Here is a 53,668-nt window from a genome sequence, read left to right on the forward strand (position 1 = left end):
GAGGCCGAAAGCGTGTCATCTGACTGAATTCACTCATTTTGTTGGGGGTTGTGTCACCAAATTTACTCGTTTTCAAAACCCCTACAAGATTAGCCCTGAAGGGGGTCGGGGGGTAAACAGGCTAGAACTTAACAGCCCTGCCCTAAAGGACGGTCGGCCGCTGCCGGACTTTATTCACACGTAGACAAAGTCCTCTTTAGGTGATTTAGGGGTTATCAATCATACGTTATGCGATTCAGGACCAACAGAAAACGGGTAACCAAACTACCTATAGAAGCCGTATACTACCGCAATTTACTAGTCAATCGGTCAATTAAGTTGATTATTTTCGGTATGTACCTGGCTGATCAAAAATGACGTACAAAGGCCTTCACGTCAGTTGATTTCATCACGGCTGGTTTTCCTGTTCACGCCCGCCTTCGAAGTTGGATGGTGGTTCCGGGCCGAGTGTGTCACTCAGAATCAGACCAATAACGCCGGCTGCCAGCAGGCCCAGCAGCATCAGCGGACCGAGACTGCTGATAAAGCCGAGTCCGGTAAACGCGATGCCCAGCCCAAACCGGACAACAACACCGCGCCTGAAACTGGGGTGCGATGATCCGGCAATCCATGTCGTCAGGCTGATGCTGGCCTGTATCAGGAAGTAAGCGCCCAGTGCGCCGGCCATAAACCACTGCGCCGACTGGGACAGGTCTAAAGTCTCGACGTTTTTAACGGCCATCTGCATGCCAACGCCGACCATCGTCAGGGCCATCGTTAGCGGCAGGTGCAGGTACAGCCAGAAGCGATACGGTACACTCGAACCGCCTTTCTCCACTTGTCGCACAGCCTCGTCGTCGACCCGGTCGAAGTAAGCCCACCAGATACCGATGATGATAATGGCGCACAGGACGGTGGCGCTCACGGCTTTTACCGTAAGGCCGTGGTCGATCATGGCGTTGACGATGCTGGTAACCGATTGACCCAGCACAAGCAGCGTGAACAGGCCATACCGTTCGGGTAAGTGGCGGACGTCGGGCGGGAATTTGTTATGCTCGTCCTTATTTGTGATGACGAGGGGCGTTGTCAGCTCGATCAGTAAACCGACCGCCCACAGCCAGTATCGATACGGTACCGGCGCGAATACCGATGCGACCCACAGGATGATCGACGCACCGAAACCCAGCGCGATTCGCTGAATGAAAGGTCGGGTGTCGGGCAGGTAGTACCAGACCCGGCTGTATTCGATGAGCAATGTAAAGCGAGTGACGGAATACGTGATCGCGAACACCTTCGAGAGTACGGCCGACTCTACCGAACGGGGAATGGTCGTGGCCAGAATAATCAGGGCAATCAGTTGAACACTGGCCAGCGCCCGGTGAACAACGTCCTGTTCGTTGTCGAACCGGGTCGAATAATTGGTTTCGCCGTTCCAGAGCCACCAGACCGGGACATAGATCAGCACAAACTCCAGAAAAGACATATCGCTGTCATCGGCCAGTAACCGTCCGGCCAGTTGGGCGATGATCGCGGTAAAAACCAGATCGTTCAATAACTCGGGCCAGGTAGTCTGACGATGGCCCTGCTCGCGGCTACTCCGGAGGGTAGGGGTGCCGAAGCTGTTGTTGGATGGCATAGGCAGGGCTCATTACAGCGTCTGTCACACGATGAATCGTGTCGATAAAACTCTTCGGTACCCTATATCAACCAGTTCCACCAGGGATGGTTGCCGTAGTCTGTTGCGCTGGTTGTATTTTAGGGCCGAATTATCTGTTCCAAAAACCGAATGAAACACCTTTTTTGTACTGCCTTCTTCATCAGCTTATGGAGTCCGTTGGTGCAGGCACAATCCGCCCCGACACCACCGGGCTATCAGGACCACGCGCAACTGTCGGCCCGTTTAAAGACATTGGCCAGCCGTTCGGGTAATGCCGCCACCGTCGAGTCGATCGGCAAATCGCTCAGTGGGAAGGATATCTGGCTGCTCACGCTTGGTCGTGGTAAGGCAACCGCCAAGCCAGCCTTGTTACTCGTCGCCGGAATCGACGGTAGTCATCTCGCCGGTACGGAGATGGCTGTCGAACTGGCGGAAAAATTGCTGAGCAGTACCAGCGACAGTATTCGCCGGGTACTCGACACGAAAACCATTTACGTGCTTCCCCTCGTCAGTCCCGACGCCCAGGCCCAGGCATTCGCCAAACTTCGCTTCGAGCGCACCGGCAACGCCCGCGACACCGACGATGACCGCGACGGACGCCTGAATGAAGACCCGTTCGACGATCTGAACCGCGACGGACAAATCACGCAGGTACGTATCGAAGACCCAACCGGTCAGTACGTGCCGAGCAAAGACGACGCGCGTGTACTGGTCAAAGCCGATCCGGCGAAGGGCGAAACCGGGCGCTATCTTGTTTTGTCGGAAGGCGTGGACGCCGATAAAGACGGGCAGTTTAACGAAGATGGTGAGGGTGGCGTTGCCCCCGACAAAAACTTCACGTTCGACTACCCGTTCTTTACCCCCGGCTCGGGCGAAATGCCGGTCTCGGAACCGGAAAACCGGGCGCTGCTCGATTTCCTGGCGAAGTCGCCGAACGTATACGCCGTCCTGACGTTCGGACCGTACAACAACCTGAGTGAAGCGCCGAAGTTCGATCGCTCGAAAACGGCGAAGCGTATCATTACGGGTTTGCTGGAAAAAGATGCTACTGTGGGCGAGCAGGTGTCGAAACTCTACAACGCCCAGACGAGCCTGAAAGATGCCCCCGCTCAGCCCGCGACGAAGGGCAACTTCGCCCAGACGGCCTACTACCACCACGGTCGGTTTAGCTTCTCGACACCCGGCTGGTGGGCACCCAAAGCGGTTTCGGCTCCGCCCGCCCGTCGCGACAGTAGCAACACGTCTACCAAGCCCGGACTGGCTGTGAAAGGTGGCGACGACAACGAAGACGTGCGTTTTCTGAAATGGGCCGACGCCAATGGACTTACCAACGTTTATGTCAACTGGACACCCGTTGACCACCCAGACTTTCCGGGTCGTAAAGCCGAGGTAGGCGGTCTGGTCCCATTCGCCAGACAAAATCCGCCCGTTCGGTTTCTGGCCGACAACGTACAGAAGCACGTACAGTTCATGACGGCACTGGCCGGCCGGATGCCGCAGATCGAGATCGTCAACGTGCGCAGCGAATCACTGGGTAGCAACCTGCATCGGATCACGGCGCAGGTCGTCAACCGGGGGCTGCTGCCAACGGGTAGCGACATGGGTGATCGGGTACGCTGGGTACCGAAAATGAAAGTCGAACTGAAACTGGCGGATAAACAAAGCGTCGTATCGGGTCGGCGGATCATGCTGCGTGGACCGATGGCAGCGGGCGAAACGATGGACGTCACGTTCCTCGTCAGCGGTTCCGGGCGCGTAACGCTCGAAGCCGGCAACGCCATGACCGGTATCAACCAACAGGAAATCAATCTGAAGTAAGGTTTTCGGTTTACAGTATACGGTTTTCAGTTTGTTGTGCAATAGTGCCCGCAAACCGTAGCCCAGACGTCCACGTCTGGTAGCCGCGCCAGCGGCTAAAAAAGCTACCGCTAAAATCAGTTAGCCTTACGGCTACCAGACGTGGACGTCTGGGCTACACACACTATGAAACACATACTCCTCATAACATTCAGTCTATTTGCGCTGACGGCCGTTGCGCAGAAGCAACCCGCCAAAACCGACGATCCCGGTGGTCTGAAAGCCATTGGGTCGCCCGTAAATCCCAAGGTGCCGATGCGCTGGAATCACTATAACGACTACGGCATGATTACCAAATTCTGTCAGGATCTGGCCAAAGCCTATCCGGATCTGGTGAAGCTGGAATCGATGGGAAAGTCGTATCAGGGACGCGACATCTGGGTGCTGACCATTACGGATACGAAAACAGGCAATCCGGCGCGGAAGCCCGGTTTTTACATCGACGGGAACATTCACTCCAACGAAATTCAGGGGTCGGAAGTGGCGATGTACACGGCCTGGTACCTGGCCGAATCGTTTGCCGATGAACCGTACATCCGGGAGCTGCTCAAGGATCGGGTATTCTACATCACCCCGACGATCAACCCCGACGCCCGCGAAGATTTCGTCAAGAATCCGAATAACTCGAATTCGCCCCGCTCCGGGATGATGCCACTGGACGACGACGGCGACGGGCAGGTTGACGAAGACAAATACGACGATCTGGACAAAGACGGTAACATCGTACAAATGCGTCGGAAGAGTCCGCTGGGCCGCTGGAACGTCGACCCCAGCGATCCGACCCGCATGGTGCCCGCTAAACCCGACGAGCCGGGTACGTACGAACTGCTTGGCTACGAGGGCGAAGACAACGACGGCGATGGGCTGGTCAACGAAGACGTAGTGGGGCAGTACGATCCCAACCGCGACTGGGGCTGGGGCTGGCAACCCGATTACATTCAGCGGGGGGCGCTATACTATCCGGGCACACTGCCCGAAACGCAGGCGGTGAAGAAATTTGTCATGAGTCACCCCAACATCGCCGGGGCGCAAAGCTACCACAACTACGGCGGCATGTTCCTGCGGGGGCCGGGTTCGGAAGAAGACGTGCCGTACTACACGCCGGGCGACATCGCGGTGTATGACGTGATCGGGAAAGTCGGCGAGAAGATGATTCCCGGTTATCGGTACCTGACGATCTACAAAGACCTGTACACGGTGTACGGGGGAGAAATCGACTGGTTCTCGCTGGGACGCGGTGTGTTCACGTTCTCGACCGAGTTGATGACGTCGTACAAACTGTTCAACCAGAAGTCCGACGAGAATCGCTTTCAGAACGACGAGTTCAATCAGTTCGACAAGTACCTGCTGCTAAAAGACGCGTATGTGCCCTGGAAAGCCTACAATCACCCGCAGTTCGGTGATATCGAAATCGGTGGGCCGAAGAAAAATTACATCCGAAACCACCCCGGTTTCATGCTGGAAGAAGACGCGCACCGCAACATGGCGTTCACGCTTTTCCACGCCGACAACATGCCGATGCTGGTCGTGCAGAACATCGAAACGAAAGCCCTCGCCAACGGCCTGACCGAAATTACGGCGACGGTGCAAAATCAGCGGGTAATTCCGACGCATTCGAGTCATGACGTGAAATACCGAATCGAGCGGCCCGACCGTATTTCACTCAAAGGCGCAACGGCGCTGGCGGGTATGCTGGTCGACAACGACGATCTGGGCATTACCCGTGAGCAGAAAAACAACCCGTCGACGATCGACGTGCCGAATATTCCGGGGATGGGGTACGTCAAAGTGCGCTGGCTGGTGAAAGGCAAACCCGGCAAAGTGACCGTCGACGTCGACAGCCAGAAGGGGGGCATTGCCTCGAAGACGATGGACTAGTTCGCTCTCTTGTAGCTGGTTCAGCAAGAGCGCCCCGGTATTCCTGCCGGGGCGCTCTTGGTTTGGTTCGTGTATGTGACACCGCATCAGATACCCCGGATAAAGGCTTCCAGAGCGTTGAGGTGCTCGGTAAACGCCTGTCGCCCAGTATCGGTAGCGGAATAGGTAGTATTGGGTTTACGGCCTATGAACTGCTTCTGCACAGACACGAATCCGGCTTCTTCGAGGGCGCGCAGATGCGTGGCCAAGTTGCCATCGGTCAGCCCGAGCAATTCCTTGAACGCGTTGAAGCTCAGCGAATCATTAACCATGAGTACCGACATGATGCTTAACCGCGCTTTACTTTCAAAAGCTTTGTTGAAGTTTGCCAGCAGTTGTTGATTCATGCCGTATTCCGTTCGTATTTAAAGTACATGGCCAGCCCGTAGATGATGTGCAGCAGGCCAAAGCCAGTCGCCCACGCAAGCAGGCTGTAGCTCGGCCAGCACAGGGTGAGCAAGCCCAGCCCGATTTCGCAGTAGCCCAGCGATTCCACGTCGCGCAGCGTATGCTTACTGCCACTGACCAGCGCGAGCCCGTAAAAAATCAGCGTGCTTGGCAACGCCAGCCAGATCAGATTGTAAGACAACAGCGCCAGACAGAAAATTCCCCCCGTCAGTAGCGGGATTGCCATCGACCGTACCAGTTGTCGCGACGAATTATTCCAGACCGACAGCCCCTGCCGGTGCGCTTTCCGGATGGTAAAGTAAACGCCGAACAGCAGCGCCAGTGCCAGTACTGCCACGGCGACGAGGATCAGAAAAGTACGGTCGCTGCCGTGAAGCTGACTGGTAATCCGGTCGCCGTAGGGGGCGGGTAGCAGTGTCTGCCAGCGGAAGCGGGTGTATACGACAAACGCGCCAGCCAGTGCAACAACACCGGCCGAAACGCCCGACAGACCACTGAGCGACAGAAACTTGGACGAACGCTCCATCAGGCTGCGTATCTCGGTCAGCGTCTGAAGATGTTCACGGGACTCGTGCATGAGTTGAATAGGAAAGGTCAGAAAAAACGGTCGATAACGTGGCCACCCAGAATGATGAGCCCCACCGTGGCGGCTGTAATCGCCAGAATGAGTACCGCGCCGGATGCCATGTCCTTGATGGCTTTGATTTGTGGGTGACGGTCGGGCGTAACGTGGTCACAAAGTTTTTCGAGCGCCGTATTTACCGCTTCGGCAGCCCAGACCAGACCAATCTGGGTGATGAGTAAGGCCCATTCTACCCGGCTCAGGCCCAGCCAGCTACCCAGCGCCAGAACAAGTACCGCTGCCAGTCCGTGGACTTTAGCGTTGTTCTCAAACCGGAACAGATCGACAATTCCCTGACCCGCAAAACCGAAACTGCGCACTACTTTGCGTATGTCAATCATAAAAACGATCAGCGAATCAGCACCGGTTCATCCTGTTCATTATGCCACCAAAAAGCGACGTACAGCACGACCAGCACAAAACCGTACGCCAGCGTTAGTTTGATGCTGAGGTGATCGCGGTAGGCATGCACGATCGCCTGCAACAAATCTACGGGTGATGACAATACATTCCAGCTGTTCCACCGGCCGAAGCGGCCCAGATAAATACCGAAGCCCGACAGAAACTGACACGACAGCGTTACGATCCAGGTTTGGGTGGTGCCCAGCAACGGGCGCAGCAGGCGATGCACCAGCAAAACCGAGTACAACCCGCAGAGAAGCCCTGTCATGGCAAACAGAAAAATGGTCATGGTGTCGAACCAGAGCAGCGGCATCGGCACGTGCTGAATATGAAACAGGTCGGTAATGATGTAGGGTGCATTGGGCAGGAAAGCCAGCCAGACCGTCAGCCCGGCCAGCAGTACTTCGGTACTGCCAAATAACGGTCGCTCGGCTGCCGCAGCCCGCAGATCGCGCAACACCAGCACGACACCCAGCGGAAACCAGGCCAGGAAAAGATTCCAGGTAAGCATGATGAAGAACCACCAGTTGTCGGTGATAAGCCCACGGGCGATGGTCAGGCCGATGCCGGCAAGGGTTAAACCGGTAAGGGCGGTCAGGCCACGGTTGGAACGGCGCAGGTAACGTTGCAGCATAGACAGTCGATTTGCTTTCATAAGTTTTAAAAGAACTTTGTTTTGCAAAGTAAAGAAAATTGAGCTGGTATTACCATACGTTGAGTAGGCCATATTTACGCAACGGTCATCGGCGACGACAGTAGCAGACATATGTTTAGATACCCATTAGCACAAAACAGTAGATTTAAGTAGGTCCTGTTTAATGGACTTTTAACCTTTGTGCTGCCATTCACCCTGTGAACGGACTATTCCCTTCCTAAACTGCACGGGCGGACCCGCCAGAAACCAGCACTGGTTTTGTTTATGACAGGTCCGTTATATCATTTCGTTGGTTTTCAGACTATTACTGTGCCGTAACGACTTACCTTAGCTGTACGGTACGGGTGTGGCTAGTGTAACGCCTGGTCTGACAGCGGTAAAAATGGTAAAACATAGCAGCGTATTACTCAACCTGAAACTTGATTTTATGAACGTGAAAACAGTAAGCCGCTTCGGCTGGCTCTCAATAGTGGTTGTCCTGTTTGCGCAGTGTCATCAGGCCGACCCGGAGCCCGCACTGATCTGGAACCGGCAGGATGCGCTGACCGTCGCCGACGTACGCGCGCTGTCCGGACCGAATCTGCCGGGTAGTATTCAACTTACCGATTCGGGTAAAGAGGGCCTGTTCCGGGCCATTCCCGGCGACGAAAGTTCGACCGACAACACCGGAACGGTACTGGTGACGGCCAACGGTATTCGATACAAGCGCGAGTACACGGGAGATGCCAGTGCCGTCTGGTTCGGTATCGTCCCTGGCGTCGACGACATCGGTCCGGCGTTACAGGCGGCTGTCAACGCGGTCGACGTGCTGATCATACCGGACGGGACGTATAAGCAACGGCAATCAGTGCTGCTTCGAAGTGGTATGACGGTGCGGGGTAATCCGGGTAAAGTCGTGATCGAGCTGCCAAATTCATACGCATCGTTTGTTTACCTGACCCGGCCACAGGATAGTCCGCAACCGCTCGAAAACATCCTGATTGACGGCCTGTCGTGGAACGTGACGTCGCAGGAAGACACGCAGGTAGGCACCATCTACATCGACGGGCCAACGGTAAACAACCTGACCATCCAGAACTGTAGCAGCCGCGACGAAGCAGCGAAAGACAGTACTAACTGGCTGACGGTGAAGATTCAGTCGGGAAAATCAGCCAGTAATATTCTGGTGGCCAACAACGACGTGCGCGCGAAGCGGATGGCCTGTGAGATCTTCAACCACGACAACTATGGTGTCTACGCGGGTAAGAATATCACCGTTCAGAACAATTACTTCCACGATTCCTGGTTCGGTATCTCGCTGTCGGGTCCGATGGATGGGCTGACCGTCGATAAAAACCGCATCGTAAACTGTAGTTTCTACGGTATCGAAGTGGCCGGAGCCGCCCGTAACGTGAAAATCACGAACAATACATTCGAAGGAACCTTCAGCCGATTCCTGGCCGGGTCCAACGACGGTTCCGGCGAGGGGCAGGGGGGCGGTGCCGTTCTGACGGGTACCGAAATTACCGGGAACTCGACGGTAGGCCGGGTTACGGGAGGAATACAACTCTTCAACGGTGGCCCCACTAAATTCGCCAACAACAACTTCAACATGACGGGGATGCTGGAACTGGGCCACTCCACGACCGGCGGTACGTTCACCGGTAATGTGATTCAGACGACGTTCGACAGAGCCGTCGTTTGTGACAACGTAGCGAACAACACTTTCGCCAACAATACGCTGTCGAATAAACCATCTGCCGGCAACTACGCGACGTTTATCTCGTATGGCAACCGGGCCGTCAACAATGTTCTGCGAAACAACACGCTGGAAAAAGGCGGGGGTAGTGGAACCTACTACCTATCGCTGAGTGGTGGCAGTACCATTGCGTCAGGAAACATTGACGAGAACGGGAATCCGATTCCGTGAGCTGCATTTTGACGTTTACCAAAAGGGGCCGAAACGCTGTCGTTTCGGCCCCTTTTGGTAATTAGACCAACCAGCCATCTTTCAGCCGGATGACACGAGAGCCGTATTCGGCGTTGACTTCGGAGTGCGTTACCTGCACAATCGTAACCCCGTCGCGCTGATTGAGTTCGCGGAACAGCGCCATGATGTCGTGGGCCTGATCGGAGTGGAGATTGCCGGTTGGTTCGTCGGCGAATATCACGGCGGGATTGTGAGCCAGTGCGCGGGCAATACCTACCAACTGCTGTTGCCCACCCGACAGCTGCGCTGGAAACAAATCTTTCTTGGCAACCATGTTGAACCGGTCGAGCAGTTCGGCCACGCGGCTTTTGCGCTCCGACCCCCCAAGGCCTTTATACAGCAACGGCGTCTCGATGTTCTCGTACACCGTCAGTTCGTCGATCAGGTGATATGCCTGAAATACGAAGCCGATGCGGGTGCGGTGCAGCTCGGTACGTTTCTTTTCCGATAGCTTCTGTACCGGCTGACCGTCGAATTTGTATTCACCTTCCGACGGCTCTTCCAGTAGACCCAGAATGTGGAGCAGCGTCGATTTGCCCGATCCGCTCGGTCCCATAATCGAGACAAACTCGCCCTGCTTGATCGACAGGTCGATTTGTCGCAATACGTATGTCTTCCCGAACCCGGTTGGGTAGTATTTCGAAATCTGGTTGAGTTCAATCATAGTGAGAAAGGTTGTACAAGCAAAGTGCCAGTTATTTAGTATGCTGTCTGCCAGTTTGTTGTGGTGAAAACTGGGTTGGCTGTACGTCCGCTACCGGACAAGTTTCAAAAATAACGGACAGACGTGTAGCCTGGACGTCCACGTCCGGGTGCCCGCCAGGGCAACTGATGCAGGCGGCAGCTTTTCAGGCCGCTGTTGCGTCCACCCGGACGTGGACGTCCAGGCTACACACCACTGTACTATTCGCAATGGTAAAAAAACGATGTAAACGGGTTTTATACCAACACTGCTACGTTTCAACCATTACCAGATGCTAAAATCGTTTTTCCGCGCAGCCGGAATCAGCCTGCTGATCCACGGCGCTGCCGTTGCGCAAACACTACCGCCAACCGTTATCTCCGTCGATCTGAAACAGGACCAGGGTCCGCTGCCGCCAATCTGGGCGTGGTTTGGCTACGACGAGCCAAACTACACGTACATGAAAGACGGCAAAAAACTGCTCACCGAATTGTCGCGGTTAAGTCCGGTGCCGGTCAATGTGCGGGTACACAGTTTGCTCGTTACGGGCGACGGGGAAGCCGCTCTGAAATGGGGATCGACCAACGCGTATACGGAGGATAAAAACGGCAATCCGGTTTACGACTGGACTATTGTCGACCGAATCTTCGACACGTTCATTCAGCGGGGGATGCGGCCCATCGCGCAGATTGGGTTTATGCCGGAAGCCCTGTCGAGTCATCCGCAGCCGTACCGGCACCACTGGAAACCGGGCGATGATTACAACGACATTTATACCGGCTGGGCGTATCCACCGAACGACTACAAGAAGTGGAGCGAACTGGTCTATCAATGGGTGAAGCACTCCGTCAGTCGGTACGGGCAGACCGAAGTGGAGAAGTGGTATTGGGAACTGTGGAATGAGCCCAACATCGGCTATTGGAAAGGCACCACGGAAGAGTACATCAAACTCTACGATTACACCGCCGATGCCGTCAAGCGCGCGCTGCCCACGGCTAAAATCGGCGGGCCCGAAGTGACCGGCCCGAACTGGAATGTATCGGCCAAATTCTTCCGCACCTTTCTCGACCATGTCGTCAGCGGCAAAAACTACGTGACGGGGAAAACGGGGACACCCATCGATTTCATTACGTTCCACGCGAAAGGAAACCCGAAAGTGGTCGACGGGCACGTTCGGATGGACATGGGTGCGCAACTCCGCGACATCGACCGGGGCTTTGCCATCGTAGCCTCGTACCCGACCCTGAAAAAGCTGCCCATCATCATCGGCGAATCGGACCCGGAAGGCTGCGCTGCCTGTTCGGAAGACCTGCATCCGCAGAACGCATACCGGAACGGGACGATGTATTCGAGCTATACAGCCGCGTCGTTTGCCCGGAAATATGATCTGGCCAAGGCACATGGTGTCAACCTGGCGGGGGCCGTAACCTGGGCGTTCGAGTTTGAGGACCAAGCCTGGTTTCGTGGCTTTCGGGATCTCGCAACGAATGGTGTCGACAAGCCCGTGCTGAACGTATTTCGGATGTTTGGCAAGATGGACGGAAACCGGGTGGCCACTACGCGTCCGGCCGGCTACAGTTATAACCGGCTGCGCGACAGCAGTGTCCGGGCCGAACCCGACGTAAACGCGCTGGCGACGCATACGGGCAAATCGGCCTCGGTGCTGATCTGGCATTACCACGACGACAACCTGCCCGGTCCGGCTGCGCCCGTGACGGTACAGGTCAGTGGTGTGCCGGGGAAGCAAGCGCGGCTTACTCATTATCGTGTCGATCAGCAATCGAGCAACGCCTATGAAGCGTGGAAGCGTATGGGATCGCCCAAAGCGCCGACGACCGCTCAGATTGCGGAACTAGAACGGGCCGGACAGCTACAAACCGTTGGCAAACCACAGTTGGTAACGGTGAACAAAGACGGGCGGATCGAACTCCCCTTCACGCTGCCTCGGCAGGGCGTATCGTTGCTGTCGCTTGCGTGGGATTGACGTGCGTCGACCGTTGCTGTAGAACTTCATTTGAATCATGCAACGTTTCGATTGCTTTGCGCATCAATTGAAAAACGAACGACAACCGTATGAAAACGCTACTACTAACAACGCTGTTACTGACCTCTGCCGCCCACTCGGCCACCGACGACTGGAAAAAAGACCGTGCCGTATCGGGATTCACGGGCCTGAGCGTGAGCAGCGGCATCGACGTCTACCTGACGCAGGGAAACAGCGAAAAGCTGACGCTTGAGGTGAAAGGGCTGGATGAAGACGAGGTGCGTTCGGAGATCAGGAACGGGACGCTGAAACTGTACATCGATCGGCCGGGGGGCATGAACTGGATGAAAAATCGTAATAACTCGGTAAAGGCTTACGTCACGTTCCGGCAGTTGACCGCCATTGCCGCATCGGGTGGTGCCGATGTGTACGGCCAGGGTGTTCTGTCGTTCAACGATCTGAAACTAAGCGCATCGGGTGGAGCCGATATGAAACTGTCGCTGAAAGCCGACGATCTGGATATCGATTCGTCGGGCGGGGCCGATGCCATCCTCGACGGAACTGCCCGGCGGGTCAACGTAAATGGTTCGGGTGGTGCTGACGTGGATGCCCGCAAGCTAACTGCCGAAACCTGCAACGCAACCTCGTCGGGCGGCTCGGACGTGTACGTGCGGGCAACGGGCGACATGAGCCTGCGGGCGTCGGGCGGTTCCGATATTTACTACTACGGCTCGGGCCGGGTCGTCTCGAAACAGTCATCAGGCGGCTCGGATATTACCCGGCGGGAGTAAATTTTGGGAAGAAAGAGATAAGATGTAAGAAGAAAGATAGGTAGGGGGGCTTACCCCTGAATTCTCTGAAGGGCAGGGCTATTAAGTTCTAGTTTATCTACCCCCCAGCCCCCTAAAGGGGGAGCATTCCGCCAATGAAGTTCACCCCCTTCAGGGGACGGGGGGTATGGCTAGCCGGAGGAAGTTTGGCTATTATCATCGCCAACTAAAGAACTCAACTGCCCTGCCCTGAACTCCCTTCAGGGGTAAGGGATGCGAATCAGGCATCGCCTGTCTTTCTTCGTCCGTCTTATCTCTTTCTTCTATTGTACCTTTGCGGCAAACAAACCGCATACATTTTTGACACCTACCATTGGTATTCTCGGCGGAGGACAACTGGGGCTAATGCTGCTACAGGCCGCCATCGACTGGAACTTACGCGTTCACGTACTCGATCCCGATGCGGATGCGCCCTGCCGCACACTCTGCACCCAATTCACGACCGGCTCCCTCACCGATTACGATACGGTGTACCAATTTGGGCAATCGGTCGATGTACTGACGATTGAAATTGAACGCGTCAACGTCGACGCGCTGGAAGCACTGGAGCGGGAAGGTAAACGCGTTTATCCGCAGCCATCGGTTATCCGTACCATTCAGGACAAGCGGCTGCAAAAGCAGTTCTACCGCGAACACAACTTACCCACCGCCGACTTTATCCTGACCGACGACCGCGCTGATGCAGCTCGTCACGGCGATTTTCTACCTGCTTTCCATAAACTCGGTCGTGACGGGTACGATGGCCGTGGTGTGCAACGTATCGCGACGACCGCCGATTTCGACAAAGCATTCGACGCGCCCGGTCTGCTCGAAAAAGCCGTCGATTTTGAGAAAGAATTGGCTGTAATCGTCGCTCGTAACGCGCGGGGCGAGGTGCAGACATTCCCGACCGTCGAGATGGTGTTTCATCCCGAACTGAATCTGGTCGAATACCTGTTCGCGCCCGCCGAGATTACGGCTGCCGTCGATCAACAGGCGCAGGCGATTGCCCGGCAAACGGCCGATGCCTTTGGTATCGTGGGAATACTGGCCGTTGAGATGTTTCTCGACAAGCAGGGGCAGGTACTGATTAACGAAGTGGCCCCCCGCCCGCACAATAGTGGTCACCATACGATTCAGGCCAACGTAACGTCGCAGTTCGAACAGCACTGGCGCGCCATCCTGAACTATCCGCTGGGCGATACGACGTTTTATCAACCCGCTGCGATGCTGAACCTGCTGGGCGAAGCGGGGCATACGGGGCCGGCCGAGTACGAAGGATTGGAGAACCTGCTGGCCATGCCGGGTGTTTTCCCGTTCTTCTACGGAAAAGCCATCACCAAGCCGTTTCGCAAGATGGGCCACGTGACGGTCATGGATGCTGATATGAACGCCTTGCGGCAGAAAGTGGATCGCGTCAAAACCGGTATCCGGGTCATTAGCGCGACCGATGAATCGGCTGAAAAATAGTCGGCACAACAGATCATCTGTCAGCCGTGACCAGATCCGACCGTGCCAGTCTGATAGGGCGAAAACATTTCGCGCCCGGAATGATTATTCTGAGCAGGCTATACACATTTAATGTTAGACAACTATGCAATGGTTAGGTGGACGCGAGAGCGATAACGTAGACGACCGCCGGGGGAGTGGCGGTGGTGGCCTGATTGTCGGTGGTGGTATCGGTACGGTAGTGATCGCCGTCATCGTAATGCTGCTCGGTGGTGATCCATCGCAGATCCTGAACCGGAGCGCCCCAACCCAGCAGGAACAAGGCAGCCAGGCCCCGAATGGTCCCCAACCTGACGATGCTGCCGCTTCGTTTACCCGGAAAGTGCTGGCTAGTACGGAGAACGTCTGGGGTAAGATTTTCCAGGAACAGGGCTCGCAGTATCAGGACCCAACGCTGGTCATGTTCCGGGGCGTTACGTCGTCGGGCTGCGGCACCGCACAACAGGCGATGGGGCCGTTCTATTGCCCCCTCGATCAGAAAGTATACATCGACCTGTCGTTTTATGACGAACTGGCGCAGCGGTTTCAGGCACCCGGCGAGTTTGCCATGGCCTACGTCGTCGCCCACGAGATTGGTCACCATGTGCAGAATCAACTGGGCATCATGCGGAAGGTAGAGCAGGCGCGGCAGCAGATGAGCGAACGTGAATACAACAAGGTATCGGTTCGGCTGGAGCTACAGGCTGACTTCTTTGCGGGTGTATGGGCCAACCGGGCGCAGGGAAAAACGATCTCGATCGACGAAAACGATGTCGAGTCAGCGTTGACGGCCGCTAATGCGATTGGTGACGACAAAATTCAGGAGGAAACGCAGGGTCGTGTCGTACCCGACGCCTTTACCCACGGTACGTCTGCGCAGCGCGTGTACTGGTTCAAGAAGGGGCTCAAAACCGGCGACATCCGGCAGGGCGATACATTCAACAGCAACGAAGACGCAAATCTGTAATATAGTTTTCAGTATACGGTTTACAGTTTTCAGTAAGCGCAGAAGCCCCGGATTCACGTCCGGGGCTTCTGCGCTTACTGGCATAGAGTCCTCTTAGAATAGTGATCGTCAAACCGAATGACTAACCTGCGGAACACCGAAAACTGAATATTGTAAACCGAAAACCATTTATCGCTTTGGCCCGATGGAGTCGTAGATGACGACCTTTTCCCAGAGGTGGGCGTAGTTGTTACGGAAGTCGTCGTGAATCGGGTGTTTCTGATAGGCCTCCTCATCGGCGGGGCTATCGAACAGGCAAAGCCACGAGTAGGTATAGTCGCGTTTAATCACCTCGCGATTCGTATTGGCCGGTTCGCCAATGTTGACCATCTTGATTGTCGGACACTTCGCCAGCTTGTTCAGCCCTTCGAGCAGTTTTGCTTTGTCGGTCGCGTTGCCGGCGTTTTTCAGGTAGAACAGCACATGGTGTACGAATACTTCCTTCGGTGCCGTAATCGTCGGCAGGTTTGTCGCCACGACGCCCGAAGCCAGGGCGCTTTTCACAAAACGCCGGCGGGATTGATTGCTCATCAGGTTGCAGAGATTGGTTTAGGAATTGGTTTTACTGCAAAAGTGAATGGTTAGGCGCAGTTACCCAAATCACGTGCTAATCGCCTGACACCGTTAACGGTCAAGCCATGATATGACCTGCTCACTTCCTGGATAGAGATGGGCTACTTTTTTGACAATCCGGTATGAGATGTTTTCGTCAAATAGCAGCTTGAGCGGTGTGGCACTCATACAATCACCCGAATCTTTCGTTCCCGATCAGCTGCGTATAATAAGCAAGCTCGTATCTGTTCTTCGGTAAGTTCTGGAAAGTCATCCATAATGTCAGAGACGCTCATACCAATGCCGAGCCAGCCTAGTACATCATAGACGCTAATGCGTGTTCCTGTAACGCACGGGCGACCGAAACGGATTTCTGGATCAATGGAAATATAGTTTTGGTACGTCATCGGAGAGCAGCCTGAAATAGCAGTCTAAATATAAGAAAAGCCCGGTCACGCTGTAGTAACCGGGCTTTGTTTGTTAGCAAACAGCAGGATGTCGCTTCGGCGATCCTACTGCTTGAGACAAGAGATTGATTACAACTCAATTTCAGCATCGAGGTTGGTGAAGGCAATTTCACCGGCGTCGTTTAGCTCCATGAGTACGACCGAATCCTTACGGACTTCACCTGATAGGATGGCTTTCGATAGTTCGTTGAGTACCCGACGTTGCAGCACGCGTTTCAACGGACGGGCACCAAAGACGGGGTCGAATCCTTCCTTACCGATTTTGTCGAGCGCTTCGTCGGTAGCGTCGAGCTGGATACCACCTTCGGCCAGCCGCTTCTTGATCTCGTTGAACTGAATATCGACAATCTTGCGGATGTTGCCTTGCGTCAGCGGTTCGAACATCACGATTTCGTCGATCCGGTTCAGGAATTCCGGCCGGATGGTTTGCTTCAGCAACTCCATCACCGCCGACTTCGCTTCCTCCAGTACCAGGCTGTGATTCCAGCCTTCGTCTTCGGCAAACTTCTCCTGAATCAGGTGGCTACCGATGTTCGACGTCATGATAATGATCGTGTTCTTGAAGTTCGCCGTACGGCCTTTATTATCCGTCAGACGGCCTTCATCGAGCACTTGCAGCAGGATGTTCCAGACATCAGGGTGAGCTTTTTCGATTTCGTCGAGCAGCACGACCGAATACGGTTTCCGACGTACGGCTTCGGTCAGCTGACCACCTTCGTCATAGCCCACGTAGCCCGGAGGAGCACCAATCAGTCGGCTGACGGCGTGGCGTTCCTGATACTCACTCATATCGATCCGTACCAGCGCGTTTTCGTCGTTGAACAGGTATTCAGCCAGTGTCCGGGCCACCTCGGTTTTACCGACACCGGTTGTGCCGAGGAAGATAAACGAACCGATGGGCCGTTTGGGATCCTGCATACCGGCGCGGCTCCGGCGAACGGCGTCCGACACCACTTCGATCGCTTCGGCCTGACCCGCTACCCGTTTGCCCAGTTCCTTTTCCAGGTTGAGCAGTTTTTCGCGGTCGCTTTGCAGCATCTTCTGCACGGGAATACCCGTCCATTTCGCTACGACTTCGGCGATGTCTTCGGCAGTTACTTCTTCCTGCATCATCCGGTCGCCCGTCGGCTCGTCGTTACCGCCGTTGGTCAGACCAGCCAGCTTGGTTTCGATTTCCGGAATACGGCCGTAGCGGATTTCGGCTACTTTGCCGTAATCACCGGCACGCTCGGCCTGCTCGGCTTCAAACCGCAACTGATCGAGTTGCTCTTTCAGCGTCCGGCCTTCGTTGACCGATGCTTTCTCGGTTTCCCACTTCGCCTGCAAGTCGTTACGCTGCTCGGTCATATCGGCAATCGTACGGTTCAGCGACGTTTCTTTATCGACGTTGTTCTCCCGCCGGATCGCTTCGCGCTCAATTTCGAGCTGCATGATGCGCCGGTTGAGTTCGTCCAGCTCTTCGGGTACCGAGTCCATTTCCAGCCGCAGTTTGGCAGCCGCTTCGTCCATAAGGTCAATGGCTTTGTCGGGCAGGAAACGGTCGGTGATGTAGCGGGTCGAGAGTTCGACGGCGGCAATTACCGCATCGTCTTTGATGCGTACGCCATGGTGCAGCTCGTATTTCTCTTTGATACCCCGCAGGATCGAGATTGCATCGGCCATGTCCGGCTCATCGACCATTACGGCCTGGAACCGGCGTTCGAGCGCCTTGTCTTTCTCGATGTATTTCTGATACTCTTTCAGCGTCGTGGCACCGATGGTATGCAACTCACCGCGCGACAAGGCTGGCTTCAGCAGGTTAGCCGCGTCCATAGCGCCGTCGCCACCACCACCCGCACCGATCAGCGTGTGAATCTCATCGATGAACAGAATGATTTCGCCGTCGGAGTCCGTCACTTCTTTAATGACCGACTTGAGCCGCTCCTCGAACTCGCCTTTGTATTTGGCACCGGCGATAAGCAGACCCATATCGAGCGAAATAATCGTCTTGGTCTTCAGATTTTCGGGAACATCGCCCGACACGATCCGCTGCGCCAGGCCCTCGACGATGGCTGTTTTACCAACGCCCGGTTCACCCAGCAGAATCGGGTTGTTTTTTGTCCGGCGGCTCAGGATCTGAAGTACCCGCCGGATTTCTTCATCGCGACCGATGACCGGGTCGATTTTACCGGTCCGGGCGCGTTCGTTAAGGTTGACACTGTAGCGTTCCAGTGCCTGGTATTTTGCTTCTGCGTTCTGGTCTTTCACTGAACTTCCTTTTCTCAATTCGTTGATCGCCGTCCGCATGTCCTTGTCGCGGAAGCCGGCTTCTTTCAATAACGTTGCAATCTGGTCTCTGCCGGCCAGTAAGCCAAGCAGCATCAGTTCGACACTCACAAAATCGTCGTTAAATTCCTTCGACAGCGTCGTTGCTTTCGCCAGTGCCGTAGCGGTATCGTTGCTCAGGTACACCCCGCCATTACCGCCCGATACCTTCGGATAGTTGTTGACGATGGCCTGCACAATCGGAATCATGCCCTGTCGGGTTGTGCCCGCTTTCTGCGCCAGAAAATCCATGACGTTCTCATCTTCCTGGAGAATCGCCAGCAGCAGGTGGCCCGTTTCGATGGCCTGCTGGCCGTTGCCGAGGGCGATCTCCGACGCCTTCTGCACAACCTCCTGCGCTTTTATCGTGTAATTCTTGAAGTCCATTTTCTGTAGAGGTTAACCGTCTGTTGCGGTAAGGTTTTCGATTCGATACTGTCTTATAAACAAATCACGTACCGCCTAGGTTTTTCGGTCATTTTGTCTGTTTTTAGGCGTCAGATCGCGATTTTAGTGTCAAAGTGTCCTGATTGACTGCTATGCGTACCTGTTTTCTCGTGGCAATACTAGCCGGTTTATTAACCGCTGGCTGCACTGCCCCTACAACCCGAATGGGTCCGTTTATGATGCGGAACTATGTATGGGTTGGCAAGCGGATGGAACGCGTCAAAACACCGTATGTCATAGATGCCCGTCACGGAAGAAAGCACGTACTACTGATCGGCTGCAATCATACCCGCGATACAGCGAGTCCGCAGTTTGTCGTGATTCAGCAGCAGTTTCGCAAACTGCAACCACAGGTGGCGTTCAACGAAGGTGGTCAGCTCGACCCGGCAGAACAGTATGCAACCGTTCAGGAAGGAATCAGCCGAAACGGCGAAACGGGCGTCATGAAGTACTTGTGTGACCGAACCGGCATACAACTGCTGAACGGCGATCTGGCTGAACACGTAGAGTTCCCGCTGATGCTTCATAAGTACGGGAAGGATGATCTCCTGCTGTATTACGTGATGGAACGACTGGTCGTCCCGTACCTGGGTGGTGCTTACGGGAGTCAGTCATTCGAGTCACTGTACGAAAAAGCTATTCCAGACTGGTTTGTCAAAAGCGGTTTGCCCCTGTCCGCAAACGAGCAGACGCTCGGCTATTTCAAAGCGCTGTATCAGACGAAAATAGGTCGTCCATTTACGCTGACACTTAGCGAAGACATTGAAAAGTTTGACTACGTCAACGGTAACGGCTGTTACTACTGCGCCCTTGGCCGGACGTCGAAAATGACCCGCGACAGTGTGTTGCTGGCAAAGATCGATCAGGCGCTTGACAAGCATGATCGCGTGATGGTTACGTTTGGTCATGGCCATGCACTGGCGATCGAACCGGCGCTTCGTCAGGTCGTTCGGCGCAGGCGATAAGCACAAAGCCCCGCTGCATTCACAACGGGGCTTTTCTGTTAGTCAAGGCTCTCGGCTTCGATGGGCGTCATGCGCTCGCGGGCGATGTTGGCCTGATGCGTATCCTCTGTTTCGACGGGTCCGGCCAATAACTCGGCATCGTGAACAACGATTTTTTCGTAGGGTTCAAACTTGCCTTTGGGAAGCCAATACGCCAGCAAACCAGCGTAGGCTGCGGTAAGTCCGGCCGCTGTCCAGCCGATGACGGGGTAGCGGTTCCACTGCCGGGTAGCGATGCCGCCGAAGCCCGCTACGAAGGGTACCATATACCACGGGTCGTTTAGCTTGCGGGCGATAAGGTAGCCTGCTCCGGCAGTTGCACCCAGAATACCAGCGGCTAGCGGCACGTCGCGCTCGTCGTCGCGATCCCACACATCGGCTGTCAGGAGCGTATCCGGCGTTCCGACAACGGTGGCCGCCGTCAACCAGCCCGCATACAGACTAACCGGAATGCGCAGGTACTTCTCGGGAGCCGGTACGTCGGTTTTCCCAATCTCCAGGGCGTGGTGTAAGCCCAGTGCTGCAATCAGATTTGCCTTCGTCGTTGCATCGGAAATAATCACGCTTTCTTCATCATTCTTCGAGAAGAAATGGCCAAAGACAGCGTTCAGCGCCCAGCTTGCCGCCCACCAGGGGAGCGCCTTCCGGTAACGCGGGTTGTATTCCTGCGAGTTGAGTGCCTGATGCACCATCAGCGAACCCAGCCCCGTGTAGATCGTTGACCATACGACGCCGAACGACCAACCCGCCGGAATAATCAGGTTGTTGTCGAATACCTGCTGGTACTGAGCCGGAACGTCGTATTCGGGTTCGCTTTCGGCTTCCTGCATCTGCTGTCCTTTCTGCCGGGCGTTGCGGCTCGACAGCGATGTATATACGATGCTACCAACCGCGACTACGGCTGTAGCGATGCGCCAGAATGAGGTAGTTTTCATACTTGTCAGGGAGTTAGTCGATAACTCGTTACGTACTGATTCAGCTTATGCTATTGCCGCGCAGACAACGCTAGTCCATGACCATCGATCCGACGGACGAGCCATCTACCTCCGCTAACTTGTGCTTGGCCTTGTACTTAAGTTGCTCCGCTTTCGCCTTTGCCTTCAGCATCTGTGCCTTGTGAGCCACTTCGTCTTCCAGGTCACTAACCTGCGCCTGTACTTTCGATTTAGCGTCGTTGGCGCGGCTGATTGCCGACTGGGCGATGTCCTGCACCGTACCCAGGGCGCGCTTCCACTTGTAGCGGTATTTCAGCTTATCTAGGGGACTGGCGTTCCGGTAGATGGCTGCTGCGACAATACCCGTTGCGACAAGTGCTGCCACACCGATACCGATAACCAGCGTAGCCGACGAATCTGACTTTTCACGGGGGGCTTCCATCTGCTTGCGCGACGACTTGGCACTCTGCTGACTGGGTAATACACTCGCCACAGCCGCAGCCAGTTTGGTCGATGCACCTGAGATGACTTTGTCTTTGCCTGCCATCAGTGCGTCATAGCCATCCTTGGCTACTTTGGCTGGATCGGCTTTGTCGCTTTGCGCGACCACGGTGTTTTCAGCGCCTGCCTTATTAAACCAGTCGGTATCGGTGGCGGGTGGGAGCAGGGCCGTTACGGTTACTTTCGTGTCCTTGAGCTCGTTATGCAGGGCTTCCGAGAACGAGTACACGAACGCCTTGGTCGCGCCATAGACGGCAACCAGCGGGCTTGGCATTGTCGACGCAATCGACGCAAGGTTAAGGATTTTGCCTTCGTTACGCGTGACCATATCCCGCACGAAAAGCTTGGTTAGCTGTACCAGCGACGTAACGTTTAGCTGAATGATGTCCAGCTCTTTCTGTAGATCGGTTTCGGTGGCAAAGAAGCCGTGCGCCCCGACACCAGCATTGTTGACGAGCACGTTGACGGTCAGGTTTTGTCGCTTTACTTCGTCGTATACTTCCTGCGCTGAATCAGGTTTCGACAGGTCTTTTTCGATAACGGTGCTGCTCGTGCCGAACTGACGGTCGAAATCAGCGGCAACGTCCTGAAGACGGTCTTCGCTGCGTGAAACCAGAATCAGGTGATAGCCATCTTTGGCAAACAGGGTCGCCAGTTCTTTGCCGATACCGCTCGATGCACCGGTAATCAGTACGCTTTTTCCAACTTCGGTGGTCATATGCATTGGTGATTGGTTGATGCATAATCAACCGATCACAACCGAAGTTGTTTGTTCGCATCTATTTGGCAACAACCTTCACATCGATCTTGCGCAGGGCCGGGCGCGGCCGGGCTGTGCTGTCGGTCGAACGGCGGGGAACCCCTGATCCGCGCCCGATAGCGTCGACACGCAGGTAATTGATTCCCGACGTGACTAACTGCTGCTTGATGAGGTTTACCCGCTTGAACGACAGCGCTCTATTAGTAAAGCCGCCCGCTGCATCGTTGGCAAAACCGATCAGTTGAATTTGCATCCGTGGGTATGTTTTCAGCAGCGTCGCCAGTTCGTTGACCGTGGCCTGCGCACTAGCTGTCAGGGAAAGTGAACCCGGCTCAAAGGTTAGTCCCGGCATTGGAAATACGCGTCCTTTGGGTAAAGCGGCATTGCCTAGGTAAGGCGTCATTTCCTGACTCAGCGCCCCCGTTGCCGCGACTGTCGTTGCTGTTGGAGCACCGGGAATAGCCACGGTGGCGGGTCGCCGATTGGCTGAGTCGATGGGTACATCCAGAGATCGGGCAACGGTATCGCTGGTTTGGGTCGAGTCAGCAGCCAGCCCGGCGCTGTCACCGGAAGCGGCATGGTTCTGCGTGTTCTGATAAACGTAGTAGCCCAGGCCCAACAGAGCAATCAACACCAGCGCGCCGACGCCCCAGCGTCCTAACGAACTCGTGTCGGTATCGCCTGATGGCTCATAACTGATCGGGGGGCGATTGACAACCGCTTGGCCACCTACTTCGGGCTGCTGCCGACGCGCTGGTGCGGCTATGCCCGACACAATCTGCTGCAAACCAAGCTTTTCCACAAGTCGGGGCATGAAGTCTTCCGGCACGGCATTGACAAATGCTTCCCGTTCGGCAAACAGGGCCGAGGCCAGACCATCGGCGTCGAGCTTACGATCTTTGACCATCCGGCCCAGCACATGCAGCGTGATGGTGCTGATGAGACCCAGCAACGAAATAGACGACGAATTACGAATGCCGGCGTAGCCGGAAATCATGCTGCCAATCGAGCTTTTCATGGCGGGCAGCAGATGGCTGATGACGTCGTTTCCCTGCGTAATCAGGGTGTTCGTCTGGTTCGGATCACGCAGAACGGTATTGAGCGAGTCGAGCAGTTGCCCTTCATAGCGCCCCCGTTTTATGTGGTTAAAAAGCTGATTGACACCAATTTCGGTCGTGGTCCGTTTCATCAGGCCACCAACGATTGTATAAACCAGGCCGTCGACGGCCTTACGTGTTTTCTCGGCGGGTTCATCGACATAGTTAGCGATGCGCGACAGAACATCCGAGTTTAGAATATCATTAAACGTGGCAAATAACGTCATAGAGGACTCGCTCAAACAGGCAAGAGATAAAGTAGTCTGCACAGGACAGTAGAAACCGTTTGCAGACAGTGGCCCGGCATAAAAATAAGGAAGGATTCCCAAACGGGCACTCTGCCGGTCGGGATAAAGTGACGGCTACCGTTTTGCCAGGCGTTCGATAATGTCCTGATAATCGGTTTCTACGTCGCGTAACCGGGCCTGACAAAAGGTAATCAGCTCGGTGGCCTGCCTGATTTTTCCGGGCAGTTCGTCGAGGGGTACGGCGTCACTTTCTATATCGTCAATCAGCATCGTCAGCTGATCATAGGCTTCCTGGTAAGTCATTATTTAGCTAAGTCGTCGTTACTGACTAATCACCTGCACACTGCCATCAGCCAGTCGTACCTGTAAAGTGTCGCCGGGCTGTACGTCTGCTGCTTTGGTCAATACCCGTCCGTTGCGCAGCAGCATGGCATAGCCGCGCTTCAATACATTGGCTGGGTCGAGGTGGCGCAGGGTTACCGTTTTTTCGGTCAAATCGGTGTGGCGATCGCGGAAATAATTGTGCATCACAAACCGAAACCGCTCGACCTCGCTGTCGAGTTGCTCACGTGCCTCCAATAGACTGGTTCGGGTGGCGTTGATAAGCCGTTCGCGCAGATACAGGCAGCGTTCTTCGAACTGCCGGTTATGCTCAATCAGAAACGCAGCGGCTTTGGTCGGCGTCTTAACGCTTTGATGACACAATAGGTCGGTGATACTGACATTGCGTTCGTGCCCGATCCCGGCCAGGATCGGAATGGGAAAACCGGCTACGGCCCTGCCCAACTCGTACGTATCGAAGGAGCCAAAATCGAGCTGAGAGCCGCCCCCGCGCACGATCACAACGGCATCATAAGGGATTCGACTATTCTGAATCGCGTCGAGTTGCGCGCAGATGGCCCGCTCAGCACCTTGCCCCTGTACCTGAGAAAGATATTCATCAACGATGAAGGCATAGCCCAGCGGATTCTGCGCCAGCTCATGGCGGAAATCGCGCCAGCCGTCGGAGTTGGGGGCCGTAATCAGCGCGAGCCGCTGAATAACCGTCGGTCGGGGGAGTAGCTGATTGGCCGTAACATACTGGTCGGCTTCGACCCAGATCAGCTCGGGATGTTTGGCGACCAGCTTGTCAAGTACCGCCTGCCGCTCGCGCTCCAGGTTGCCCAGCGTATAGGCCGGGTCGATCTTGACGATTTCCAGACGAAGGCCATAGACGGGGTTGAACCCCACAACCACCTGAATCAGTAACTGAATGTTACGGGCGAAAGCCACGCCCGTTGCCTGCTCGAAGTCGCGGATTGTATGGTAATGGCGACGCCAGATACAGGCTTCCAGTTTGGCCGTCGTTTCCCGGCCTTCCCGCTCGACCAGTGTCAGGAAGCAATAGCCCCGGTCGGGGTAGTTCTTGATGTCGCTGGTCTCGGCAACCACCCACAACGGCCGCCCCCCAAATGCGTCATCGACGACCGCATTCAGCGTAAAAGCCAGATCAGACAGACGAATGGGAGACATGACTTGAGTGATTGAATGATAAAAGGATAGAATGATAGAACAATCGGCTCATTCAATCATTCTGTCATTCTATCACTTAACTATTGTCCCGCGAACTGGCGGAGGAAACGGACATCGTTTTCGGTGTACAGGCGCAGGTCGTTGACCACGTATTTGAGCTGGGTAATCCGCTCGATACCCATGCCGAACGCGAAACCAGTGTATTCCTCCGGATCGATGCCGCAGTTGGCGATTACCTGCGGATCGACCATACCCGAACCGGCAATCTCGACCCAGCCGCTGTGCTTGCAGATGTTACAGCCTTTGCCTCCGCAGATCTGACACGAAATGTCGATCTCGGCGCTGGGTTCAGTGAAGGGAAAATACGAGGGGCGGAACCGAATCTGTGTGCCCGGCTCGAACATCTCCTTAACGAAATGATAGAGTGTGTCTTTCAGGTCTTTAAACCCAACGTTCCGATCGATGTACAGCCCTTCTACCTGGTGGAACATGCAGTGGGCACGGGCCGAAATCGTTTCGTTCCGGTAGACGCGACCCGGCATGATCGACCGGATAGGTGGCTTCGTGTGTTCCATCAGCCGAATTTGTACGTTCGACGTATGGGTGCGCAGCAACATATCGCCCCCCGGCTCGCCCGCCGTTCCTTTGCTGACGAAGAACGTGTCCTGCATATCGCGGGCGGGGTGATTGTCGGGGAAGTTGAGCGCGCCGAAGTTGTACCAGTCCGTTTCGATTTCCGGACCGTCGGCGACGTTAAAGCCAATGCGCTCAAAAATTTGAATGATGCGTTGCCGCACCAGATTCAACGGATGCTGATTACCCGTCAGATTCGGTACAGTCGGCAGGGTCAGATCAAACGGGGGAGCCGTATTGGTTGCCTGTTGCTGATCGAGGGTTTCGCTGAAGGCGTCGAATTTCGCCTGCGCTGCGTTCTTCAGTCCGTTCAGGGCCTGACCCAGTGTCCGGCGTTGCTCGGCAGGTGCTTGTTTCAGGGATTCGAACAGTTCAGTGACCACCCCTTTCCGGCTGATGTAGCGCATCCGAAACTGTTCCAGATCGTCTTTCGTGCGAACCTCGTACTGTTCTATCTCTTGTTGGATGGCGTCAACGTTCTCCAGCATACTCTCCTTTTTAGGTATATCGAACCACAAAGGTACAGAAAAGTAACGGCCCGTTGGCGACCGGTAGCGCATTGGCTATACGGTGTATGAACACTAAAATCAATGAGTATAATATTATGGAGACGGTTCCGGAAAGTCAACCGTTCAGGCGCAATACAGGTTACTACTGATTGTCAATTTTTTACTGAATTGCCGTGTAAAAAGATGAATATACGTCGATACATAGGGATGGGTCTGATTGTTGTACAATTCAAACAGAGCAAGCCACGGTAATACACAATGTATATACGTGTCAGCAGTGCTACGACAGTTGTATACTGTACGCCACAAGCTGTTGATTGTCAATATGTAACCGGGTATAAATTAAGATCTCTAGAAACGCTTATGAAGCCACTCACCAACGACTCCATCTTCGAACCAATGTCTATGCCGTTCCACAAAAGTGTGGAAAAAATTGCCGATTCTGCCACAACGCAGAAGCTGCTGATCCCCTTCTACGATCGGAAACGCTCTGTATCTGCCGACGAAATCGTTCGGCTCGAAGGCAGCGGTAATTACACCAATTTCTTTTTGAAAGACGGCACCAAAATGCTGGTTTCGCGTACGTTGAAGGAGTACGAAACGTTACTGACGGATGAGTCGTTTGTACGGGTCCACAAGTCATGCATCGTCAACCTGAGCTTTGTTCGTAAATTCTTTATCAAGAAAGAAGGCGAACTCGAATTGACCGACGGTCAACAGGTAAAAATTTCCCGTCGCCGTGCGCAGATGTTCATGGATCGCATCCGTAGCTACCAGTCTGTGCTGGTCAACTAGGTCTGGTTACCGCAAACGCGTAGCTGATCTGCGTACTCTGTTGACTGACGGGACCACGTATTTCTACGCAATGTAGTGGGGATATACCCCCGAATATAACCGGTTACATACCTAATAAAGTCCTGACGGCTAGCTAGTTGCGCTTTTTGTGTGCTAGTGGTTGTCAGGACTCTTTTTTTAAGGGGCAGGGGAGGGTGGTAGCTTTGATTCGTCAAAAGCGATCCACAACGCAAACGCGCTTCCCTATGGAAACCAGTACATTCCCCCTGACTACAGCCGTTCCACATTTCCCGGCTACCTATCTGCGTGGTATGCAGCGTATTGCGCTCCCGTACCTGAATCGAACCATTTTTATTTCGGTCGATGATATCACCTTACTGGAGGGTGAAGGTAACTACACCTATCTGTGCACCCGCGACCGTAAACGATACATCGTGTCGAAGACGCTGAAAGAGTTCGAAAAGATGCTGGATAGATCATTATTTCTACGAATTCACAAGTCGCACATGGTTAATCTGGCTTATGTGCAGCAGGGGCCTTCTAACAACGACCGGCAGATTCGGCTAACCGATGGCCGGGAAGTCGCCATCTCGCGTCGGCGCATGAAAGAGATTGCTACGCAGCTGATGCAGTACCGGCAGAAGCTGGCCAACTAGCGCGGACAAACGTGTATACATACACGTGCGCTCAGAATGAACAGCGAGAGCGTATTTATATAAACGAAAAAGCTCCAGTCGCGCGACTGGAGCTTTTTCGTGTCTAGGCAAACGACAGCTACAGCAGTTTGTAAGCCAGAGTGATTTGCCACGATTTAAACCGCTGACCGAACTGAGCGTTAGAGCCATTGGCGTTGATCTGCGCAATGTCTGTCAGGTTTCCTTCATAGCGTACGTCGAGTCCGAGCGGGCCCAGGTCGAGGCCGCCACCGACCTGATAACCATAGTACGCTTTCTTCCAGGCATCGTTGAGCGAGTTATTAGTATACTGTCGCAACGCATCGCCTAATCCCTGATTGTTGTCGATACGGAACGAGGCTACCGGGCCGGCCATGATTCGAATGGGTCCACCTTTGATCCCCAGCAGCACAGGCACGTCGAAACTGGTTGTGCGGATGTTTACCGACTCGGTCGCTCCATTACGGACAACGTCGAGCGAACCTTGCCGGGTCGAGTAAAGCAGTTCGGGCTGGATGAACAGATTTTTACCGATGCGCGTGTAAATACCGAACGAAGTGCCGGTACGCGTACTGTAACTGTCGCTCAGATTGTTCCGAAACGTTTGTCCGTCGACGCTGACGTTGGGTGATCCGTTGGCGTTGGTGCCGACGTTTACAAAGTTGCCAAACGAAAGTTTGGAGAGGTTGACGCCCCCCTTGATACCGACCGAAAACTGAGCGAACGTAAGCGCCGGCAGCAGTGTGAGAGCCGCGAAAAGGATTGTCTTTTTCATACGTTAATGTGTTTGTAGTGATTTGCTTTTACGTAACGAGAAATGAAGCGACAGGGTACGCGAGGCCAACTAATTTCGATGGAACGGCGTTCTGTTTATACCGTTTGGTGCGTCGTAATAAGTGAATTCTCGCGTCTGCCAGCGGTTAGAATATAAAACGTAGGCGGGGTTTAACGTGTTTGTTTTATTACGCGCCGATGTACAGTCAACTTATTGATGGCCAAGCTAAAAACAACCTATTTTTGCCAGAATTGCGGCAATCAGACACCTAAGTGGCTGGGGCGCTGCCCGGCCTGTGGCGAGTGGAATACAATCGTTGAGGAGGTTGTTCAGAAAGATGAGCCGGAAAAGGGTAACTGGCGGAGTCCGTCGAGCGGGCCGGGGAACGTCCGGGTTGCGGCCAAACCCAAACCGTTGCACGCTATCAACTATGAAGAGCAGCCTCGCATCGCCACGACGGATGGTGAACTGAACCGGGTGCTGGGGGGCGGTATCGTTGCTGGTTCGCTGGTGCTGATCGGTGGGGAACCAGGCATTGGTAAATCGACGCTACTGTTGCAGATCGCGCTCAGTCTGGCCGGAATGCGCGTATTGTACGTATCGGGCGAAGAGAGCGAGCAACAGATCAAGATGCGCGCGGAACGACTCGATGCGCCCACCAGCGACTGCCATGTAATGAGTGAAACGTCGACGCAGAATATTTTTCGCGTCGTCGAGCATTTTGAACCCGAAGTGCTGATTATCGACTCGATTCAGACCATGCAATCGTCGTTGGTGGAGTCGGGGGCGGGGAGCGTATCGCAGGTGCGTGAATGCACGGCGGAGCTTATGAAATACGCCAAGGAAAGTGGTGTTCCGGTGTTTATGATTGGGCACATCACGAAAGAAGGGTCGCTGGCCGGGCCAAAAGTGCTGGAACACATGGTCGATACGGTGCTGACGTTTGAGGGTGACCGCCACACGACCTATCGTATTTTGCGCACCACCAAAAACCGCTTTGGCAGCACCGACGAACTAGGCATCTACGAAATGCTCGGCACGGGTTTGCGGCAGGTGACAAACCCATCGGAAATTCTGATTTCGCAACGCGACGAAGCCCTGAGTGGGGTGACGATCGGCTCGATGCTGGAAGGAAACCGGCCATTGATGATCGAAACGCAGGCACTTGTCAGCGTTGCTACGTACGGTACACCACAGCGTAGTAGCACGGGCTTCGACGCCAAGCGGCTGAACATGCTGCTGGCAGTGCTGGAAAAACGGGGTGGTTTCCGTCTGGGTCAGCAGGATGTGTTCCTGAACATTGCCGGTGGTCTGCGCGTAGAAGACCCCGCGATCGACCTGGCTGTCTGTGCCGCCGTCGTGTCGAGTTATGAGGACATCGCGATCTCGCCCTCGGTTGCTTTTGCCGCCGAAATTGGCCTGGGGGGCGAAGTGCGGGCCATCAGCCGGATCGAGTCGCGGATTGCGGAAGCAGAAAAGCTTGGTTTCAAAAAGATGTTTATCTCCCGCTACAACCTGAAAGGGCTGGACGCGAAAGGGTTCAAAATCGACCTTCGCCCCGTATCCCGGTTAGATGAGGTGTTTCAGGGCGTATTGATGTGATGTGTAGCCTAGTGGATGGTGTAGCCTGGACGTCCACGTCCGGGTGCCCGTCAGGGCAACTTTCGCAGGCGGAAGCTTCTTGGTCGCTACGCGCCCACCCGGACCTAGAGGTCCAGGCTACACAACTAGCTACACACATTACACCAATTTCTTGCTGAAGCCGGCGAACGTGTCAACGCCGGTATCCTTCCAGCTACGTGACGTGGCTGATTCCAGTACAGCTTCGCATACTTTCTGTGTTTCGAGTGCGTCGCGGAAGGTAGGATGGCAGGGCGCACCTTTGTCCAGACTACTGAAAAAATCGGCGGCCTGGTGGACAAAGCTGTGCTCGTAGCCGATGCCTAAGCCCGGTACCCACCATTTATCCATGTACGGTTGATCGCCATCAGTGACGTGAATCGACCGCCAGCCGCGTACGATGCCTTCGTCGCCGTGGTCGAAGTATTCCAGTCGATTGAGGTCGTGCAGGTCCCAGCGGATCGACGCGTGTTCGCCATTGATCTCGAAGGTGTACAACGCTTTATGACCACGGGCGTAGCGCGTCGACTCGAATAGGCCCAGCGAACCATTCTGGAAGTGGCAGTGAAAAATACAGGCATCGTCGATACCGACCGGTTGTACTTTGCCCGTCAGTGCGTGCATCCGCTCTTTCACGAAGGTTTCTGTTACGGCCGATACGTCGGTGATCGCGCCGTTGAGCCACATGGCTGTGTCGATGCAGTGCGCCAGTAAGTCGCCCGTCACGCCCGAACCCGCTGCGTCGACGTCCATACGCCAGGTGCCGGTGCCGCCCTGTGGTACGTCGGCGCTGATGGTCCAGTCCTGCAAAAAGTTAGCGCGGTAGTGGAAGATGCGACCCAGTTTGCCCGACTCAATAAGTTGCTTCGCCAACGTGACGGCCGGAATGCGCCGGTAATTATACCAGACGGTATTCGCCACGCCCGCTTTTTCGACCGCATCGACCATCCGCTGGGCTTCGGCAACCGTGCGGGCCAATGGCTTTTCGCACAGAATCATCTTGCCCGCTTCAGCCGCAGCGATGGCGATCTCCGCGTGCATATCGTTGGGCGTACAGATGTCAATAGCGTCGATATCGTCACGGGCAATAACGGCACGCCAGTCGGTTTCGATTGATTCGTATCCCCACTGATCGGCGAAGGCCTGCACTTTTTCCGCGTTGCGCGAACAAACCGTTTTCAGCACGGGCGTGTGCAGCAGATCGGGAAAGAAATTGGGGACGCGCCGGTAGCCGTTGGAATGCGTGCGACCCATGAAGCCGGTACCGATCAGGCCAATGCGTAGTTCTTTTTTGGAGGGCATAGCATTAAGGATTTGTGGTTTACGGTATTCAGTTTTTGGTTTACGGTCAGCGGCTGATGATAGTATTCGAACTACCGTAGACCGTACACTGAAAACGGTAAACCGAATTTATTCTTTCCACCCGTGCTGCTGACGGACGGCGATCATGGTAGCCAGGATGTCGTTCCAGGTTTGCTGATTGGTCATCACGTTGTTGGGGAACATGCAGCCATCCCAGCAGATATGCTTGAAGGCCTTTGTTAGTTGTCCGTTTTCGTCGCGCAGCCAGTAGCCGGCGTCGTGTACCACGTCAAGCTTCCCATTTGGGTCGAGCGCCTGACAGTGTCGCCCGGTCTTATCGTGGGAACCGGAACCGAATACGGTCCCATCGTTTTGCGCGACATGAAAATCGATCGTCCAGGGGCGTAGGGCGCTGGTCAGTGTACGAAGGGCCGATTCGAGCGTTGCCCGGTCGGACCAGTCGAAGTCGGGGGGGAGAATACGATCCTGCTCCCGGTTGTAACCCATTGTGTAAAGCAGCGTATGTGCCATGTCGGCCTGAAAGCCCATGTTCGGCCGGTTCACTGATTCCAGCGTGTCGAGCATGGTTTTCCAGCTTTGCATACCGCCCCAGCAGATTTCACCCTCAGCCGCCAGTTGCTCGCCGTAGTCAGCGGCCACGTCGCAGGCTCGCTGAAACGTCTCGACAATCAGCTTCTGATTACCGGTCGGATCGGCGTCCCAGTCGGTTGGGGAGGCCGACGAATCAATACGAATGACGCCATACGGCCGGATACCGATTTCTTTTAGCTTCTGACCGATGTGACAGGTCTTTCGTACCATCTCGACAAAGTGGTCGCGTTTGTCTTGGCTACCCATGGCTGAGCCGCCCCAGATTGGCGCGACCATCGACCCGATTTTCAGGTTGTAGCCCGCGACTTTGTCGGCCATCCGCTTGATGTCATCGTCCGGCATGTTGACATCCATGTGTTCGAATAAGGCAATGTCGACGCCGTCGAATTTCACACCGTCGACTTCGGCACCGGCAGTCATTTTCAGCATGGTATCGAAGTCGACGACAGGCTCGGAGTCCGGTCCTTTGCCGACGACGCCGGGCCACATGGCGTTGTGTAGTTTGGGGAAGTTATTATCCATGAGGAATAAGGGTTTACGGTATTCAGTATACAGTTTACGGTGGCTGTCGCATGTAGCCCAGACCCGCCGTAAACCGTATACCGAATACTGATCACTAATTACATATCTGGATTATTGGGGCCGAAGTGCTTGAGCATCACGATCGGGTCGGTAGTCGAGTGATTGGTGATCTGCACACCGTCCATTGCTGCTTTTTCGCTGACGAAGAACTCGTCGTTGGTCAGTTGTCCGTAGCGAATCATGGTAGGTGTTTCGATGTCCCAGACGCCCATTTTGCCGCGCCCCTGCATCATAATCAGGCCGTAAGCCGCACTGTCTTTGATCGTGACGGTCTGACCGGGGAAGACGGTCAACTCCTTGGCACTGAATGCGTCTGATCTGTAGCAGACCCATACTTCGCGGTAGCCGTCGGCCTCCATCTCCGCTTCGTCGCGGACGGGTTTAGGACGCATGAACCGGTTGGTCATCATCTGCGGATCGGTGTTCAGGTCCCAGTCGATGGCGTCCATCAACTGGTCGTAGTTGCCGATCTGATCTTTGGGCGTACCGTTCCAGAGCAGTTCTTCCGGGATGATCGCTTCGTTGACCAGCGACTGGTACATAGCGAATACGTCCGACGCTTTCTGAGGTTCGTAGGTACACATGCTACCAGGAGCATGAAGCAGGCCGGGGGGCACATCCCAGCCCGTACCCGGTTCAAGCCGGTAAGCCGACGAATAGTTGGTGATCTTGTTGTCGCCCTTCGTGAAGTTTTGCAGGCACTCCTTGATCTGCTCCTTAGTGGTGCCGGGTGCGATGCCAAAAAACGTGTAGGGGAAGTCGCCACCGTGGTTGTTGACCTGTGGCGGAAAGTAGTACGCTTCGGGTTTGCCCAACTGCCCGATCAGTGCCGCCTGTTCGTCGTTGTGGTGCAGGTGGTGGGGGAGCGGCCCCATGTTGTCGAAGAACTTGGAATACATTGGCCAGCTTTGGTACTCATTCCAGAGCCGGTCACCGATCAGTTCGCCTTTCAGTTCGTCGACGGCGTCTTTCAGCAGAAACTGGGTTTCGCTGCCGTTTTCATCCGTACAAACGATGTGGCTTAATCCCTCATTTTCGCCGGTGAGCGGCCCGTTCTTGGCAGGAGTCGTCGATGAAAACCAACGTTCATCGATGCCACCCCGTTCGCCACCCAGCACGTAGTAATCGTCGGGATGCAGTTTGATACGGCGGCCGGGGACGCAGAACGAACGGGGTACCCAGGTGGGCGTTAGTCGGAGGATACCCTGACCCTGTTCGAGGGCTTTCTGGGCGATACTTATCGTTGCGGTTGTTTCCATTGCGTGTAAGGGGGTTAAGGATTTATTGGGAGAAGAAAGAGGATAGACGAAAGAGAAAAGACACGAGAGGTGCCCGCATCAACATTCTTTCTTCTTTCATCTATTTTCTTTCTTCTAGCATCTATTCTCTTTCATCTAAAAATTGCTGAATGGCAGCCTTGTCAGTCAGGATCGAGAGTTCCAGCTCGTAGGTGCGGGTTTCGCCGGGTTGCAGGAAAAGAAGCTCGTTTTGTTCGCGGGCTTTCTGCTGACCGATGAGCGGATTGGTTGCGGGTTCGATGCCCGTTACATATTCGCCCTTGCCCCAGTGCTGCCAGTTGATAAGCCACGGTAGCTGTTCCTTGTTGAACTGCAATGCCATCGCCAGTCCCAGCTTCTCGTTGTACAGACCGGCCGTACAGATACCATTCGCAGCGGGCGTGATGTCGATGTTGGCGACGGCTTCACCGGTGCCGAGGTGATCGTCAAGGGGAGCGGGACAGGTTTTGAAGTCGTAACCCTCGCGAAAAATCCGGTTGTTGATACCACCGTCCCGCGCCTGCCAGTCACCCTGCCAGATGATTTTGGTGCCTTCGTCGACCAGTGGCCAGCCGAAGTTGAAATGGTACAGCAGCATGTGGGGCACGGCGGTGTTGCCCTGGTTGGTAACCTCGTCGCGAAATCGAATCACCGGCTGACCGAGCGTGCTGGCGATCGTTCGCTTCATCTCCAGCCGTGGCCCGAAAATGGTTGTTTCCCGAATGCGCCCGGTCAGGCTCATGTCGAGTTGACCGGTCATCGGATCGGGCTGAATGATGGACTCAAGTTCAGCGGGCAGGTTGCCAATACGGCCGTGCAGACCGCGTTCGCCGTATTCGTCATGCTCCGGTCCGCCCACGTGCGACAGCCCACAGGTTGTCAGTAAGCCTCCGCCGAACGTACGGAGCCAGTCAGCGCCTTTGTCGGAGAAAGGGGCGGGGGGCGTAATGCCGGTATGACTCAGCCACGCCAGGCTATGCTGATTGTAGAACGCATCGGCAATGTCCATAGCCCGGTCGAGGACGACTTTGTAACGCAGGCCCGTACCAGTGTTGACCCAGGCGATGCGGACACCCCGTCCCGTTCCATTGTCGAGTACCGACGTTTCAATGCCACCGACCTGCGCCGTATGCGAAATCTTATCTTTCCAGGGAGTCAAAACTAGCTTGTGGTTTGTGGTTAGTAGTTTGTAGTTCGTGGTTTGTTGTCTCGAACCGGAGGAACTACAAACCACGAACTACAAACCACAAACTGAATTTACAATTGCTTTATCATCAGTTCTTTATACTGCACTTTCATAGGTGGGCCGACGTGGACCTGCACGCCGAGTAACCCATTGGCTTTGCGGTTGACAGCATCATCGTCGGTGACGTCGCTCATCAATACGTCGTTGATATAGTGCTGAAGTCGGTTGCCTTTAATGACGAGGTGGAAGGTGTTCCAGTCGTTGGTTTTAATCAGATTCTGGAGCGAATCGGACTTGCCCAGCGACCCGATGACCTTCATCCCGGTCCAGGCATTGTTCTTTACCCGCACCCGAATCGAGTCGGGGCTGGCGGGACCGTTGTAGGGTGCGATCTCCGTTTTTTGTCCCCGATAGGCCAGCGTGGTGCGTTTGCGCTCTTCGTAATTCTGCCCGGTGTAGCGATTCTTGCCGTCGATGTCGGCCTGATAACCCCGCAGGGCGTAGGGAACGTCGGTGAGCTGATCGCTGCGGTAGTTGATGCCGGAGTTGCCGGCTTCCGTTATTTTAAACTGACCGACCAGCTCAAAATCAGCGGGCTTGCCGCCCTGCCAGATGATGAACGAATTGGTCTTGAGCAGTTTCTCGGGTGTGATTTCACCGGTCAGGCAACCGTCTTCCACGCGCCAGTATGTTTTGTCGCCGTCCCAGCCGTTCAATGTCTTGCCGTCGAAAATGGCGACGAAGCCGTCTTTGTTCTTCTTCCGCTGGGCATGACTGGCGGTACCCGTACCGAGCAGCAACATGGCCATACCAATTACATATCGTGTTCGCATAGTGAATTGAATTTTATAGTCTGGCGGTAGTGTGTAGCCTGGACCACCAGGTCCGGGTGGGCGCGAAGCGACCAATAAGCTGCCGCCGGAATCAATTGGCCTGACGGCCACCCGGACGTGGACGTCCAGGCTACACATACCAAACTACAGATTACTTGCCGCCAGCTTTGTAGACTTCATTTTTCTGGTTGCCACCTGATTTCAGGTAAGCCATCAGGTCTTTCAGTTCGTCGGCGTTTAAGCTGTTGATAAGGCCGGGGAGCATGATCGATTCGGGCGAGTACCGCTTGGCTGTTACGTCTTTCTTCGGAATCTTCCGGGTCTGGTCGGCAGCAAACGGGTTCTGTGAAATGATGTAGTTTGCTTTGTCTTCGTTAACCAGCCGCCCGACGACTGACTGCCCGTTTTTCAGGACAAATACCGTCGACGCGTATTGATCGGAGACCGTCTTGCTGGGTTCGATGATGGCTTCGAGAATATCTTTGTTCGAGAAGCGCGTTCCCAGTTGGGTCAGGTCGGGGCCGATGTCGCCACCGCTGCCGCTTATCGCGTGGCAATGGCTGCACAGGATTGCCGAGTATATTTTCTGACCGGTGGCAAAGTCGGGGTGGTGTGAGCCGGTATCGAGCATGGCGACGGCATTGTCGAGCGTCCAGCGACGACCGGGGCCTTTCGGTGCGTAGCCGCTCATGGCTATGTCATTGCCCGAACTGGTTAGCAGGTCAGCCCCCGACAGTTTGTTGTATTTCTCGAACTGCTCTTTCGGTACGTGAACCAGCGCCAGTTTCCGCGCCCGGTCGATAAAGCCGACGTAGCTGCGACCGCCTTCGTATTTGAACGCATTGCCAAACCAGGCGAAATACTTGTCGCGCAGGGCGGGTGTCCAGCCGGTAGCTTCCCGACTCAGCATCACCGCGTAATACGTTTGTTGAAGGGGCGGTACTTTGGCCAGCATCTTAGCGATGTCCATACCGTACTGCGGGTTGCGCAGAATCAGGTCCGACGAAGCGGTTGCTGTTTCCAACCCCAGGCTGTTGCTGCCGGGTTCGTCTTTCTTATCCATTAGCGTCAGCGTTTTCTCGATGACACCCGGTGCTTCCAGATAGATCAGTACCTTGCTTAGACCCCGGTTCAACAGGGCCGTTTTCGCGGGATACTTCGGCGACAGATACGCGATGACCTTGGCTTTATCGGCGGCTTCGGGCGCACCCATACGGGTGAAAATCAGCTCGAACGCCCGTGTCATGTCAAACTGCTGCGACTCGGACAACTGATCGTAATTGATCTTCATCAGCGTGGCTAATGCCTTGCTTTTCAGATCGGGGCTTCCTTGCCGGGCCAGCGCCACTATCGCCTGGGTGGCCCGTTGCGGATCGGTTTCAGCAAGCGCCTTCTCCTGCCATTGTGCCACCGGCTGATGCTCCACGGCAATACGAGCGGCATAGCGAACAAAGCGATCCGGGTGGTTCAGGTTGGGCCACGCTGCCGCCAGCGCATTCGGGTTGGGGCCTTTGTGGTATTCCTCCAGGCTGGTGCGCAGCTTGTGTTCCGCCGTGAGTACCGGCGTTGGTGGCGTTACTTTCTCGTTACCGTTGTAATACACCCGGTACAGATCCGACTCCAGCCGACGACCACCGGTCAGGAAATACAGGGCACCGTCGGGACCGAAGACCCCATCCGTCACCGCAAGGGGCGTTCCCGAAATAAATTCTTCGCGCTCGCCTTCGTAGGTAGCGCCTTTAGGTTTCAGGTGAATGGAATAGATAATCCCGAAACTCCAGTCGAAGGCAAACAGCGACTCGCGGTACTTCTTCGGGAATCTGGAGTCCCCGCCGTAAACGACGTTCGTCGGCGAACCCTGTCCGATATTCAATACCGGAGGCAGGTTGTCGGGATTGCCGGGCAGCCATTTGCTGTCGCCGGTGCGCCAGCCGAACTCAGCGCCACTCGGGACATGGCAAATGCGCGTGGGGCGGTACCAGGGCGTGCCGAAATCCCACTCCATGTCCGAATCATACGTAAACATATCACCGGCTTCGTTGAACGCGACGTCGAAGGCATTACGGAAGCCTGCGCCCATCAACTCCCAGCGTTTTCCCTCCGGGTCGATGTTGGCGACCCAGCCGCCCGGTGCCATCCGGTCGACGGCATGACCACGCGGGTCTTTGATGAGCGGAAACAGGTTGTCTTCTTTCCAGTTTGACGGCAGTCGGTACGCATCCATTTGGGGCACGTCGGTATGGTTGCCCGAGATGACGTAGAGCGATTTCTTGTCGGGAGCCATGACAATACTGTGCGGCCCGTGTTCCCCTTCGCCTTTCAGTTCACGCAGCATGGTTACCTTGTCGTACTGATCGTCGCCGTCGGTATCCTGCAACCGGTACAGGCCGCTGGGCTTGGGAAACTGCTTGCTGGGCCGGTTGTTGACCATCACGTACAGGCTATTAAAGGCATACAGCAGCCCCTGTGCGTAGCCCATGCCCACGCTGGTGTCTTTGCTGATTACCAGCTTTTCAATCTCGGGCGCGACCGAACCAGAACCCGCTGCCGGTATCTTGAGCCGGTACAGACCACCGTACTGATCGGATGCGATCAGCCGGCCTTTGTCGTCGAATGTCATCGACACCCACGATCCCTGCTTATTTTCGGATGGGCTGTAAATGTGCTCGGCCTTGAAGCCCGGCTGTAGTTTGAGCTTTTCGACTTTCGGGTTTTCGGCCCCCTGCCGATCGTTTTCCGGGTATTGTAGACTTACCCACGACGCTCCCATCAGCGCCAGGGCTGACACGACTACGCCAAGTTTTAGCACGTTGATTCGGGAATACATATCGGTTGTACGGTTTTCGGTTTACAGTATTCGGTTCACGGCCGGGTGGCTCGGTAACCGAACTAATGAGAGACCCCACGCCAACTCTTCCCCGTTAGGGAGGGGCTCAAAGGATTAGCGAGCAAATCCCCTGGGGGTGGGGTGAAACAGGCGGTAAAATCAGGCCAGAGAAGCCGTTACGATAGATAGCAGCATAAGGCAAACTGGCCTGATTTATAATCATATCGGGTTTAGAAATACGGTGATAACGCAGCTTCGACGGCAGGTAGTCCATAGTAATCGTCCAGTACGGTAAAGGCGTTGGGGGGCGGGACGGCTCCTTTCGGGAAATAATACGCTTGCGGATTGGCTTTCACCTTCGCGCCATAGGCTCCGATGATTTCTTTCACCCGGCCGGTACGTGTCAGGTCGAACCAGCGCTTATTCTCGAAGGCCAGCTCCACCCGGCGCTCTTTGAAGATAGCTTCGCGCATGTCTGCTTGTGAACTGGCAGTTGTTGCGGGTAGTCCGGCCCGGCTGCGTACCCGGTTGAGATAGGTTGCGGCATCGCCCGTTTTACCTTGTTCGTTCAGTGATTCGGCCATGAACAGCAGTACTTCAGCGTAACGATATACCGGCCAGTTCTGCCCCGTAATGCCGTGAATGGCGTGGGTGCGGGCGTACTTCTTGATGTACGGATACGTTTTGTTCTCCCGCGCGCTTTGACTCAGCGTGACTGTGTCTATCGAGATGGCTTTGCGCTTGTCGCCACTTTCGTAGGCTGCGATCAGGTCGGGGGTCGGGATGTTGTTGCTTTCCTGCGAGGTGGGCTGCGTATTGGTTGTACCCGTAATCGGCTTTAACTCGGCTGCGGTGATGGGCGACGGCACAAAGCGGTAAATCTGATTGCCGTTGTAACCGCCCGATCCCTCCATGTACTGCACCTCGAACACCGACTCCTGGTTGTTTTTATTTGATCCTGTGTACGAAAACGCATCGTTATAATCGGACATCAGCGTGTAGCCGTCGTTGGTGATAACGTCGCGCATCAGCGACTCGGCCTGCGCCCATTTTTTCTGGGTGACATACAGGTTGGCCAGCAGCGTTTTCGCGGCTCCCGACGTGGCCCGGCCTGCTTCCTGCTTCGCCTTATTGAGCAGCATCGAACTGGCATCTTTCGCATCCTTTTCGATTTGCGCGTACAGTTCGTCGGTCGTCGCCAAAGGCAGCGCGGCATCCTCCCGGCTCGCAGACGGCGTCAGGTGAAGCGGCACTTTACCGAACAGCCGAACCAGATCGAAGTAAGCGAAGGCGCGGAGGAAGAGTGCCTGCCCCTTGATGTTGTTCTTGTTGGCCTCGCTGCTGAACGTGACCCCGTCGATCTGCGACAGCAACTGATTGGTACGGGCAATGATCTGGTAGTTGTACCGAAATGCCCACAGTACGTTGTCGTTCGCCGTAACGCCACCCGCCGTCGGGACGGCAAAATCGGCTACGTTTTCGGTCGGGTCAACCGCGCCGTAGAGAATGTTGCGGGCGTAGTACGTATTGTCGGAGTGCATCTCCTCCAGCACCCAGGCCCGCTCGTTGAACAGTGGCCGGAGCGGGACATACGCGCCGTTGACCGCCTGCTGAAAGTCGGCTTCGGTTTTGTAGAATGTGGCCGAACTGAGCGCCGTTTCGGGTACGACCGTCAGGAAATCACTTTTGCAACTCGCTATGGCCAGGGCCAGAAATGCTGTTGCGATATAGCTGGTTTTCATGCTGAATTCGAAATGGAATTGATAAACAGCGTTGTGTGTCTTGTAGAGACCGCACCGGCGGACCGGCGACCCTTCGCGTCTCACCGCCGGATGGAGTTTGGCGAATAGGTACCGAACTCAGTGGATACAAAGGCTGGCGCGTGCTGAGACCGCACTGGCGGCCACGCGGTGGTCGCCACCGTGGCGCGGACCGACGAATGATCGCGTCGATACATTCTAAAAATTGAGGTTGACGCCTAGCGTGTACGTGCGGGGAACCGGGTAGTTCGACAGATCGACGCCCTGGCTCAGGTTGCCACCATCACCGTCGCCAGTACCGTTGGCGCTGGTTTCCGGGTTGGGACCACCCCAGTAGTTGGTGAAGACATACACCTGCTGAATCGATGCATACGCCCGTGCCGACTTGAAGAAGCGGTTCAGCGGACCAAAGGTGTAGCCCAGTGTGATGTTCTTGATCGTGAAGTACGAGGCATTGGCCAGAAACTGACTGCTGTTCCAGTCGCGCTCGACGCCGGTAAAGTTGCCCCCGCCGTTAGTGGCACCGAACTGACCCGCGCCCGGCGTGATGACCCGTCCGTCGCTGCCGACCCGGAAACGATCTTTTACGCCCGCTACCAGGTTGAACACGCCGTCGAGATTGGCTGTGCTGTACAGGTGCCGTACCCAAAGCTGGTTGCCGTACGAACCCGATCCAACAATCGACGCGTCGAAATTGCCGTAGCGGAAGGTGTTCGTAATACCATAAACGAATTTCGGAAACGGACTGCCGATAATGGCCCGATCGTCGGCATCACCGCCGTAGGTAATCACCCCGTCGCCGTTGACATCTTTGAATTTGATTGTTCCCACGGCTGAGCGACCCGGAATGATGGGCGAGTTAGCCAGATCCTGTGCGTTCTGGTAATAGCCTTCCTTGACCATGCCGTAAAACTGCCCGAATGGCTGACCAACCTGTGTGATGTGGAACGAACCGTAGACGCGGTCGATACCCGGTGCCAGCGCAACGACTTTATTGCGGTTGAACGAGATGTTGGCGTTGGTTGTCCACTGAAGCCGACCCGTCGTGTTCTTGGTCGTCAGCGAAAACTCGTGGCCCCAGAACTTGATTTCGCCGATGTTGTCGCTATAGCTCGTGAAGCCCGACTCCTGCGGAATTTGCACGGCGTAGAGCAGATTGGTCGTGCGCTTAGTGTAGAAATCGTACACAAACTGAACCCGGTCGTTGAACAGGCCTAAGTCCAGACCGAGGTCGAACTGCCGGGTCGTTTCCCAGCCCAGGTTGGGATTGGCCAGCGAAGTAGGTACGGCACCTGATGCGACAGTGCTGCCAAAGACGGCGTTGGCGGTATTGTCGAGCAGCGCGTACTGGGTATAGTTACCGATGTTGTTGTTACCGATGATCCCGTAACTGGCACGGACCTTGGCGAACGAGATCGCCGGAACCGGCTTCAGAAATTCTTCGTCCGACAGTACCCAGCCCAGCGAGGCCGATGGGAACGTACCCCAGCGATTAGCCGAGCCAAAGCGCGACGAGCCATCCGTCCGAATAGCCGCCGTCAGCAGGTATTTGCCTTTGTAGTTGTACGTCAGCCGCGATAGATACGATGTCAGCGCCCATTGGTTGACGCCACTGCTCGTGCCGCCCCGATTAATGTTCAGACCACCCTGAATGGTCGGAATCTGGTCGTTGGCGTAGGTGTCGGCCTGAATGCGAGTGACATCCTGCCGAAATTGCTGATTCGTAAAGCCGGCCAGCAGTTCGAAGTTATGATCGTTGAAACTTTTCGAATAGGTCGCCAGGTTTTCGTTCAGCCACGACACATTGTCCAGACTCTGCCGGATCGATACGGCCGTTGTCGGAACGGGGACGTTAATGGCGCTTGTCGCAGTTGAGGGGTTAAAGAAGAAAAACTTTGAGTTGAGGTATTCGACATTGATGGTCGACTTGAGCGTTAAGCCCGCAATCGGACGGTAGGTGACGTAGGCGTTACTCAGCAGGTTGATGTTGCGGGTTTCGTTGGTAAGATCCCGTGCTGCCCGTACCCAGTTCGGGTAGTCGAAAATGTTGCCCGTACTACCCGGAAAGCGGTTAAACCGGGTCAGGTCGCCGTTCGAGTCATAGATCGGCATGACGGGCCAGGTGTGCAGCGCGTTGAACAGGATGCCCGTGCCCCGGTCGCCGTCCGTCCGTGGTGTATTGTCGAACACGTAGGAGGGGGCCACGTTGAACCCCACCGACACCTGATCCGACAGGTTGTAATTGGAATTCATCCGCAGTGAGTACCGCTTGTACTTGTTGTTCAGCACGACCCCATCTTGGTTGAAAACACCTGCCACCAGTGCGGTGCTGGACCGTTCACGGTTCGAGGATATCGTCAGGTTATAACTTTGAATCGGGGCTACCCGTAGCAAGGCTCCGTACCAGTCGTTGTTTTTGCCTTCGTACTGCGCCGGATTCTGAAATTCAGTAGGGACCGCCTGCCCCTGATCTTCGTAGTATTCTTTCTTGAACTGCGCAAACTCGACCGCATTCAGCATCTTGATCCGGCCCCGCTGCGGTACCTGCTGCACCCCCGCGAAGGTGTTGAAGCTGATATTGGTCTGGCCGACTTTTCCTTTCTTGGTGGTGATGAGGACCACCCCGTTGGCCGCCCGCGACCCGTACAACGACGTCGACGCGGCATCTTTCAGTATCGAGATATCATCGATCTCATCAGGGTTTAGCTGGGCGATGGTGCCGGTGATCGGGAAGCCATCGACTACGTACAGCGGATCGCTGCCCGCCGATACCGATACCTGTCCCCGAATACGGATATTGATGCCCTGTCCCGGCTTACCCGTCGTCTGGTTGATCTGAACCCCCGCCAGCCGGCCCTGTAGCTTCTGCCCAATCTGCGATACGGGCAAGTCTTTGATCTCCTGTGCGCTAACGTTCTGAACAGCGCCGGTGATTTCCTTCTTCAACTGACTGCCGTAGCCAACGACGACGACTTCGTTCAGCGTCTGATCGCCTTCACCCAGGGATACGTTCAGCACTTTGTTGGTACCAACCGTTACTTCCTTTGTTTGGTAGCCGACGAAGCTGAATACCAGTACCGACTGAGGACCCGGTACGGCCAGTTTGAAACTGCCCTGCTCGTCGGTCGTCGTGCCTTTCGTACTCCCTTTCACGACGACTGTCACGCCCGGTAAGCCGTTGTTTTTCTCATCGACTACCCGCCCTGTTATTTCTTCATCGGCCAGCGCTGGTTGCCGGATCGTTGATTCCGGGTTGGTTGATGGGGCGGTTAGTGGCTGATTGGTCCCGGACGGAGCCCGGCGAATGAACCGTGAATCTGGGTGCCGTGCCTGGGTCAGATTAGGAACGGAGCCTGCCAGCAGCCAGAGCGCTGTCAGCGAATAGAGCTTGTTCATGAGGGTCTGGTTTAAGAGTTAGGAACACCCGTCAGCCGCGCTACTCTGGCCGGATGAGTGGTCAAATATTAGGCTCACCAGCCGCAGAACTTACCCCTACTTGCCTACTTTTATAACTATTTTGTTATTTATTTTGGTATTTTCTAGTATAAACTCACTGGGATATTAGTGAGAAATATACTTAGTATTGCCTGGTGAAAATTCGTGCCAGTTGCACTAAGGTGGCTTTTACAGGATGCGTACGCTTGCATGAATTACTGCCATATGGATACCAGTCCTGCTGATGTTCCCAGTAGCGGATCGGTAGTGGGTAGAGGTAGGGCCGCGATCGTTTGGTCGGCCCTGGGGCGCTCGCCGGGGTGGCCCCGCAGGACATCGAAGGTTCGTCCGCCGGGGTAAGCGCCTACCACCCCGAAGTCAGCTGACGAGCCAAGGTTCTGATGGCCTACGCCAGCTGGAATAACAATAACGTCGCCCGCTTGTACCGACACGGCTTTGCCTTTCGACCCGCCCAGCTGAACGGTTGCCGATCCACTGTAAATACCTAGTACCTCATGCGAAAGACTATGGTAATGCAGGTAAGAAAAGATGCCGTTTCGCCAGGCGTTTGTCCAGTCATTGGCGGCAAAGCGTTGCTCCAGCCACGTGGCTCCTGCCGATTTACGCTCTGAAAAGACATTGCGATACAGCAGCAATGGGTAGCGACTGTTTGGAATCTGCCCATCGTCGGCGAAGTGGAAAAGTTCGGGCCTGGGGCTGTCAGACTCCATGCGTAGCAAGCTGTTTAAAAGCGGTAGACTCACGATAAATTCGGTGCGGTTCATCGCTATGCCGATAAAAAAGCGGAGCCCTGACGACAGGACTCCGCTTTCGTAGTTTGTTAGGTTGACTTATAGGCCCCCCCGCATATCATCGTCGTCCATGGCCGGGTCTGGCTCGGTGCCGTCGTTATTACCGAGTGAATCTCCGTTGCCGTAATTATCAACGTCGGGTTCCATGTTTGGGCTGCCCGATGCGGCTCCGGTACCGCTGGCTGCATCGTCCTCGTCGGTTGGTGTCGTGGGCAATGTCTGCGCGTCTCCCGACAGATCGGTGGGATTATACGTTTCGTCCATCATTTGCCCGTCGGCGGGTATTTGGGCGGGGCCACCCGTGTCGGGTCGATACGTCTGATTCGGCTGACGCAGCATCGCATCCTGGTTTTCACTGTTCATCGTGGCGTTGAGAAAAAAGTTAACTGATAAGGTTGCCTAGCCCCGGGTAAACACCTCCCATAGCCGGTTGTATAACTTACGCGAGTAATTGGCAATGTCGGTATGCGACGCATGAACCAGAAACGGCGCAAAGGCCACCGCAGCACCGGGAAGCGGCTCGATCTTCACCGTTCGCCCCGTTGTCCAGCGCCCCGCCAGCCGACGAACGGAACCCGTCAGCCGCAGGCCAGCATCGGGTAAATCGATGGAGCAGGATTCGGGGTACTGCGCAACCGCCAGCTGTTGCGAAAAATCCTGCAACCGACTAGCGTCGAACCAGGACAGCGTCGGTACACTGAACGAGCGATTCGCCCGACCAGTGCGGTATAGTAAGCCGATAGACAGCGACAGTGGGCCGGTCGATGTTGATCGGCGGCTGGAAACCTGTACGTCTAGAACTTCAAGTGGAGCGGTCTCCGAAGCGGTAGTAACTTCTAAAGTCATGCGTCGATGAAAAAAGGAACAGCTAGTTAGCCAGTAGGCGGTAAGTCGACAAGAAAATCTGTCTGACCGGGCTGTCTATTTAGCCTGTGGTAAATGGCCTAACTAGCTGTCTCGACCGTGTGTTTACACGTAGATCATTTTTCGCGTCATTCCACCGTCGACAGTGAAGTTCTGGCCCGTGATGAAGCTGTTCTCGGGCGAAATCAGAAACAAAATCATGCGGGCAATGTCGTCAGCGGTCCCGACCCGCCCGGCCGGGTGCTGTTCGTGATCTTCGGGAGAGAGGTCGTCGGGCTTCGACTTGGCTTTCTTCAGGGCCGACACGTCGATCCAGCCGGGGCTGATACAATTGACGCGAATCGACGGCCCCAAACTGACCGCCAGTGAGTGGGTTAGCGACAGAATCGCCCCTTTCGAGGCCGAGTACGCGAAGGTATCTGGCTCCGACTGGAACGCCCGCGTCGAACACATATTGATGATACAGCCTTTCTGCGAGGCAATGGCTGGGGCACAGTGCTTGGCGCACAAAAAGGTGCCGGTGAGGTTGGTGCCGATTACCCGGTTCCATTCGTCCAGCGTCAGCTTATCGATTGGCTTGCGCGTCATCTGAGCGGCATTGTTGATGAGCACGTCGATCTGTCCGAAGTGGTTCAGCGTCTGATCGACGGCTTTTTTTACGTTGACTTCACTGGATACATCGCAGGAGACGAACAGAAGCTGCGAGGAAGAGGCTTTAAAGGCATCCCGCATTTCTGCCAGTGCTTCGGTGTCGGCTTCCCAGACGGCCACCCGGTAGCCGTGCGTAATCAGGTACTGTGTCGTCACCCGGCCGATTCCCTGGCCTCCTCCGGTAATGATAGCTGTTTTCATAGATGTGTTGGGTAAGCGTAAAGGCCAAACTACGTCTATCCGTAACACTGACCGATACCGGGTGGTTATGAAATCGGTATCGTTTCGCCATCGGCTTCAGGGGGCTACGGATACACAGCAGGCGTAGAACTGGTAACGTCATTTCACCGAAAGTCGTATGTAGCGCTGCCGAACGATGCGGCCATACGTAATTGCTTCTAGTATGCTTCAGATTGCTTATTCACCGGTATACCGGCTTCGGCTACCCGAGGGTCACCGGTTTCCGATGCTCAAATACGAACTGATCCATGAACAGCTTCTCTACGAAGGCACTTGCACCGACGACAATTTTTTCGCTCCCCAACCTGTCGACGACCGCTGGGTGCTGGGCGTGCATGCGGCAGCCTACGTGCAGCAACTCAAAACGCTGACTGTGCCGGCGGAGATGGTACGTCGTATTGGCTTTCCGCTGACGGCTGAGTTAATCGAGCGCGAATGGATCATTACGCAGGGAACGATCGACTGCACACAGATTGCCCGTCGGGATGGGGTTGCGATGAACGTCGCCGGCGGAACCCACCATGCGTTTCCCGACCGGGGTGAAGGGTTCTGCATGCTGAACGACGTAGGGGTAGCTGCGCACTACTTGCTCGAAACAGGGCAGGTCCGGCAAATTCTGGTGATCGATCTGGATGTGCATCAGGGAAATGGTACGGCGGCTATGTTTCAGCATGAGCCGCGTGTCTTCACGTTCAGCGTTCACGGAAAAGACAATTATCCACTGCGAAAGGAGCAGTCTGACCTGGACGTCGAACTACCCACCGGCACCGCTGACGAGCTGTATCTGAACACACTCTACGATACGCTACCCAAACTGATCGACCGCGTACAGCCCGACTTCCTGTTCTACGTGTCGGGCGTCGACATTCTGGCGTCGGATCGACTGGGCAAGATGGCGGTTAGCCGTGAAGGCTGTCAGCAGCGCGACCGGTTTGTATTCGAACAGGCGATCCAGCGCAATCTCCCAATTACCGTCTCGATGGGTGGCGGCTACTCGCCCCGCCTGACCGACATCGTCGAAGCACACTGCAACACCTTCCGAATGGCGGATAGTATGTATTTTTAGCTATATGTCGCCTGGACGTCCACGTCCGGGTGGACGCGAAGCGGCCTGCTAGCTGCCGCCTTACGTAGTTGGCCTGACGGCCACCCGGACGTGGACGTCCAGGCTACGTTTACTCACCAGACTACACATTCCCACAAAAAAGAACCCCTCTCCCGTTTTGGGAGAGGGGTAGGGACGGTCGGCCGCAGCCGTGAGGGTAGCCCGCCGAAAACCGTAAACTAAATACCGTAAACCACTTACACCGTATGTATCCAGCCGAACGTATCTTCCACTTGACCGGTGCGAATACCGTTCATCTGATCGCGGAGCTTAACGGCTATTGAGTTATCAGGACCATATTCGGGCAGCATATAATCGTTGCCGTTGTAGCCGATGAGCGCGTAAGGCGAAGCGCCGACCGCCGTTCCAGCACCGAAGGCTTCCGTCAGACGACCGCTTTCAATACCGGTGAGTACTTCTTCGATAGACACCAGCCGCTCTTCGACCTCGATACCCATGCTGCGGGCGATCTGAAGCAATGAATCGCGCGTAACGCCTTTCAGAATCGAATCCGACGTAGCGGGCGTCACCAGCTTACCGTCGATGATGAACATAATATTCATCGTGCCTGATTCCTCGATGTACTTGTGCTCGCGGGCGTCGGTCCAGATCAACTGATCGTAGCCCTGCTGTTGCGCCAGGAGCGTCGGGTACATCGACCCGGCATAGTTACCGGCACATTTCGCGAAGCCGACGCCACCCGGTGCCGAGCGGATATAGTCGGTTTCGACTTTGAGTTTCGGCGGCTTCGAGTAATACGCACCTACCGGGCAGGTAAAGATGCAGAACCGGTACGTTTTCGAGGGAGCAACACCCAGGTACGTATCGGTTGCAAACATATACGGCCGGATGTATAGCGAGCTTTCCGGCGACGATGGTACCCAATCGGCATCGATGCGCAGTAGCGCTTCCAGACCGCCCATAAATACTTCTTCGGTCAGTGTGGCCATGCACATCCGCTTGGCCGACTCGTTCATCCGCTTGAAATTTTCGTACGGCCGGAACAGGCGCACCTCACCCGCTTCGTTCTTGAACGCTTTCATGCCTTCAAAGATCGACTGACCGTAATGCAGCGACGATAGGGCCGGACTCAGCGTAAAGTTGTCGAATGGCACAATCATCTGATTTGTCCATTCGCCGTCAATAAAGTCCGCCACGAACATATGGTCGGAGAAGTGTTTTCCGAAAGGCAGATTGTTGAAATCGACCTCCTGAATGCGGGAGCGTTCCGCTTTCCGCAATTCAATTTGCAAGACGTCCGTCGTCATAATCAGGGTGTTGGTTAATGTGCTGAACCGTTTTGAACGGGGCACGGCAAAGCTAAAAAATTAGCCGGACTAAGTTTAGTTGTTAAGACAACTTTCTTTTTCGGCTTACACACGGGCTTTCCACTCGATCTCATCGGCTCCCAAATCCTGCGCCATCAGTCGGCCCAGCACAAAGAAATAATCCGACAGTCGGTTGAGGTACTGAATCACCAGTGGGTCGACCGGTTGCTGCGCGTTTAAGGCAATCACAACGCGTTCGCATCGGCGGCAAACCGTTCGGGCCAGATGACAAAAAGATACTGATTGATGACCACCCGGCAGCACAAAAGCCCGCAACTCCGATAGCTTGGCGTCCATGTCATCCATGCCGTCTTCCAGCCGTACTACGTCAGCGTCGATAATAGCTGGTAAAGTCTTACGTACCGTTTTGTCGGGGTCCGTTGCCAGTTCGGCACCAATGGTAAAGAGTCGATCCTGAATCTCGGCAAGTAAATCAATCCGTGCCGCGTTGACCGGCTGATCGCGGAGGAGACCGACCCACGCATTCAATTCATCGACTGTCCCATACGCATCAATTCGCAATTCCGCCTTACTCACGCGCCGACCGCCAATCAGGGCCGTCTGTCCGGTATCACCCGTTTTTGTGTAAATCTTCATAAATCACCAAACCCAGTGTTGCAACAAAAAGCTAAGCTAACGGAATTCGTCCGTTCAGGCCGTACCTTTGCCCTTGATTCAAAACCTGTTTATTACCTATGAGCGTAAATGTGCAGGAGATTCGCTCTTTCATTCTTTCGCTCTTTCGCTTTTTAAATGAGAACCGGTACACTCTTTATCCGCACATGGCGCATCATGGCCATTCTCGGATTCCTGATTTCGTTATTCACCAGTTACATCTCCTATCCCGAGGAAGTAGCCGTTCGGTTCGACGATACCAGCCGTGCTATTCAATATGCCAACCGCGAAACGCTTTTCTACGGCGCTATCGCTATTTTCATCATTAGTCTGACCAGCCTGCGGGCGTTGGGTCGGATGTTCCCACGCGTTCCGTCGGCCAGCCTGCCTATACCGAATCAGGCGGAATGGGCCGCGCACCGAACGCAGCTCAATACTATATTCGGTAACTGGTTTTACGCACTGACGGCTGCTATCAGTACCATCCTGGCGCTGGGATTGTTTGTATTGTCGTTATTGAATCAGGCCGATCGCGTCGTTCGCTACGTCGATTATGCCGGTCTGCTACCAATCTGCACAGCGATTATCATTATCGTTCTGGCCGCCCTGCCGATTCGTTTGTTCATGAAACCGTCGGCCGATGAATGAGCTGCCCGAAATCCGGCTCGACCAGATTCAGTACGACCTGCCCGACGACCGGATTGCCCGCTTCCCCCTCCCGCAGCGTGATGCGTCGAAACTGCTCGTATACAAAGGTGGTCAGATTGACCATGGCGCGTTTACGGACCTGCCCCGGCAGCTACCGCCCGATAGTTATCTGGTATTCAATAATACACGGGTGATTCCGGCCCGGCTCTATTTTACGCGGGCAACGGGGGCGCTGATCGAACTCTTTTTACTCAACCCGATCGACCCCGACACCGGTGCGGTTCCACCGATCAGTCAGGCAATGGAAGCCACAGGAGCGGTGGTCTGGCAGGCAATGATTGGGAACCGTAAACGCTGGAAACCGGGTGAAACCCTGGAAACCCGTATTCCGATGCCGTCGGGTGAGGTTACTCTTCGCGCTGACTGGTTCGATACCGCCCAGTCGCTGATCCGGTTGAGCTGGCAACCGGCGGAATTACCCTTTGCGCAGCTTATCGAACAGGCCGGGCAGGTTCCGTTGCCGCCTTACCTCAACCGTGAGGCTACCACCGATGACCGGGAGACCTATCAGACTGTCTATTCGGAGAAAGAAGGTGCCGTAGCCGCACCTACGGCTGGCCTGCATTTTACGCCTGCCGTGTTTGAGGAGCTGGCGCAGCAAGGCGTTGCCTACGACTACCTGACGCTACACGTAGGCGCAGGTACGTTTCAGCCGATCAAGACTGACGACATTCGGCAGCATTTTATGCATACCGAACAGGTGGTGTACACGGTGACCAACCTGCAAAACCTGCTTCCCCGAATCGGGCACATTATTCCGGTAGGCACTACATCGATGCGGGCGTTGGAGAGTTTGTACTGGATGGGCGTCAAAGTGATGCGGCAGGAGCCTGAGCCATTTACACTCGATCAGCATTACGCCTATCAGCTGTCTGCCGACCAACTGCCTTCACCTGCGCAAGCGGTACAGGCGGTGCTCGATTACATGACGACACGTAACCTGGACACCGTAACGGCGCATACCAGCATTTACATTACACCCGGCTACTCGCTACGACTCTGCAACGGCATCGTAACGAATTTTCATCAGCCCGGCTCGACGCTTATCTTGCTGATAGCTGCACTCATTGGCGACGATTGGAAACGGGTCTACCGAGAAGCGCTAGATAAAGGATATCGATTCCTGAGTTACGGGGATTCGTCACTGCTTATCCCGTAAAGCGCTATTTTTGCGAACAGCTAAACGCAGTTAGCAACGGCAAAACAGGCTTTGTTTGGTAAAGTACGCACAGCTATGAAGCAGACGATTGTCTGGCGTATTATCTCCGGTGTAGCAATGCTTGCCATCTCGCTTATCGTCGAACGGGTTGGCCATCGGCAATCCTGACTACACGGCGGCTTTGCTCTTCGTGAGCGCTGTGCTACAGATGCTAACTTACATGGCTTACAACAATTCGTTTCCGGCGGAAAACGAGTAACGATTTCGCAGCATGCGTAAAGCGGTCTTAACGGCTGTACTCCTTTAGTATACTATATATGAATTTCATTGAAGAACTCCGCTGGCGCGGCATGCTGCATGACATGACGCCCGGTACAGAAGAACAGCTACAAAATCAGATGACGGCCGGATACATCGGGTTCGACCCGACGGCAGCCTCGCTCCACATCGGTAATCTGGCGACGATCATGCTGCTGGTTCATTTGCAGCGGGCGGGCCACAAACCATACGCGCTGGTTGGCGGGGCTACAGGGATGATCGGCGATCCGTCGGGACGCTCGACGGAACGGGACTACTTGTCGGAAGAAACCCTACGTAACAATCAGGCTGGTATTCGGGCGCAGCTTGAGCGGTTCCTGAACTTCGATTCTGGCGACAATGCAGCCGAGATGGTCAATAACTATGACTGGTTCAAAGGCATCACGTTCCTGGAGTTTCTACGTGAGGCAGGCCAGCATATCACGGTCAATTACATGATCGCGAAGGATTCGGTGAAGAAGCGTCTGGAGACCGGGCTGTCGTTCATGGAATTCTCATACCAGCTTCTTCAGGGATACGATTTCTACTGGCTCTACAAAAACAAAAGCGTTCGGCTGCAAATGGGCGGATCGGATCAGTGGGGCAACATCACAACGGGCACCGAACTGATTCGGAGAAAGGAGGGCCGGGAGGAATACCAGGCATTTGCGCTGACAACACCTCTTGTCACCAAGGCAGACGGTACCAAATTCGGCAAATCGGCGGGTGGTAATATCTGGCTCGATCCGGCGATGACGTCACCATATCAGTTCTACCAGTTCTGGCTAAACGCTGCCGACGACGACTGTTCGCGCCTGATTCGGGTATTTACACTACTGTCGAAAGAGGAAATCGAAGACCTGGAGCGTCAGCATGCCGAAGCACCCCATCTGCGCATTTTGCAAAAAGCCATTGCTAGAGACGTCACGATTCGCGTTCACTCGCAGGAAGGCTACGATTTGGCCGTAAAAGCGTCCGAGGTTCTATTCGGTAAAGCAACGCTGGACACACTGCGGTCTATCAAGATCGACGAGTTCGACGTAATCTTCGACGGTGTCCCCCAAACGGAGGTAACGGTGGAAGAATTGGCCAATTGTAAAGACGTGACCGATCTTCTATCGACGGCGAGTAGGGGAGAAGTGTACGCGTCGAAAGGAGAAGCGCGTCGCGCAATCACACAAAATGCGGTCAGTATTAATAAGACGAAAGTGGCTGACCCGGCGGCAACGCCTGTCATAGAGTGGCTACAAGACCGCTATGCACTTATCTCAAAAGGAAAAAAGAACCACCTGCTGAAAAAAGTTTAAACAATTTTCAAACGATAAGTAGCTGTAAACTGGCTACTTATCGTTTTGCTAGGCTGGCTTATCCAACTTTTTTTGGAACAGGGCTTGACAAGGGTCGCTTTTTAGTCCTACCTTTGCACTCCCAAACGACGGGAACAGCCCACTGACCAACGAGTAAATCACTCATAATCAGCGGGTTGAACAACATAAAAGTCCAGACGCATCGACGGCCGGCCTACCAGGTTCCGAAAATAAATTTGAACTTTTACTTGATATCGAAAAACAAAGCCACTACCTTTGCACTCCCAAATACGGGAACGCAGCTGACAAAACAAGCTTAACACCTTGCCAATCAGTCGGTTAACGGTCAAACAGTCGCCAGACGAATCGAAAAATAAATTTGGCAAAACGCTTGACACGACACCGGCAAATGTAGTACCTTTGCAATCCCAAATCGAGAACAACGAAACGCTTTGTTTCACGACTTCTCAACCACGCTTTGACCAACGGGTCGGGCGCTC

At 54.9% G+C, this 53,668-nt stretch carries 46 protein-coding genes; 16 read left to right on the forward strand and 30 right to left on the reverse strand.

The genetic code is table 11. From position 1 onward, the window contains the following. Positions 1-388 precede the first annotated feature (388 nt). The gene (locus CLV58_RS24855; protein WP_106140546.1) at positions 389-1,615 is read right to left on the reverse strand and encodes a low temperature requirement protein A; all 1,227 of its coding nucleotides are present in this window, start codon (positions 1,613-1,615) and stop codon (positions 389-391) included. 150 nt (positions 1,616-1,765) lie between these two features. On the opposite strand from CLV58_RS24855, the gene CLV58_RS24860 reads away from it, so the two are divergent. Further along, entirely contained in the window at positions 1,766-3,454 is a 1,689-nt protein-coding gene (locus tag CLV58_RS24860; RefSeq protein WP_106140547.1) for a M14 family metallopeptidase, read from the forward strand. A gap of 165 nt (positions 3,455-3,619) precedes the next feature. Then, positions 3,620-5,371 (forward strand): M14 family metallopeptidase, encoded by a 1,752-nt coding sequence (locus CLV58_RS24865; protein WP_106140548.1) that lies wholly within the window; start codon positions 3,620-3,622, stop codon positions 5,369-5,371. 86 nt (positions 5,372-5,457) lie between these two features. Here the strand turns inward: CLV58_RS24865 and CLV58_RS24870 are convergent, their stop codons facing one another. From CLV58_RS24870 to CLV58_RS24885, 4 genes are read right to left on the reverse strand one after another with little or no spacing between them, the layout of a single operon-like run. Next, on the reverse strand, positions 5,458-5,757 hold the full coding sequence (locus tag CLV58_RS24870) for a winged helix-turn-helix domain-containing protein (RefSeq protein WP_106140549.1): 300 nt from the start codon (positions 5,755-5,757) through the stop codon (positions 5,458-5,460). After that, positions 5,754-6,395: a hypothetical protein gene (locus CLV58_RS24875; protein WP_106140550.1), complete on the reverse strand. Its 642-nt coding sequence runs from the start codon at positions 6,393-6,395 to the stop codon at positions 5,754-5,756. Before CLV58_RS24875 ends, CLV58_RS24870 begins: the two co-directional genes overlap by 4 nt. A 17-nt stretch (positions 6,396-6,412) precedes the next feature. After that, on the reverse strand, positions 6,413-6,781 hold the full coding sequence (locus CLV58_RS24880) for a diacylglycerol kinase family protein (protein ID WP_106140551.1): 369 nt from the start codon (positions 6,779-6,781) through the stop codon (positions 6,413-6,415). An 8-nt stretch (positions 6,782-6,789) separates the two neighbouring features. Next, positions 6,790-7,497 (reverse strand): DUF1361 domain-containing protein, encoded by a 708-nt coding sequence (locus CLV58_RS24885; protein WP_106140552.1) that lies wholly within the window; start codon positions 7,495-7,497, stop codon positions 6,790-6,792. Between the two features lie 427 nt (positions 7,498-7,924). Between CLV58_RS24885 and CLV58_RS24890 the strand changes: the two genes are divergently transcribed. After that, entirely contained in the window at positions 7,925-9,406 is a 1,482-nt protein-coding gene (locus tag CLV58_RS24890; RefSeq protein ID WP_170108795.1) for a right-handed parallel beta-helix repeat-containing protein, read from the forward strand. A gap of 61 nt (positions 9,407-9,467) precedes the next feature. Here CLV58_RS24890 and CLV58_RS24895 read toward each other — a convergent pair whose 3' ends face one another. Then, positions 9,468-10,130: an ABC transporter ATP-binding protein gene (locus tag CLV58_RS24895; protein WP_106140554.1), complete on the reverse strand. Its 663-nt coding sequence runs from the start codon at positions 10,128-10,130 to the stop codon at positions 9,468-9,470. A gap of 310 nt (positions 10,131-10,440) precedes the next feature. On the opposite strand from CLV58_RS24895, the gene CLV58_RS24900 reads away from it, so the two are divergent. The 4 genes from CLV58_RS24900 to ypfJ all read left to right on the forward strand — a co-directional run bounded on the left by CLV58_RS24900 (position 10,441) and on the right by ypfJ (position 15,396). Next, positions 10,441-12,132 carry a GH39 family glycosyl hydrolase gene (locus CLV58_RS24900; protein WP_106140555.1) on the forward strand — a complete coding sequence of 564 codons (1,692 nt, stop codon included), beginning with the start codon at positions 10,441-10,443 and terminating at the stop codon, positions 12,130-12,132. Between the two features lie 89 nt (positions 12,133-12,221). Beyond that, the gene (locus CLV58_RS24905) at positions 12,222-12,923 is read left to right on the forward strand and encodes a head GIN domain-containing protein (RefSeq protein ID WP_106140556.1); all 702 of its coding nucleotides are present in this window, start codon (positions 12,222-12,224) and stop codon (positions 12,921-12,923) included. A gap of 339 nt (positions 12,924-13,262) precedes the next feature. Next, positions 13,263-14,411, forward strand: a complete 1,149-nt coding sequence (locus tag CLV58_RS24910) for a 5-(carboxyamino)imidazole ribonucleotide synthase (RefSeq protein WP_281257952.1) — start codon at positions 13,263-13,265, stop codon at positions 14,409-14,411. Between the two features lie 124 nt (positions 14,412-14,535). Beyond that, complete coding sequence (ypfJ, locus tag CLV58_RS24915) at positions 14,536-15,396, forward strand: KPN_02809 family neutral zinc metallopeptidase (protein WP_106140558.1); 861 nt, start codon at positions 14,536-14,538, stop codon at positions 15,394-15,396. Between the two features lie 168 nt (positions 15,397-15,564). Here ypfJ and CLV58_RS24920 read toward each other — a convergent pair whose 3' ends face one another. The 3 genes from CLV58_RS24920 to clpB all read right to left on the reverse strand — a co-directional run bounded on the left by CLV58_RS24920 (position 15,565) and on the right by clpB (position 19,145). Next, positions 15,565-15,966, reverse strand: a complete 402-nt coding sequence (locus tag CLV58_RS24920; RefSeq protein WP_106140559.1) for a Dabb family protein — start codon at positions 15,964-15,966, stop codon at positions 15,565-15,567. A gap of 206 nt (positions 15,967-16,172) precedes the next feature. Further along, positions 16,173-16,394, reverse strand: a complete 222-nt coding sequence (locus CLV58_RS24925; protein WP_106140560.1) for a DUF433 domain-containing protein — start codon at positions 16,392-16,394, stop codon at positions 16,173-16,175. 129 nt (positions 16,395-16,523) lie between these two features. Further along, complete coding sequence (gene clpB / locus CLV58_RS24930) at positions 16,524-19,145, reverse strand: ATP-dependent chaperone ClpB (RefSeq protein ID WP_106140561.1); 2,622 nt, start codon at positions 19,143-19,145, stop codon at positions 16,524-16,526. Between the two features lie 236 nt (positions 19,146-19,381). Here clpB and CLV58_RS24935 point away from each other — a divergent pair, with 236 nt between their 5' ends. Further along, positions 19,382-20,170: a hypothetical protein gene (locus CLV58_RS24935; RefSeq protein ID WP_146141539.1), complete on the forward strand. Its 789-nt coding sequence runs from the start codon at positions 19,382-19,384 to the stop codon at positions 20,168-20,170. Positions 20,171-20,208: 38 nt separating this feature from the next. On the opposite strand, the gene CLV58_RS24940 is transcribed toward CLV58_RS24935, so the two are convergent. The 6 genes from CLV58_RS24940 to pheS all read right to left on the reverse strand — a co-directional run bounded on the left by CLV58_RS24940 (position 20,209) and on the right by pheS (position 26,383). After that, positions 20,209-21,144: a tryptophan-rich sensory protein gene (locus CLV58_RS24940; protein WP_106140563.1), complete on the reverse strand. Its 936-nt coding sequence runs from the start codon at positions 21,142-21,144 to the stop codon at positions 20,209-20,211. Positions 21,145-21,214: 70 nt separating this feature from the next. Then, entirely contained in the window at positions 21,215-22,363 is a 1,149-nt protein-coding gene (locus tag CLV58_RS24945) for an SDR family NAD(P)-dependent oxidoreductase (protein ID WP_106140564.1), read from the reverse strand. A 61-nt stretch (positions 22,364-22,424) separates the two neighbouring features. Next, positions 22,425-23,729: an OmpA family protein gene (locus CLV58_RS24950; protein WP_106140565.1), complete on the reverse strand. Its 1,305-nt coding sequence runs from the start codon at positions 23,727-23,729 to the stop codon at positions 22,425-22,427. A gap of 135 nt (positions 23,730-23,864) precedes the next feature. Continuing rightward, positions 23,865-24,053, reverse strand: coding sequence for an exodeoxyribonuclease VII small subunit (xseB, locus tag CLV58_RS24955; protein ID WP_106140566.1), 189 nt, complete (start codon positions 24,051-24,053; stop codon positions 23,865-23,867). Positions 24,054-24,071: 18 nt separating this feature from the next. Next, entirely contained in the window at positions 24,072-25,262 is a 1,191-nt protein-coding gene (locus tag CLV58_RS24960; protein WP_106140567.1) for an exodeoxyribonuclease VII large subunit, read from the reverse strand. An 80-nt stretch (positions 25,263-25,342) separates the two neighbouring features. Beyond that, positions 25,343-26,383, reverse strand: coding sequence for a phenylalanine--tRNA ligase subunit alpha (gene pheS, locus CLV58_RS24965; protein WP_106140590.1), 1,041 nt, complete (start codon positions 26,381-26,383; stop codon positions 25,343-25,345). Between the two features lie 384 nt (positions 26,384-26,767). Between pheS and CLV58_RS24970 the strand changes: the two genes are divergently transcribed. Both CLV58_RS24970 and CLV58_RS24975 read left to right on the forward strand, forming a co-directional pair. Then, complete coding sequence (locus tag CLV58_RS24970) at positions 26,768-27,199, forward strand: LytR/AlgR family response regulator transcription factor (protein ID WP_106140568.1); 432 nt, start codon at positions 26,768-26,770, stop codon at positions 27,197-27,199. 245 nt (positions 27,200-27,444) lie between these two features. After that, positions 27,445-27,855, forward strand: a complete 411-nt coding sequence (locus CLV58_RS24975) for a LytR/AlgR family response regulator transcription factor (RefSeq protein WP_106140569.1) — start codon at positions 27,445-27,447, stop codon at positions 27,853-27,855. A gap of 118 nt (positions 27,856-27,973) precedes the next feature. Here the strand turns inward: CLV58_RS24975 and CLV58_RS24980 are convergent, their stop codons facing one another. Then, on the reverse strand, positions 27,974-28,648 hold the full coding sequence (locus CLV58_RS24980; protein ID WP_106140570.1) for an outer membrane beta-barrel protein: 675 nt from the start codon (positions 28,646-28,648) through the stop codon (positions 27,974-27,976). A 216-nt stretch (positions 28,649-28,864) separates the two neighbouring features. Between CLV58_RS24980 and radA the strand changes: the two genes are divergently transcribed. Next, positions 28,865-30,250: a DNA repair protein RadA gene (gene radA / locus CLV58_RS24985; RefSeq protein WP_106140571.1), complete on the forward strand. Its 1,386-nt coding sequence runs from the start codon at positions 28,865-28,867 to the stop codon at positions 30,248-30,250. Between the two features lie 138 nt (positions 30,251-30,388). On the opposite strand, the gene CLV58_RS24990 is transcribed toward radA, so the two are convergent. The 12 genes from CLV58_RS24990 to CLV58_RS25045 all read right to left on the reverse strand — a co-directional run bounded on the left by CLV58_RS24990 (position 30,389) and on the right by CLV58_RS25045 (position 46,610). Beyond that, positions 30,389-31,570: a Gfo/Idh/MocA family protein gene (locus CLV58_RS24990; RefSeq protein ID WP_106140572.1), complete on the reverse strand. Its 1,182-nt coding sequence runs from the start codon at positions 31,568-31,570 to the stop codon at positions 30,389-30,391. A gap of 108 nt (positions 31,571-31,678) precedes the next feature. After that, positions 31,679-32,704, reverse strand: coding sequence for a sugar phosphate isomerase/epimerase family protein (locus CLV58_RS24995; RefSeq protein ID WP_106140573.1), 1,026 nt, complete (start codon positions 32,702-32,704; stop codon positions 31,679-31,681). Positions 32,705-32,802: 98 nt separating this feature from the next. Continuing rightward, entirely contained in the window at positions 32,803-34,023 is a 1,221-nt protein-coding gene (locus CLV58_RS25000; RefSeq protein ID WP_106140574.1) for a class I mannose-6-phosphate isomerase, read from the reverse strand. 121 nt (positions 34,024-34,144) lie between these two features. Then, on the reverse strand, positions 34,145-35,200 hold the full coding sequence (locus tag CLV58_RS25005) for an aldose 1-epimerase family protein (RefSeq protein WP_106140575.1): 1,056 nt from the start codon (positions 35,198-35,200) through the stop codon (positions 34,145-34,147). A 98-nt stretch (positions 35,201-35,298) separates the two neighbouring features. Then, positions 35,299-36,030, reverse strand: a complete 732-nt coding sequence (locus tag CLV58_RS25010) for a 3-keto-disaccharide hydrolase (RefSeq protein WP_245882461.1) — start codon at positions 36,028-36,030, stop codon at positions 35,299-35,301. Positions 36,031-36,211: 181 nt separating this feature from the next. Next, the gene (locus CLV58_RS25015; protein WP_106140577.1) at positions 36,212-38,887 is read right to left on the reverse strand and encodes a c-type cytochrome; all 2,676 of its coding nucleotides are present in this window, start codon (positions 38,885-38,887) and stop codon (positions 36,212-36,214) included. A gap of 230 nt (positions 38,888-39,117) precedes the next feature. Beyond that, positions 39,118-40,629 (reverse strand): RagB/SusD family nutrient uptake outer membrane protein, encoded by a 1,512-nt coding sequence (locus tag CLV58_RS25020; RefSeq protein WP_106140578.1) that lies wholly within the window; start codon positions 40,627-40,629, stop codon positions 39,118-39,120. Positions 40,630-40,845: 216 nt separating this feature from the next. Continuing rightward, the gene (locus CLV58_RS25025; protein ID WP_106140579.1) at positions 40,846-44,043 is read right to left on the reverse strand and encodes a SusC/RagA family TonB-linked outer membrane protein; all 3,198 of its coding nucleotides are present in this window, start codon (positions 44,041-44,043) and stop codon (positions 40,846-40,848) included. 254 nt (positions 44,044-44,297) lie between these two features. Then, positions 44,298-44,867 carry a cupin domain-containing protein gene (locus CLV58_RS25030; RefSeq protein WP_146141540.1) on the reverse strand — a complete coding sequence of 190 codons (570 nt, stop codon included), beginning with the start codon at positions 44,865-44,867 and terminating at the stop codon, positions 44,298-44,300. A gap of 66 nt (positions 44,868-44,933) precedes the next feature. After that, positions 44,934-45,257, reverse strand: a complete 324-nt coding sequence (locus CLV58_RS25035) for a hypothetical protein (protein WP_106140581.1) — start codon at positions 45,255-45,257, stop codon at positions 44,934-44,936. A 36-nt stretch (positions 45,258-45,293) separates the two neighbouring features. After that, the gene (locus CLV58_RS25040; protein ID WP_106140582.1) at positions 45,294-45,740 is read right to left on the reverse strand and encodes a hypothetical protein; all 447 of its coding nucleotides are present in this window, start codon (positions 45,738-45,740) and stop codon (positions 45,294-45,296) included. A 123-nt stretch (positions 45,741-45,863) separates the two neighbouring features. Next, positions 45,864-46,610: an SDR family oxidoreductase gene (locus CLV58_RS25045; RefSeq protein ID WP_106140583.1), complete on the reverse strand. Its 747-nt coding sequence runs from the start codon at positions 46,608-46,610 to the stop codon at positions 45,864-45,866. Between the two features lie 202 nt (positions 46,611-46,812). On the opposite strand from CLV58_RS25045, the gene CLV58_RS25050 reads away from it, so the two are divergent. Continuing rightward, a complete protein-coding gene (locus tag CLV58_RS25050; protein WP_106140584.1) occupies positions 46,813-47,715 on the forward strand; it encodes a histone deacetylase family protein in 903 nt (300 codons plus the stop codon). A 236-nt stretch (positions 47,716-47,951) separates the two neighbouring features. Here the strand turns inward: CLV58_RS25050 and CLV58_RS25055 are convergent, their stop codons facing one another. Then, positions 47,952-49,022 (reverse strand): branched-chain amino acid aminotransferase, encoded by a 1,071-nt coding sequence (locus CLV58_RS25055; RefSeq protein WP_106140585.1) that lies wholly within the window; start codon positions 49,020-49,022, stop codon positions 47,952-47,954. Positions 49,023-49,127: 105 nt separating this feature from the next. Then, on the reverse strand, positions 49,128-49,679 hold the full coding sequence (locus CLV58_RS25060) for a cob(I)yrinic acid a,c-diamide adenosyltransferase (protein WP_106140586.1): 552 nt from the start codon (positions 49,677-49,679) through the stop codon (positions 49,128-49,130). A 156-nt stretch (positions 49,680-49,835) separates the two neighbouring features. Between CLV58_RS25060 and CLV58_RS25065 the strand changes: the two genes are divergently transcribed. From CLV58_RS25065 to tyrS, 4 genes are all read left to right on the forward strand, one after another. Continuing rightward, entirely contained in the window at positions 49,836-50,345 is a 510-nt protein-coding gene (locus CLV58_RS25065) for a hypothetical protein (protein WP_106140587.1), read from the forward strand. Continuing rightward, positions 50,338-51,564, forward strand: coding sequence for an S-adenosylmethionine:tRNA ribosyltransferase-isomerase (locus CLV58_RS25070; protein WP_106140588.1), 1,227 nt, complete (start codon positions 50,338-50,340; stop codon positions 51,562-51,564). Before CLV58_RS25065 ends, CLV58_RS25070 begins: the two co-directional genes overlap by 8 nt. 121 nt (positions 51,565-51,685) lie before the next feature. After that, positions 51,686-51,823 (forward strand): hypothetical protein, encoded by a 138-nt coding sequence (locus CLV58_RS28540; RefSeq protein ID WP_170108796.1) that lies wholly within the window; start codon positions 51,686-51,688, stop codon positions 51,821-51,823. Positions 51,824-51,881: 58 nt separating this feature from the next. Continuing rightward, entirely contained in the window at positions 51,882-53,168 is a 1,287-nt protein-coding gene (gene tyrS / locus CLV58_RS25075; protein ID WP_106140589.1) for a tyrosine--tRNA ligase, read from the forward strand. Positions 53,169-53,668: the final 500 nt, after the last annotated feature.

Origin of the sequence: Spirosoma oryzae, assembly GCF_003002825.1 — a bacterium.
GTDB lineage: Bacteria > Bacteroidota > Bacteroidia > Cytophagales > Spirosomataceae > Spirosoma > Spirosoma oryzae.

Excerpts from the sequence above, each read along its gene's own strand:
- CLV58_RS25000 (WP_106140574.1), bottom strand. The coding sequence starts at position 34,023 with ATGGAAACAACCGCAACGATAAGTATCGCCCAGAAAGCCCTCGAACAG.
- CLV58_RS24995 (WP_106140573.1), bottom strand. The coding sequence starts at position 32,704 with ATGGATAATAACTTCCCCAAACTACACAACGCCATGTGGCCCGGCGTC.
- CLV58_RS25060 (WP_106140586.1), bottom strand. The coding sequence starts at position 49,679 with ATGAAGATTTACACAAAAACGGGTGATACCGGACAGACGGCCCTGATT.
- xseB (WP_106140566.1), bottom strand. The coding sequence starts at position 24,053 with ATGACTTACCAGGAAGCCTATGATCAGCTGACGATGCTGATTGACGAT.
- CLV58_RS24925 (WP_106140560.1), bottom strand. The coding sequence starts at position 16,394 with ATGACGTACCAAAACTATATTTCCATTGATCCAGAAATCCGTTTCGGT.
- CLV58_RS24945 (WP_106140564.1), bottom strand. The coding sequence starts at position 22,363 with ATGACCACCGAAGTTGGAAAAAGCGTACTGATTACCGGTGCATCGAGC.
- CLV58_RS24950 (WP_106140565.1), bottom strand. The coding sequence starts at position 23,729 with ATGACGTTATTTGCCACGTTTAATGATATTCTAAACTCGGATGTTCTG.
- CLV58_RS24975 (WP_106140569.1), top strand. The coding sequence starts at position 27,445 with ATGGAAACCAGTACATTCCCCCTGACTACAGCCGTTCCACATTTCCCG.
- CLV58_RS24885 (WP_106140552.1), bottom strand. The coding sequence starts at position 7,497 with ATGAAAGCAAATCGACTGTCTATGCTGCAACGTTACCTGCGCCGTTCC.
- CLV58_RS24875 (WP_106140550.1), bottom strand. The coding sequence starts at position 6,395 with ATGCACGAGTCCCGTGAACATCTTCAGACGCTGACCGAGATACGCAGC.
- CLV58_RS24935 (WP_146141539.1), top strand. The coding sequence starts at position 19,382 with ATGATGCGGAACTATGTATGGGTTGGCAAGCGGATGGAACGCGTCAAA.
- CLV58_RS25030 (WP_146141540.1), bottom strand. The coding sequence starts at position 44,867 with ATGAACCGCACCGAATTTATCGTGAGTCTACCGCTTTTAAACAGCTTG.
- CLV58_RS24920 (WP_106140559.1), bottom strand. The coding sequence starts at position 15,966 with ATGAGCAATCAATCCCGCCGGCGTTTTGTGAAAAGCGCCCTGGCTTCG.
- CLV58_RS24855 (WP_106140546.1), bottom strand. The coding sequence starts at position 1,615 with ATGCCATCCAACAACAGCTTCGGCACCCCTACCCTCCGGAGTAGCCGC.
- CLV58_RS24940 (WP_106140563.1), bottom strand. The coding sequence starts at position 21,144 with ATGAAAACTACCTCATTCTGGCGCATCGCTACAGCCGTAGTCGCGGTT.
- pheS (WP_106140590.1), bottom strand. The coding sequence starts at position 26,383 with ATGCTGGAGAACGTTGACGCCATCCAACAAGAGATAGAACAGTACGAG.
- CLV58_RS25025 (WP_106140579.1), bottom strand. The coding sequence starts at position 44,043 with ATGAACAAGCTCTATTCGCTGACAGCGCTCTGGCTGCTGGCAGGCTCC.
- CLV58_RS24990 (WP_106140572.1), bottom strand. The coding sequence starts at position 31,570 with ATGCCCTCCAAAAAAGAACTACGCATTGGCCTGATCGGTACCGGCTTC.
- CLV58_RS24900 (WP_106140555.1), top strand. The coding sequence starts at position 10,441 with ATGCTAAAATCGTTTTTCCGCGCAGCCGGAATCAGCCTGCTGATCCAC.
- radA (WP_106140571.1), top strand. The coding sequence starts at position 28,865 with ATGGCCAAGCTAAAAACAACCTATTTTTGCCAGAATTGCGGCAATCAG.
- CLV58_RS25065 (WP_106140587.1), top strand. The coding sequence starts at position 49,836 with ATGAGAACCGGTACACTCTTTATCCGCACATGGCGCATCATGGCCATT.
- CLV58_RS25055 (WP_106140585.1), bottom strand. The coding sequence starts at position 49,022 with ATGACGACGGACGTCTTGCAAATTGAATTGCGGAAAGCGGAACGCTCC.
- CLV58_RS24865 (WP_106140548.1), top strand. The coding sequence starts at position 3,620 with ATGAAACACATACTCCTCATAACATTCAGTCTATTTGCGCTGACGGCC.
- CLV58_RS25020 (WP_106140578.1), bottom strand. The coding sequence starts at position 40,629 with ATGAAAACCAGCTATATCGCAACAGCATTTCTGGCCCTGGCCATAGCG.
- CLV58_RS24980 (WP_106140570.1), bottom strand. The coding sequence starts at position 28,648 with ATGAAAAAGACAATCCTTTTCGCGGCTCTCACACTGCTGCCGGCGCTT.
- CLV58_RS25010 (WP_245882461.1), bottom strand. The coding sequence starts at position 36,030 with ATGTTGCTGCTCGGTACGGGTACCGCCAGTCATGCCCAGCGGAAGAAG.
- CLV58_RS25015 (WP_106140577.1), bottom strand. The coding sequence starts at position 38,887 with ATGTATTCCCGAATCAACGTGCTAAAACTTGGCGTAGTCGTGTCAGCC.
- CLV58_RS25040 (WP_106140582.1), bottom strand. The coding sequence starts at position 45,740 with ATGACTTTAGAAGTTACTACCGCTTCGGAGACCGCTCCACTTGAAGTT.
- CLV58_RS25035 (WP_106140581.1), bottom strand. The coding sequence starts at position 45,257 with ATGAACAGTGAAAACCAGGATGCGATGCTGCGTCAGCCGAATCAGACG.
- CLV58_RS24970 (WP_106140568.1), top strand. The coding sequence starts at position 26,768 with ATGAAGCCACTCACCAACGACTCCATCTTCGAACCAATGTCTATGCCG.
- CLV58_RS24895 (WP_106140554.1), bottom strand. The coding sequence starts at position 10,130 with ATGATTGAACTCAACCAGATTTCGAAATACTACCCAACCGGGTTCGGG.
- CLV58_RS25050 (WP_106140584.1), top strand. The coding sequence starts at position 46,813 with ATGCTTCAGATTGCTTATTCACCGGTATACCGGCTTCGGCTACCCGAG.
- CLV58_RS24890 (WP_170108795.1), top strand. The coding sequence starts at position 7,925 with ATGAACGTGAAAACAGTAAGCCGCTTCGGCTGGCTCTCAATAGTGGTT.
- ypfJ (WP_106140558.1), top strand. The coding sequence starts at position 14,536 with ATGCAATGGTTAGGTGGACGCGAGAGCGATAACGTAGACGACCGCCGG.
- tyrS (WP_106140589.1), top strand. The coding sequence starts at position 51,882 with ATGAATTTCATTGAAGAACTCCGCTGGCGCGGCATGCTGCATGACATG.
- CLV58_RS25045 (WP_106140583.1), bottom strand. The coding sequence starts at position 46,610 with ATGAAAACAGCTATCATTACCGGAGGAGGCCAGGGAATCGGCCGGGTG.
- CLV58_RS24905 (WP_106140556.1), top strand. The coding sequence starts at position 12,222 with ATGAAAACGCTACTACTAACAACGCTGTTACTGACCTCTGCCGCCCAC.
- CLV58_RS24870 (WP_106140549.1), bottom strand. The coding sequence starts at position 5,757 with ATGAATCAACAACTGCTGGCAAACTTCAACAAAGCTTTTGAAAGTAAA.
- CLV58_RS24960 (WP_106140567.1), bottom strand. The coding sequence starts at position 25,262 with ATGTCTCCCATTCGTCTGTCTGATCTGGCTTTTACGCTGAATGCGGTC.
- CLV58_RS24860 (WP_106140547.1), top strand. The coding sequence starts at position 1,766 with ATGAAACACCTTTTTTGTACTGCCTTCTTCATCAGCTTATGGAGTCCG.
- clpB (WP_106140561.1), bottom strand. The coding sequence starts at position 19,145 with ATGGACTTCAAGAATTACACGATAAAAGCGCAGGAGGTTGTGCAGAAG.
- CLV58_RS25070 (WP_106140588.1), top strand. The coding sequence starts at position 50,338 with ATGAATGAGCTGCCCGAAATCCGGCTCGACCAGATTCAGTACGACCTG.
- CLV58_RS24880 (WP_106140551.1), bottom strand. The coding sequence starts at position 6,781 with ATGATTGACATACGCAAAGTAGTGCGCAGTTTCGGTTTTGCGGGTCAG.